This window comes from Mesorhizobium mediterraneum, from assembly GCF_002284565.1.
Taxonomy (GTDB): domain Bacteria; phylum Pseudomonadota; class Alphaproteobacteria; order Rhizobiales; family Rhizobiaceae; genus Mesorhizobium; species Mesorhizobium mediterraneum.
In genome coordinates, this window is record NZ_NPKI01000052.1 from 1 (window position 1) to 52,994 (window position 52,994).

The window sequence follows — 52,994 nt, forward strand, 5'->3', positions numbered from 1 at the left end:
CCTGCCACCTGCCACCTGCCACCTGCCACCTGCCACCTGCCACCTGCCACCTGCCACCTGCCACGGGAGTTCATCCGAGCCCAAACCCAGTAAGCCGGGTGGCAGGTGGCAGGGGAGCGCATTCGGAACGCTTGACCTTGCCCCTCTGCCGCTGGGCGTATTGAGCCGGCATCGACAGATGCCAGTCATTCCTGACTTAGGTTCTGATGGTCCGGATCGGCGGCTGAGGGACTGTCAGGAACTCTGTGCGCGAGGCCCATGATGATGGAAAGGAGAGAATCATCACATGGCTATCGAGAAGGAACTTCTGGACCAACTGCTTGCCGGCCGCGATCCGAATGAGGTGTTTGCCAAGGACGGATTGCTCGACGACCTGAAGAAGGCGCTTTCGGAACGGATTCTGAACGCTGAACTCGACGAGCACCTTGAGGACGAGAACACCGAGGGGAATGCCAATCGCCGTAACGGCCATTCGCGAAAGTCAGTGCTGACGGGCACATCGAAGATGACGCTGACGATCCCGCGCGACCGTGCCGGAACCTTCAATCCGAAGCTGATCGCCAAATACCAGCGCCGCTTTCCCGATTTCGACGACAAGATCATCTTCATGTATGCGCGCGGCATGACGGTGCGCGAGATCCGCGGGCATCTGGAGGAGCTCTACGGCATCGACGTGTCGCCGGACCTGATCTCGGCCGTCACCGACGCCGTCCTGGAGGAAGTGGCCGAGTGGCAGAACGGGCCGCTGGATGCGGTCTATCCGCTGGTCTTCTTCGATGCCATCCGGGTCAGATCAGGGACGAGGGCTTCGTGCGCAACAAGGCCGTCTACGTCGCGCTCGGCATCCTGCCGGACGGCACGAAGGAGATTCTCGGCATCTGGATCGAGCAGACCGAGGGCGCCAAGTTCTGGCTGCGTGTCATGAACGAGCTGAAGAGCCGTGGCGTCGCCGACGTCCTGATCGCCGTCGTCGACGGCCTGAAGGGCTTCCCCGAGGCGATCAACGCCGTCTTCCCCCAGACCGTGGTCCAAACCTGCATCGTGCATCTGATCCGCCATTCCCTGGAGTTCGTGTCGTGGAAGGATCGCAAGCCGGTCGTGCCGGCGCTGCGCGCGATCTACCGGGCAAAGGACGCCGAAGCCGGCATGAAGGCCCTGGAGGACTTCGAGGCCGGCTACTGGGGCCAGCGGTATCCGGCGATCACCCAGAACTGGCGGCGCAACTGGCAACACGTGGTGCCGTTCTTCGCCTTCCCCGAAAGCGTGCGCCGGATCATCTACACCACGAACGCGATCGAGGCGTTGAACTCCAAGCTGCGCCGCGCTGTCCGCACCCGGGGACACTTCCCGAGTGACGATGCGGCCATGAAGCTGCTATATCTGGTCCTGAACCACGCCGCCGAGGATTGGAAACGACCGCCGCGCGAGTGGTTCGAGGCCAAAACCCAGTTCGCCGTCGTCTTCGGCGAAAGGTTCGTCAGCCAATGACGAAACCGGCCTCGCGCACAGAATTCCTGACAGTCCCGCGGCTGAAGGTTTCATCGCCATTGCCATTGATGAGAGTAGCCCCGCAGGCGAGGTTTCGCGTATTGCGGTAAAATGCTGATCAAACCGCGCATGAGGCCGACCTCGCTCCGGCCCTCGAACACCACGATCAATGTGGCTAGCAAAGCGTGGGCATGTGGCAACGGCATCCGCACCACCTAAGCCGCTGGTCCAAAATCGGCGGTCCACTTCACGGCTTCCCCGCTTACGTGACGAATGCACGAATGCACGAATGCACGAATGCACGAACAAAGAAAGGCTACAAAGCCATATATCCTGCCAGCCAGCCAGCCAGCCAATCAATGCCAGCCAGCCAGCCAGCCAATGCCACCAGCCAGCCAGCCACCCAATCAATGCCTTCCCCAGCCCAGCCACCCAATCAATGCCTTCCAGCCAGCCAGCCAATCAATGCCACTAATCGGTCGGTATCAACGGGTCTCTGTCACTTTTTCATTGGGTCCGTGGGCGGCACTAATCTGGCTCTTCCAGAATTCGCAGCGGTAAATAGCTCTTGGAAAGAATATGAGATGTTGTTGACTTAGCAACCGCTACAGTTGCGCCCCTTGAACTATAGCGGAGGCCAACGGCTGCCTAAGGGACCCATCAACAAAAATACCCCTTGAGTGCACCGAACGGGCACAACTATGCAGAAGGAGATACAAACACCTCCTTGGACAAGCCTCTATATAAACGAGTCACTTTTATAACTCTATCAAAACCTTCACCATGGCAGACAACTATCCAACCTACGTGCGCCCCCAATTTGACAGCGTCTGCCTAACGGGCAAAACCGGAGACAATCTGCGCAAGGGCCTCAAGAAGGCAGCCAAAAAATACCGTGAATACCTCAAGCGGCTCCAGAAAGCTCAGCGCAATTGGGTGGCTCAGGCGCGGGCTTATGAACAAGCTGCGAGCCTTCCTCCAAGGGTTTTTGGGGCGTTTGAAACGGAGCCCTGCATGACCCGGTCTCCACTCGGTGGCGCTAATGAGGCCATTGAGGTTGATGCCCTCTCGATTGATGCATCTGACCCCCCCCTGGTGTATGTCTTTTTGCCTGCCCTCCTTGCAAACTCCTGTGTTGAAAGCAGGAGTTTCGAAGAGGTTCCAACTAAGTATTTTCCCGGGGTGGTGATGGCGATGGACCTCCGTCCATACGATGGCGTCCTCTCTGCTTCAGCTATATCGGGCAAGTACCACCGGCGATGGTGCACTAACGTCGAGCGCGAAGACATCCAGCATTTCCTTGCTATCGCTAGGACCGACCGCTTCAGTTACCAAGGCAATGAAGTATGGACCCGCGATACGACGAGAGGGGGGTTCGACATCATAGCCCATGGACAGATGATTTGGCCCCCTGCCATGCCCGCCACCGATTGGCCAACTGCATCTGGTTGGGATTAGCGGTGTCACTCTCGCCGCTGATACCCCAACGTTGGCCCTAGACCCTCATAGTCTCCATTCTGATTTTTATTTTGCATCTGTCGTGTTTGTTTGTTGTTTTGATTATGTTTTCTTTTCATATGTAATGCGCCAACGGCGCAATTTTGTTGTACCGTCTTTGCATTCAATCAAAGGGCCACGTTTCGCGTATTTTTTCCTCGCCCTAGTGAATTTTGTTTATGCACGAAAACACTGGACACGCCGTAGACCTATACTATCGGTGATTGATACGTAAAACTCGATTTTTTATAACTGTAAGCCAATAGATTTCACTTCATCACTTAAATCAAATACGCTTCCCGTTCGCCCTTCGCGCGCGAAGCCCTCGCGGCTCGCGCGAGCCCAGAAGTGGGGCGCCCCAAAACGGAGCGACATTCACAGGATGCATCTTGGTCGTTGCCCAACAGCAAAATAGGGCTTTCTCTTCCCGCTTCGCTAGCGAATACATCAGGATATATCCTGCCGCCGCTGCCTGTTGCCCGTGTCCATTTTTGTTCGGATTGCGCATTTCGCAAAGCCGGACAGGGGTTCCGCTAATTCCCGGACAGCGATTTCGCTGAAGGCGCAGGCCAGCCACGACTTGCCGGTTCCGGTCTGGCCGGTGACGATCAGGTTCTCATGCGCTTTCAGCCATTCGCCCTGGGCGAGCGCCATGGTGTTGCGCCGGTCGAGGCCACGCGGCGCGGCAAAATCGATGTCCTCGATGCAAGCTTCGGGAAAGCGCAGCTTGGCTGAGGCGAGCCGGTTCCTGACGCGCTTGTCGGCGCGCATGGCGACCTCACGGTCGAGCATCAGGCCGAGCCACTCGTCGCGGCTGAGCTCATTGGCGCTGCTCTGTTCGGCCAGTTCGCGCCAAGCGGCGGCCATGCCGGCGAGCCCGAGGACCTGCATCTGATCGAGCGTTGGATTTGTCAGCATTCTTTCTTCCTTTCCTTCACTGGTAATAGGTGGAGCCGCGGATGTTGGCGTGCGGCGGTGTCGGCTTTGCCGGCTCTGCGGAGCTGGCCCGGTCGAGGCCGGATTTGAGGATGGCGGTGATGGAGGCGTAGGTGATCGCGTTGATCAGCAGCGCCCGCTCGCAAGCCGCCTCGGTGCGCTCCCGCCCATAGCGCGGCGAAAGCGACAGGATGCCCATGGCCGCGCGGTAGCCCTGTTCCGGATGTGGCCTATCGCGCAGCATGCGCTCGACCAGGATGGCGGCGTTGGGGCCGATCCGGGCCGCCCGGCCGATCAGGTTGGCCGGTGTCGTATTGGCATAGCGCTGATGGGCCTTGGGCATGTGGGTGTTAACGGTGACATGGCCGGAGCGCTGCGAGCGGCGGACATGGCTGGCGACGCGCTGGTGATCGTGGAAGATCTCGACGTCCGGTGGGTGAGCCGCACCTGGACGGTGCGGCACCGAGTAGAAGGTCTTGTCGACCTCGACATGGTAGTCGGGATGCACCTTGGCCGTCTTCCATTCCGCGTATTCGAACGGCGTCGCCGGCAGCGGCTTCAAGGCAGCCCGCTCGATCTCCTCGAACAGTTCGCGGCGGCTTTGGCCGATATGGCGCATCGGCCGGTTGTTCAGCTCCTCGAGCAGTTCGGCGATCGCCGCGTTGAGCTCGACGATCGAGAAGAAGGATCGATTCCTCAGCCGCGCCAGAATCCAGCGCTCGACGATCAGCACCGCGCCCTCGACCTTGCCCTTCTTTCAAGTCCAGGACTGCAGTTCGTGCTGACACTCGAGCGCGTATAGAGTTCGAGATCACGCACCCGTTCCATCGTGGCGCGGCGAGCGCTTCGTGCTGTTGACCCGCAAGCAGAACTGGGGCGAGGACCGCGTCATGTTCTACGATGCGGCGGGACGACTTCGCTCACTGCTTGCGTCATGGACGGACGTCGCTGAACCCGATGTTTTCATTCAGGTCGCGGCCGGTCGGTCGTTCGTGCGGCCAGATGATCTGGCAACCCTGGCGGCGTTGATCGAGCAAATCGAGCGCAGCCATGGCGGCTGAACACGTGTCAGGCAATTTATGCCGCATGTGTCAACCTAATTATGCCGCCGCATGCCGGATTCACCGTCGTTCCAGTCATCGGCGCCCATCATTCGATGGTTCATCGCTAGGGTTTCATTTTCCTCCGCGGTTGCTGGAGCGCTTCAACCAAAGCGTGCGGTCACTTGCAAATGGCCATCGACGAAACTTACATCAAGGATTCGCGGTGAGTGGATGTATCTCTACCGAACCATCGAAAGTGTCGGCGACACGGTCGAATTCTGGTTCAGCGAGCATCACGACCTGCTGGCGACCACGCGCTTCTTCAGGAAAGCGCTGGAGCGCCATGACCGAGTCCCCATCGCATTGTCATCGACGGCAGCCTGACCAATAACGAAGCCATCCGGTTCTGCGATGTGGCAAATCGGTTAAAAGGATCAGGGTTCGGGCAGGACCAGCGGCGCATCAAGCGCCGTGTGCGGCCGATGCTGGCCAAACAGTTCGCCATACTAGCGGCATGACAGCGGCCGGCCCCGTCATGACGCAGAAAAACTTTCAACAGAACGTATCTTTTTAGGGACCTGGGACCCGGGGGCATTGATGATTGAATTCAACTTCGCTGACTTCTGTCAAGCGACGATCAATTCGCTCGACGATTGGCACAAAACATCTTCTCTGCCTTCAGAATTCGCGCGAGTCCGAATTTTTTCGCGTTCTCCTGAGTCAGGCTTGGCATCCTGTGGTTTCAATATTTCTCATGGTCGTACTCAGCGAGAACCGCCCGGGTCATGGCGCGATCGTTCGGCCACGCGGCCGCTGCGAAGGCGCCGGGGTTGATTAGGATCGAGGTCTTGAGGATCGGGCTCACGGCGGTGATGTCGCCTTGCGAGTTCATCGGCTTCGCGCTGTTCACGGGCCGCCTGTTGGGCCCGGGTTTCAACGATGCCCGGAGCGTAGCGACGGCGCTCACGCTCCGGCCACTCCAAATCGGGCTCTTCAAGCCCTTGGACGTGCCGCCTAGCGCGTTCATCTGCTTCGCGCTGTTCACGGGCTGCTCGTTGGGCCCGCGTTTCGACGATGCCGGAGGCGTAGTGGCGGCGCTTACGTCGCTCTGGGCGCCCGGGGTCGAGCTCTTCGGGCCCTTGGTCGTGCCGCCTTGCGCGTTCATCGGCTTCGCGCTGTTCACGGGCTGCTCGTTGGGCCCGTGTTTCGATGATGCCGGGGGCGTAGCGGGGGCGCTTACGCCGCTCTGGGCGCCCGGGGTCGAGCTCTTCAGGCCCTTGGTCGTGCCGCCTTGCGCGTTCTTGGGCTTCACGTTGTTCACGGGCCGCTCGCTGGGCACGGGTTTCAATGATGCCGGGCGGGTAGCGGCGGCGCTGCCGTGGGTGCTGGGGTGTATTGGAACCGGCGTCTTCAGTTTCCGTCTCCGGGCGCCGGCGCCGCCGGGCTTGGCGCTGTTGCTCGAAACCGCTCTCATCCTGTGTACCGTGCCCCGCAGCTTGTCCCTGCCCACCGGCGTCGCTTCGCCTCCCCGAGTCAAAATCGCCGCCCATACGAATTTCATCGACCGCATTGTCGCGGGTGGCCGGTCCAACGTTGCTACCGGACGCTTGTCCGGGGACGTCTCCGTGACTTTGTCCATGTGGACCGCCGGCAGGCCTTAGCCCCCTGCCGCGGTCGCCAAGGTTTGCGGGTCCGGGTGATCCACGGGGAGTGACGTGAACATCGGGCTCTGGGTGCGGGCGAATCGCAACGGTTTCTCCAGCCCTCTCCCTGCGTCGGAACTCCGCATAGGTAATCGGTCGTTCCATGATACCGCGCTCAGCACGCGAGGTCGCATCCAATTCGATACCGTGGTCATACGCGGCATCAACAAGCGCAGCACGCATATGGTTGTAATTGTGGTGGGGATGGCGGCGTGAGATTTTCAGCCAGTGGCCTTCCACCGCCCTGCGATTGACCACCACATGCAAATGTGGATGTTGCCGGTCGACATGAAAGGCAGTGATGTAGTCGAATGTACCGCCCTGGCGCCCAGAACCGAATATGTTCTCCACCCACGCCCGGCCGGCAGCGTGTGCGTTATTGGTATCGGTGCCACGCGGAAAGCTGACGATGATGTGCGTGGTCAGGTCCTGGTTGCTTTCTGCCTCTGGCTGGCCAGATTGATAGTTGCCGGTTTGTTCGGCCCAACTGCGTGCCATCTCGTGAAGGCTATCGTATGGCACCACGACGCCCTGATGACGTGAGGATCGCAAGAGGTCAATGGTGCCCTCGCGAGACAGATAATTTAGCTGATTCCGAATTTGGCTTGCGGTACGAGCGCCGCCTCGAGGCACAATTCTTATGATGGCTTGCGGGGGCATCTTGGCCACCTGACAGCGACGTTCCCAGATCCTCTCACCGTACGCTCTCCTGCAATAGTCTTCGGCCGTCTTGCCGCCGTCGGGAAATGTTCAGTATTGTGCGAAGCAGTGCATCGAGGTCGGCGAATTCTTTGCCAAACTGCTGCCTATGAGTCTCGAAGCGCTCGATATCCACCTTACCATCGCGACTTGCAATCCCGTTCATGTCGTTGAGCGCATCGGCAATTTGGCCAATGCTGCTGGTAATTTCTTGGAGGTTTTGGCGAGTGTCCGCGTCAATTTCCAAGAAGCCTGCTATCCGACGCGCTGCGATGCGGAGGGCCAAATTGCTTGTTAGCCCGAGCGCCTGCAATTGTTCCGAGAAACATTCAAATTCAGCCAACCGCAACCGGACGCTGACTATCTTATAGCCAAGCGGGTCAACTATCGCGGCGCTTCGTCTTCTACGAAGAGAAGCATCATTGAATAAGTTCGGAAAGTCCTCATCCGTCATTTCTCTGATCCACATTCGTAGAAAGAGTCTCTTTGCAAATTTACACTGACCGACATTATCATAGATGTATCCATGCTAAATGGAATCAGCAAAAGGTTACAGACGTAACCAGAAGTTGTGAGACGCTAATTATTACGCTATGAAATTACGTTGACAGAACCCTGTTTTCTATGGTTTTGGTGGGTGATTAATAAACAAAATCAATGCAGCTTACACGAAAGCATCCAGGCGGAGGCAAAACTACGCATGAAACTTATTACTTGCTGCTCATTCAAAGGTGGAGCGGGTAAAACCACGGCCTTAATGGGGTTGTGCTCCTCGCTTGCCTCCAAGAAGAAGAGGGTTGCATTGTTCGAAGCTGACGAAAACCACCCCCTTACGAAGTGGAAAGAAAACGCTCTTCGCAACGAGGCTTGGGATCATCAATGTGAGGTGTTCGTCGCCGATGAGTTACCTCTACTGGAGGACGCATATCAACAGGCTGAAGCTGCTGGCTTCCATTATGCGCTGGCCGACACCCATGGTGGCCTGAGTGAACTGAACAATGTTATTGTCGCCAGCTCCGACTTTCTGCTGGTGCCAACCATGCTGACACCCCTGGACATCGATGAAGCGCTTGCGACTTATCGATATATCATCGAGCTGCTACTAGCAGAGGCTCTGCAAACTCATACCGCCATTCTTCGCCAGCGAGTTCCTATTGGCAGACTAACGGTCTCTCAACAGGCCGCATACGACATGCTAGAGCTTCTGCCAGTACTTGATATGCCCATGTATGAGCGTGATGCCTTCGCGGCCATGAAGGAGCGGGGGATGTTGCACATGACGGTGGCGAATATGTCCCAGACGCCCGCAATGCGACTAATGTTGCGTAACAACCGGCACGCATTGGATGAGCTTGCCACGATCGGTGCTTTCGTAGAGAAGGCGTTGGGTGTTTGATATGGGTATCCGCAAACCGGCTGTTTCGATGCAGGAGGCGCGCCGACTTGCGGCGGGCCAATCGGGGAGGTCGTTTCAGGGGAGTATGCTGGCCTCTTTAAATCCTCCAGTAGCGATCGCACCAATCGAGCCGACCGGTCGCCAGACGGGCAATAGAATAGTACCCGCCCGAGCTTTGCCCGCGAGAAGGACCGTTCTCCTTTCGAATGAACGCCACGACGCGGATCCGAAGGTGCAGGTGTTTCTGTCAGCAGCACTTCCCGCCCGCGGCATCTCCGCGACTTTCGACGCGTTGAGTGCCGAGTCTCGCCCTGCCAAGGTCCTGCAGATGATATTGCAGCGTGCTTTGGACGACTACGAGTTGATGCTGTCCAACGGCTCGTTCGCCGAAATCGCGCCGGCCTACTCGGTTGAGGAGCCGCTAGCCATCGTTGCGACGTCGCGCATGATGCCGCGACGGCTGGTTGATATTGCCCTCGCGCATTTTGATCCGCTAGGTTTCAAAAGTGCCCGGGCCTTCGGCCGTATAATTGCTAGCTCTGCTCTTTGCATTTTCTTTGACAACGAAAAGAAAGCCACCCACCGACAGCGCTGATGAGGACGTGCGTGGCTGGCTCCCTGTAGGTGCAATGGCGGTGCCTGAATTGGCTCAGCGAAAAGCCATCATTTAGGACAAAAGAGCGGAGTGGCCGGCGACGGCCCGCATGACATTGACGCTGCTGATTGCTCGGGCTTGCCATCACCGGCACGATGGCCAATCAGAGCCTCGCCTTGCTCACCAGCTTCATCCGCAGCCTGCCGCCGTTGGATGAAAGAGGCCGTATTCAGAACGTCTTGAGGATATCTGTCATGGCCGAATGCGCCTGGAAAGGTGTAAGCGCCACGCCGCTCCCTCGTGCGGCGCATGAGGTGAATGTGCCAAGTGTCGCTTGGCAGTTAATTATGAGAATCCCGTGTCAATGATTTCCGTGACTTAGCCGTGCACTAAAATTGAGAATGAGCACTTAAATTGAGATTCCGTCGCGATTTTTTGCAGTTAAATCGTTAAATCGAGAACGAGCTGGCAGGATATTTTCTGTATTTCTGTGTGCTAGATCAAGGGATTTGCCTTAGAAAGAGGCCGATAACTTCCTTACGATTTCAATGCCATAGTGTGTCGGCGTCGGGGTGTGTGTGGTTCACGCTTTTGCGTCTTATTTGAGAACCGACGCGCTGAGATTCTTAAGTTAAGTGCCACCGCCCGCACAAACTGCCGCATTCTTACGTTTAAGTGCCAAGCGACAAATCTGGTTTTACCGAGGTGGGAACATGACCACTACAGTCACAGCCAAGGGACAGGCGACCATCCCAAAGCCGGTCCGCGATCTTCTCGGGATCGTTCCGGGCACTCAACAGGTCAAATTTCAATCCCACCCGCGACGAATGGCCGAAAGTCAATGGCGGGCCAGGTGTGAATGGCTTTCCTCCGATCAGTTATCCGTCCCATTCACGCTTACAAATCCGTCTCAAAACTCTCTCCGGCGCTGCAAATGGCCGCTGGCAGGCAAAAACGCGCTTCCCGTCGACCACAGGAACAGGAAAAACGGTTATGCAAGCGCTTTACGGATGAGCAGGCGACCGAAGTCCAGGAGATTGAACTGAGCACGGTCGGGAAGAAAATGAGCGCTAATCCGTCAAGGAACCGCCCCCCGGGCGAGGCGGAACGGCTTGCCCAGTGAGGCTGACGCTGCAAGAATCGAGGCATGTTGTGGCGCGAACGCAGTACCCATCGCGCGCCCTGACCCTAGCCCGGATTGTCCAAACAAATCGTAAATGCGGGAGCGCCTCCATGGAAACCAGGATTATCGACAGCTGGGAGGATTTCGCTCAATGGGCGATCGAGCGGGCCAATGCAATCCTGACGGATCAAGGTTCGGAACTCGCCACCGCTGTCCGCAACAGAAACGACGCCGAAATCGGTGAAACAGCACAGGCGCTCGGCCAAGCGATCGTCGATGCGCTGCTTGATGCGTTCGATGGTCTCGCAAGCGATGAATGAGCCACCGGTTTGGCCCGCGCGACTGGCTGCGCCAACGGAAACGGCGGCCAGTATGCCGGCGCACAGATCCGTCCGGCGTCATGATTCCGGCCCGCGCAGGCTCCGCAGAAGCGCTTCCGAGGCCTCGAACCGCTCTTCCCTCCGATCGCCATCGTCCGGCGGCCCGCTAAGCGTTTCCGCAGATGCCTTTTCGGCATCCAGTTTGGCCCGCAGGAGCGCCATGATCATCGGCCAGGTCGAAAACTTGCCCTGCCTGGCGCGCTCCGTCAGGCTTCGCAAATAGCCGCCGGGGCTGTTGATCTGATCAGCTCGCTGGTAGATCGCAGCAAGCGTGATCGCGGCCTGTTGCTCGCCCAAGGCCGCCAGCGCCTCTCTCCAGGCGCTGCCGCTGATCCCCAACATGGGCCGGACAAGCTCGGCCGCGGCCAGAAAGTCCCGCCAGTGGCGAATTTCGTGGCCTCGGGCGATCTCCTGCATGTTCGGGCAGGCATCCAGTACGATCCCCAACGGCAAATCACGTCTCGGCAGGTTGCGCAGGTTGTCGGTCTTCTCGGCGTTGACGCCCGCTTCTTCGTTATCTTCCAAGCCGTTTTCAGATTCAGAAATGGAGTCTGGGTTTGAATTCTGTATGTGGCGACCGGAACGGGACTCATTGGCGTCGGCATTCTGTGAATTTGCAAATGATTCCAGCGCGTCACGGATGTCGTGCCACAGCACTTCGAGCTCTCCGCAGATGCTTTCGACGAGCTGCCGCGGGGCAGAGCGTGGCAGCCGGCCGACAATGGCCTGATAGTTCTGGAGCGCCCGGCCCCAATTGCCCGGCACACCTTCCTCGATGCCGGTATCGATCAGCTTGACTATATCGCGCCGCAGGAGCGTCAGGCGTTCTTTGGCGACACGGAATGCCCTCTTCTCGGCCTGGACGGCTTCCGCCAGGTCATTGAACTCCGCGGCCCGTGCGACGATCGGCGACAGATCGAAGCCATAAGCCTGCTCGATCTCGCCTCGCCGCCCCTTGCGGGCGAACCGCTTACCGTTTGGGCTGTCGCGACGGATGATGAGCCCGCAATCGACGAGCACCGCCAAATGCCGGCGCAGCGTCGTCGGCGGCATGCCGTTGGCGCGCCATTAGTTGCTCGTTGGACGGCCAGACAATGACGTTGCCCTCCCCCGTGAGAACTGTCTCCTGGTGGAACGACAGCAACGCGTTCAGGATCGCGAGCGCGCTGTCCGTGGCTCCCAGAAGAGCCCTGGCTTCTCGGATATGCTGAAAAGCCTGCCACTTGTTTACGACGGCGTCCTTTGGTGCCGCCCTTGCCCTCACCTGGCTCGCAATTTGGCCAAGCGTCATCGTCCGCCGCCCAAAGGGCGTCGCTATGTGTTCCATCATGGTTCTGCCCTTCAGCTTGTAGGCAAAGCGAAAGTGATCACCAAAACGGCGCCTAATCTCCTCACGGAGACTCTTGACTGTGGTCTGCGGAAGTGAGATTCTCGTTGTTGCCAAACGAACGAGAGAGGCTTCCGGAACGCTGTTTCGGGGGCCTTTCTTTTTACCGCATGCTACCTCGACGTCTTGTTGCGCTATCCTTTGGCTTCGGCCGAGACCGTCACCCTCCCAGCGCTTCACCTACCCTTGTCAGCTGACAAGGTTTTGCCCGGCACTGAAATCATCCTTCGCCCTCCCGGACGAAAAACCTCTCCATCAGCATTGGCAGCTCCTCCTCGACGAAATTGCTAAAGGCCGATGCGTATTCGGTCACGATCGAGATCTTGATGTCGCCGCTGGAGAATGTCGCCTTTCCGACAACCCTTCCGGCCGGACCCTTGATCTCCTTCTCGTCGCGGGACTGCGGCTGAGGCTTCCTCACCGCAGCTAGAGCATGCTTGAACCGTTCATCTGACGACAGGAGCAAACCCTTGTCAGATGACAAGGTTCTCTGCACTCGGGCTAGAGCGGATGGGTCCTCGCTCACGGCGGACGCCAATGCGACCCACCGCGGACGGCCGACCCTCGGCGCGCGACCGATGGTCTCGATAACGTCCACCGGAAGCGCCCGGCAAACAGACCTGAGACGAGCCAATTCCGGATCATCGATTGACAAGGCTGCGCGAATATCTCGCGCCTTAATGCCCGCCGCATCCATCCGCCAGGCGAACAACGCGCGTTCAATCCAACTAAGGTCTTGTCTCGCGGCATTCTCGATGCCCTGCGCTACCACGAGCTCACTGTCCGACAACGACAGGACCGTAGCCCTTACTTTGATACCGAGTTCTAGCGCCGCTCGCCAGCGGCGATGCCCGTAGACGACCTGATAGCGGCCTTCCGAGATGGGATGCCGGCGCACCTGGATCGGGACCTTCTGACCCTCATCCAGGATCAGCTTCTTGAGTGCCTCAAACTCCGTGTCGCTGTCATCAGGTAGCCTATCCGGGAATGGCGATGGATCGATCAAATTTGGATCGAGTTCTGAACCCCCACCAGCGTCGACAAGTGCGCGCAGGCTGTCGCGCTCCTCTCGTAACTCTGCTAGCGATCGTTGTGTGGCGCCGATCACGCCCGCCCCAACACGGGCCAGTGGTTGCCCCGACGGGGAGGAATGATCCTTGGGCACGAACGAATCCGAAGCTTCCGCTTTCGGCTGCGAGAACGCTCCAAAATTCGCGAGAATTGACTTGCGACCAGAACGCTTAGCAATCATGTCCGCCCCCAGCTTTTCTTGATCAAGCCGAGAATTTGGTCATTGACTGCGTCAATTGACTCCCGCGCACGCTTGGCCGTCGCCGCCGAGATGTTGCCAAATTCGAGCTCATAGAGAGTGCGCTTGGCTAAGCCCGCCGTTTCGATCGCCGCACTTTCGACTGCCGTTGACGTGAGGACATCCTCGGTGAACAGGTGTCGGAGCATTGTGACGACATGTACTTGAGATTGGTCCATAGGGTCGTGCCTTGTCACGACGTACCGCAGAAAGTCCTGTTTCATCGTTGCGCCAGCATCCCGGATGACGGAAATCAGATCACCCATCATCAGAAGGAATTGGCTCATCGACATCACATCGAGCATGGCCGGATGGACGGTGACGAGAAGACCCGTCGCAGCGTAAATGGCGCCAAGTGTCAGGAAGCCGAGGGAAGGGGGCGTATCCAGGATGACGATATCATACCGGTCCTCAACCTCCGCCAAGGCGAGACGCAACCGTTCGAAAAAGATGCTGTCGCTGCCGGTTCGACGCTGTGATAGGAACCGCGGCGTCTCATGTTCATATTCCATGACTTCGATATTCCCCGGGATCAGATCGATGCCCGTGAAATACGTCGGTCGAATAATCTCAGCGATTGGGCGACGCTCATCGTCGTACCGCAGGGCCGCATAGATGGTCTCGTTCTGCTGCACATCCATTTCCGGCTGCGCGCCAAACATCGCGGATAGCGATGCCTGAGGATCGAGATCAATGGCGAGAACGCGATAGCCATGGAGCGCCAGATAGTGCGCGAGGTGCGCGCTCGTCGTCGTCTTCGCGCTGCCGCCCTTGAAATTCGCTACGGCCAGAATCTGCAGATGCTCGCCTCCTCGCCGATGCGGCAGAAATCTCAGCGCCTCAACCGGCCGTTGAGCCGCGAACAGTTCTCGAAGTTCGTTAATCTGCGCCAGCGTATAGACGCGATGATTGTTTTCAAGGCGGGCAGGAACCGGGCCTTTCCCTTCGTTGGACATCAACTTGAGAGTCGATTCCGGAATAGAGGTCAGCCGTGAAACCTCGTGAACCATAAAGTTCCTGAGGCTTTTCTGTGCATCCGGCGGGTACATCTGCTGGCGCCTCGCCTGCAGGTGTTCGGAGAGCATGCCAGCGTGCCGAACGATCTTGTCTGCCGGGTCCTGGCTCTGCATTTGGCATGTGGCTTGTACAGCCATTGACACTTCCAGTCCCTTTTGTCGGTCTACATGCGACTTATCGGCTTTTGCCCGACAAGCAGATAGGCCCGATCCTCTGCGGGCGTCCAGTGATTTAAGGTTAACGAATCGTTAACGCGTTTTGGCCGAATTGTCGCTTGCAGTTAATAATGAGAATGGCTTGTCAACGATTCCAGTGTGTTAGCTATACACCTAACTTGAAAATGTGCATTTAATTTGATAATCGAGCCCGGCCATTGGCATTTAAAGTGAGAATCAACGCCAACACCTTATCGGCCTGGTATTTCTCGAGGACGGCTTGTGGAATTCAATGGATGCACGGCCTTTCGGCCAATACGATTGCATCTAATTTGAGAATCCGAACTTCCATATTCTCAAATTAGATGCCAATCTTGGTCGAAACGACTGCATTCTGAGAGTTAACTGCCAAGCGACAACACCGACGCCTTCGTGCTGCTCGTCGGCCGGCCTGTTCTGGCCCTGAAAGGCTGGCTCGAACGCGCCGGGATCAGCGAGGGCGCCGTGTTCCGCGGCATCGATCGCTGGGGCAATCTCGAAAAACGCGCCCTGACGCCGCAGGCCGTCAACCTGATCCTGAAGCGCCGCATCGCCGAGGCCGGCCTCGATCCGGCAATATTCTCCGCCCACGGCCTGCGCTCCGGCTATCTCACCGAAACCGCCCGTCGCGGCATTCCGCTGCCGGAAGCCATGCAGCAGTCGCAGCATCGCTCGGTGCAACAGGCCTCGAACTACTACAACGATGCCGAACGCACGCTTGGGCGGGCGGCGCGGGTAATCATCTGAGTCGCAGATCGATCTGACACATCGCATGTTGCGGCGCGTCAGCTCCAAGACAATTGGAGGCAGCCGCGCTTGCCGCCGGCGCGCGCGGCGACCAGTCGGAAGGCGAACGGAGCCAAAAAGTTCTCCGACCATTCGCTGCGCGCCGGCCTTGCCTCGTGGGCCGAGGTCGACGAGCGCTATGTGCAAAAGCAGCTCGGCCATGCCTCGGCCGAGATGACGCGCAGATACCAGCGCCGACGTGACCGGTTCCGCGTCAATCTCACCAGGGCCTTGGGGTTGTAGACGACAAAAAACCCCGCCCCCTGTTACGCGCCAAACAGCCGCCGGTCCCAGTAGACGGGCTGGTGCAGACTTGTCTGGATCCTTGAAAACTCCGGATGCGCCGGATTGATCAGCACATTGCAATCGAGACGCGCCACGACACTCGGCACCAGCAGGATGACGCTGCGCCGTTCTAAACACCAGGTTTCGCCAAATCCCTTGCTCACCATCGCCGGCATCGTGTCCCAGCCGGGCAGTGACGGGTGGGAAAAGACCTCGTAACTCAGTCCGCGCGAGATTGTGATTTCGATGTAGTGCTGGTTGGGCGGCAGTCGGCCGCTGCCATGCACCAGCTTTTCCAACAGGGCCGTCGAATAGTGCTCGCTGGTGTAGATGACAGGACTTCCGGGCGTGTTCCACCGCCCTGGCGCGATTGTCGAGCCGGTCGCATCGAAGATCGGGTAGGTGCCGGCCGGATCGCCGATACGAAAGGACGATAGAGTGCGATCGAGAGTCTGCGCCGTCACGCAGCACTGCCGTACTTCAGACCTGCGAGAATATCGACCACCATTTCGGCACCGAACTCGCTCATGATAACGACGTCGATCGGTCGCTTGTCCTCAATCATCGGGTGCGGCCGAAACAGGAAATCGCGCGCTTCCTCTTCGTTCTGCCAGACATCGACAGCAAGGCCCCAGACGCGCGCGACGCGGGCCAATCGCGTGCCCTCGTCCGACGAGAGGCGATGTACCGCCTTGCGCCGCTCGTAGGTCGCCTTGGAGATCAGCCGGTATTTGAACTGAGCATCGCCAGGCGCCAGAAGATGCGCAACGCGCTCAAGTGCGCCAATGGGAAGTCCATCCTCGATCCGGGAGATCAGCCCGAAAGGCGACCGCGCCGCCACCTCTTTAACGGGCAGCCCCAACACGTCGGCGACATTTCCGAGCGCTAGCATATCACTCTCCATTCCACGTGAGGCAATAGTTAGCCTCACCTGATGCGCCATGCAAGCCCCGCATCAGAGCGAACCGATCCGCCAACGGGTTACCCTGTCATCTTTGCAGTCGCGCCGTTCGCTCGCAACGCCGCCATCAGCATCGGCCCGACCGAAAACTCCCCTGCCCTCGCCTTCTCGGTCAGCACGCGCAGATAGCCACCAGCTGACTCGATGTGCTGTGCCCGCTGCAGAATGCAGGCAATCACCACCGCGGCGATTTCCTGACCCATGACATGGCAGGCATCCTCATACGCAGACGGTGAAACGCCCAGGTATCCCCGCACCTGGGCGGCGGTTATCATGAGATCGCGCCAGTTGCCGATGCCGTCGACGGCGTAGTCCGCGATTTCGGGGCAGGCCTTCAGCACCAGCCCCAGCGGATAGGTTTTCGGGGACTCTGCGGTCCTCGTCCTTGGCTCGGCCGCCGACCCGCTTTTCTCCAAAGCAGGTTCAAATTCAAAAATAGAGTCGGTATTTGAATCAGATTGCTGCCGCTCGCTTTGGGACTCATTGCCGCTCAGATTCGTGGATTCCATATGGATTTCCAGCAGCTTATCCACGTCATCACGCAACGCGGCCAAATCGGTCACGATTGGCTCAAGCTCGGCAATGCGGGCTCGGCGCGGAATTGTCTCCACAACGGCGCGGAAGCGCCTCCACAGGCCTCCCCAGTCGCCCGGCACGTCTTCCTCAGCGGCCGCCTCGACCAGCTTCTGGATATCCCGGCGGTGTAGCGTAATGCGTTCCCTCATAAGCCTGAGCGCCCTGTTGTCGGCGCGAACACGCTCGGCCGCCGCCTCGCACTCTTGAGCACGGGCCAGCAGCGGCGCCAGCGAGAAGCCAAATGCTTCCTCGATCTCCCCACCCCTGCCCTTCCGTGCATAACGCTTGCCGTTCGGGCTGTCCCGACGGATGACCAGACCGCATTCCACCAGTTCCGCCAGGTTCCTCCGCAAGGTGGAATCGGGCATGCCGTGCGCCCTGAGCGACAGTTGTGCGTTCGAGGGAAACACGATGAGGCCGTTTTCCTCACTCAACTCACTGTCAGGATAGAATGACAGCAACGCATTCAGGACGGCCAGGGCGCGATCGCCGATGCCGATGATGCTCTTGCCCTCGCAGAGGTTGCGATAGATCTGCCACTTGTCGACGACCCTGCCCTTGGGGATCTCCCGTGACTCGTTTTGCGCTGCCAGCATGGCAAGCGACATCGGCCGCCGCCCAAAGGGCGTCGTTGCAATACCCGTCTCCATTTTCTTTCACCCTCGATTAGGCAAAAGAAATCTGCTCGCCAAAACGACGCCAATGACTCTTGACAGTGATTCGTGGAGATGCGATTCTCAGAGTGCTTAGTTCAGAGAGAGGCTTCCGGCTTGCCGTTCGGGGGCCTTTTTCTTTTGCGGTTTCAGACTCCTTGTTTCGTGGTGGACTTCCGAAAGGCCTCAAACAGGTCGTCCAGTTGTCCGGCGATAAACGCTGCGAAGCGCGATCCTTCAGCCTCTCCCACGGCAATCACGGCAGTTTTTCCATTGTCTTTGAGGCTGACGCTGACCGTTTTGTCCGGAGCAGCCCAGGATTTTGTAGCAATCTTGGGCTTTGATGGCTTGGCCGGACCCGCAGGTTCTTTGATCGCATTAGTACCCGCCGGCAGCGTCTCAAGCAGCATAATGAATCTGTCATCGGACGTTGCCTCGCGGAATTTGTTTTTGTGAGTAAGATCGAAGGCTTTCGCGAGTGAGCCTTCTACGGAATAGCGGTTTGAGAATTCCTGCCATCGTCCTCGACCTATACCGGGAGCTTTACCGATCGATTGCAGTATCTCCTTGTCGACCGAGGAGGCGATTTTGATCATCTCGGAGACGTGCGATTTTCCTGTCGACAACGAAGCGCAGATGGTGTCCCGTTTGTATCCTGCTTCCTGCTGCGCAAGCGCAAAAGCGCATTTTTCGATGTATGAAAGATCCTCTCGAGCGGTGTTTTCTTCCCCTTGGAAAATGACTGCTTGTTCATCATTCAACTCGCGGACGGCCGCTTTGAAGGCGATCCCAAGCTGCTTGGCGGCCGCTAGTCTCCTCCGACCATAGACGATTTGAAACTCGCCATCCTTGCCTTGTACTGGCCGAACCAATCCAGGCACAATTTGACCGCGCTCCCGCATGGATTCTGTGATTTCAGCAATGGCGGAAATCTCGTAGGCGTCATCATAACGATCGGTGATAGATGACGGCCTTATTTTGTCGGGATCGAGTTCAATGATTTGCTCGCCTGACTTCAGTAACTTGTCAGCGATATCGCTTCGTTCTTGCATTTGGCGAACACCAGCAGCCACCTTCATCAGGTGCGGCGATGACGTGCGACGGCTGAGATTCTCCTTCGAATTCTCCTCCCCGAGTTGCCCCAAAACAGCAGCAAACATGCCCTTAGAGTCTTTACGGCTCACTGTTCACGCCTCCATGCCATTGTGATGAGGCTTTCTATTTCCGCGTTCGCGGCATTGATGGATTCGATTGCACGATCATAAGTTTTAGGTGCGGAGAACCTCGATCGTTGCACCTCATAGAGGCTCTGCTTCCAAGTAAGAGCGTCCGCGACCGCAGTGGATTTGGAGACGGAATTGAGCAGTAGATCCTCGCCAAACACTTGACGCATTAGCGCCTGCATATTGGCTTGCGGATGGTCGTTGGCCTCAAATTTTGTGATGAGGAATTTTGCGAAATCCCAACGCGCGCCGGCACCGGCTTCATCCAGGATTTGCATATAAGACGCGGCCAGCTCCAAAAACTTGCCCGTGGAGTCGACATCGAGCATGTGCGCTGGAACGGGGATTAGGACCCCGGTAGCGGCAGTGAGCGAGGAAAGCGTCAGGAAATTTAGTGACGGCGCACAGTCGAGAAGAACAATATCGTAGCGATCGACGATCTGTTCGAGGGCCTGTGACACTCGAAGCAGAAAACTGGTTCCACCGTTCTTGCGCATTTCAAGGGTAACGGCGGTTTCGAATTCTGTCAGCTCAAGGCCGGCGCAGATGACGTCGAACCCGATGATATGAGTCTGATGTACAATCTTTTCCGTTGGCACCGGATCATCAAACCGAATCGCCGAGTAAAGGGTGTCACCTTCTCGGTAGTCAAATCCCGGTAACGCTCCTTGCAGACTTGTTAACGACGCTTGGGGATCCATGTCGACTGCGAGAACGCGATATCCTCGTAGTGCCAACCAATGACCCAAGTGAATAGTGGTCGCTGTCTTGGACGATCCGCCCTTGAAGTTCGTGATCGCGATGATCTGGCAATCCTCGCCTTTAACACGACGAGGATTGATCCATTTCTTCCGCGCCTTTTCCGCCAGGTGCATCCTAAGGTCCAGCACCTGCTCCACAGAATATAGGCGCTTCCCGGTGGCCGTTGTCTCTGGCTCGGGTCCCTGCCCTTTTAAGGAGACCTGCCGTATGTAAGCTTCGGTCACTCCCAGCAAGGCTGCCACTTCCGTCGAAGTGAATTTGCGCATCGTACGAACCGCGTCAGGAGGATACTGAGCCAGCGACAGATTGTTGAGTGCCTTCTCGAGTTTCGTCGAGAAGGTACTCATGAATTGAAGGCTGCTTAGATGCCGCGTCACCCAGATTCTCCTCTTGCACCCAGCGCCTATTGATAGCGACTATGGTTAACAAGCTGTTAACGCCACGCCAACTACGCCAACTTTTCGAATTACGCGGTTTTTCCGTTACTGGGCTTATGCCCGATTCGGAGAATTCGGGCAAATGGACATATGGCAGTTCCCAGCCGGGAACTTTCGCTATCGCTGTCTCCCCTATGACGTCAAAACTGCGCATCAGGTGGTAAAACTATAGCTGTGAAGGTGGTCACGCAGCATGGGCGCACGGGCGAGCCCGTTGCCCGGCTTGTTCTGGTGGATAGTCGACATCGGTGTGCCGGTTGGCTCTAGCTTCCGCGTGCGGCGGCGAGCGACCTACAAAGGCCCGGACAGCTTTCGGCGCCTGGAGAGATGCCCCCAAATTGGTGCGGCGGCGAAATTCCCATTTTGACGGCAGGCACGGTACTCGCGCAGTCCCTAGGGGTGTCACATCCTTCGCGTCGGAGACGATCGGATGTGTTTGTGATGCAGCCATGCCACGACGCTTCCGATGTCACTTCGGTAGTCGCACCTACCAGGTTGGCCAATTAGACGCCCCACGTCCCCCTTCCATGCAACAAGCATTCCGCGCCAAGCGGTTCTTGAGAATGGCAACTCAACGGCTAGGATTTGTCGCCAGGCATCCCATGCGATTTGACAGCAATCAGCACCGTTTGGCACGTAGGCGTCCAGTCCACGCGCACCCTCCTCCAGTGCGTAGTCGATGAGGCAAGCGGGAGGCAGCTGAAGTCGCCAGGCAGGCTACCTCTGGGTCTAGTCCAACTGTTGGTGAAGGATCCCGAGGACGCATCGAGAAGCGAACTTTTCGCACAACTCTTAGTCTAGCACGCACCACCCGTACTTTAAGTTCCCAGCTGGGAACAGCTTTTCAAGTTGGAGGGATGCACGGCACCAAGAAACCCTGGACACTCATCAACTTTACGGTTGCGCATGTGGCTCTCGGGCGCATTGGCGCATCCCGTGTCACCTGCGGGTGTAGGCGTACCGCACCACAAATCCAGACGTCTCAGTTAGAACTCCCGTCACGCGGTCGCTGATACTTGCGTGTCATCTCGGCGCTGGGGTGGCAGCTGCTTTTTGCACATAGCGCTCGTCGAGCTCGGCTGAGGGCGCGCGCAGCGAATGGCCAGAAAACTTCTGTTCCCGCTCGCCTTCGGTGAGGTCGCCGCGCACACCGGCGGCCAAGGCCGTGCGCTTGCCCAGCCGTGCGGCCCCCTGATCGTTGAGCCGTTCGGCGCCGACCGTTTCACCCTGACCAGTAACACGGCAACAAGGGGCCATGGGCAATGCGGGCAAACTTCAGCCAGGCCTGCAGTGCGACAACTGGGCAGGTGGCGTCGGACGAGCCGCGACCAATTTCGACCTCGCGCCAGCCGGTCTTGCCCCGCAACGGAACCAGCACGCCCATGTCTGGAAAAAATTCAATCCAGCCGCGACCGACGTCGGTTTGATCACGCGCAACACCAGGCCGAGATCCCGAGGGCTGGGCCGTGATGTAGAGGCCGACGATTTGTGGGTCTGGCGGCTGCGGATCAAACGACGTGACGCCGGCAGCAGGCGAAGAACTCCTTCCAGTCAGCGGCATAGGCGCGTCGGGTGTTTGCCGAACTAGCTGCCTCGACATAGTCGCGCGCACGTCTGCTCAATCCGCGTACGTGCTAGGCAGCACCTCGATTTGGTTCAAGCCGAGCTTGAAAGCTGCCGAGAACTACCATATCTTTTGCACACGAAATATGACTCTCAATACGGTAGGATGAATTCTGTGGCCCATGCACTCAAGATCCCCGAGCACAATGGACCTCTCATCTTGTCCTATATGGACCGGAACGGGAAGATTGCGATCGAGCAGGTCGCGGACGGTTTTGGCATGTCCAAGGGTCAGTTGGCCCAGACCGCCGGTCTTTCTCGCGAGACCCTTTATCGCTCAGAGCGCAGCGCTACGGTTAAGACACAGGGGCGTCTGCGGGAAATGCTTGAAATCATCAGCCGCGTGACGGATTGGGCGGGTGGCAAGGAGCAGGCGATGGCCTGGTATCGGGCTCAGCCGCTTCCGGCGTTCGGCGGACGTACCGCTGAGGCACTGGTGAAGGATGGCAAGGCAGCAGCGGTCCGTGATTATCTCGATCACATGGCCGTTGGTGGTTTTGCGTGAGGGTTGTCAAAACCTGCTATCGCGCACACGATCCACGTTGGGCATTCAAACCGACTTCCGGCGAAGGAGCGGCGATCCGAGGGGCCCGATTCAATCCCAAAGGCGTGCCAGCGCTCTATTTGGCGCTGACCATCATGACAGCGGTCAAGGAAGCCAACCAGGGCTTCGCACAGCGGATCGATCCGTGCGTGCTTTGCTCCTATGAGACCGATTGTGACGACATCGCCGACCTGACGACGCAAGAGGGGAGGGAGGCATTTTCCGTGACGCTCGAAGAGATGGCCTGTGCCTGGGCGACGGCTCTCAGCAACGGAGAACGTCCGGCGTCCTGGTCCATCTACGACCGGTTGCAGCCTCGAAATGTTGCCGGCATTGTGGTTCCGAGCTTCGCGCCGGGGGCCGAGATGGAGGATCGCAATCTGGTGCTTTGGGACTGGGGTCCGGATCTCCCGCACAAGGTAACCGTATTCGACCCCAGTGGTCGGCTGCCGAAGGATCGGCTGTCTTGGCGATAGACCGTCACGGAATCCGCTCCGCCAGGGGAGGGGGCCTACAGTCCACTGGCCCTGGTGAGATTGACGCGAAACCGGTCCCTGCGCCGCTGGTAGCGGCGGGTCATTTCGGCCGACGTATGGCCAAGCTGCTTTTGAACGTAACGCTCGTCGACCTCAGCCGATGAGGCAAGACCGGCGCGCAAGGAATGACCGGAAAATTTCTCTGCACGATCGCCTTCGGACAGGTCGCCACGAACCCCGGCTGCGAGGGCGGTGCGTTTGACCAGCCGCGCCACTTCCTGGTCGTTGAGCCGCTCGGCGCCGACCGCCTTGCCCTGGCCGGTGACGCGCCTGAAGAGTGGACCGTGCGCGATGCGGGCGAGCTTGAGCCAGGTCTGCAGCGCGGCAACCGGGCAGGTGGCATCGGACGAGCCACGACCGACTTCGACCTCGCGCCAGCCGGTCTTGCCGCGAAGGGAAACGAGCATGCCCTTGTCGAGGATCTCGATCCAGCCGCGGCCGTCCTCGGTCTGATCGCGGCCGACATCCAAAGCCACGATCTCGGAGCGCCGCAGGCCGCCAGCGAAACCCAAGAGCAGCATGGCGCGATCGCGCAGGCCGCGTAGCGTCCCGCGGTCAAGGGTCTCGAGCATGGCAATCAGGTCTTCAGGCAGAATGGCTTCTTTTTGCCGGGGAGGGGAAGAGTGGCTGTTGCGAATGCCGGCCAGCACAGTCGCGATATGCCGGTCCTTTCTGTCCAATGGTTGGCCACGCTGAGAAAAATTCCAGGTCAACGAAGACAGACGTCGCTCGATTGTCGAGACGGCGTTAGGCTTCTTGTCGCTCGTCACCTTCCCGGACGCGCAGGCCGTGATGTAAAGGCCGACGACCTGCGGATCCGGCGGCAACACATCCAGATGCTGGCGGCGCGCCCAGGCGCAAAAATGCTTCCAATCGGCGGCGTAGGCGCGCCGGGTGTTGAACGAGCTTGCTGCCTCCACGTAATCGCGCGCGCGCTCGGCCAGCCCTTCCAGATGCGCGGGCAGGGGAGGGGCGTTGTGCGGCTCGGAGGGCGCCTGCGCCATGTCCATGACGATATCGACAATGTCAGGCAAATCGTCGGCTGGAGGCGGGGGAGGGGAGGTGCTGGCGATCGCGGTCGTGCTGTGGGACGGCGCTGAGCTCTCCTCAGGACGATTTCCGGGGTTTTGCTCGACGATAGCGGCTGTCGTTCGCGTTTGGTCAACGGACGGCAAGTTATTGGTCTGGCGCGAATCATCTTCGGAGTTCATTGGCGGATTCTAGCCGAATCACCGGATTTTTCGTAACATTCGAGCGGACAAACTTTTACAGCGAGGCCGGCTGTGGTTCATGGGCCCGACAAGGAGACGGTTGATGATGCCGCCTGGAATGAGGCGGTTGCAAGGGAGGCCGTGATCCGCAGACTGGTTTCGCTCGACTGCCCCGGCCGGTCCGATTTCTTCCGGGCTTGCCGTGAACTCGGCCTCAAGCGAACCCGGCTTTACGAACTGATCAGGGCTTATCGGGAGCATCCGGTCACGAGTTCGCTGCTGCCGCGCCCGGGCGGCACGAGACAAGGCAGCCGCCGGTTGCCGGATGAGACCGAAGCGGTAATCGCCGAAGCGCTCCGGGACTTTTACAAGACGCGCCAGAAACCAAGCATCAATCGACTGCACAAGGAGATCCGCGGGCTCTGCCGCTCGCGTGGCGTGCGCGCACCGTCCTGGCATGCGCTGAAGGCGCGGATCGAGGCCATGGACCCCGCCGAACTGACCAAGGCACGGGAAGGCTCGAAGGCGGCGCGCGATCGCTTCCACCCAGTTCCGGGAGAATATACCGCCGAGTGCGCGTTCGACGTAGTCCAGATCGACCACACGCTGGTCGATGTCATTGTCGTCGATCGCCGGTACCGCCGGCCACTGCAGCGGCCGTGGCTGACGCTCGCCATTGACATCGCAAGCCGCATGATCGCGGGCTTCTACCTGACCCTTGAGGCACCGTCGACGGTTTCGGTCGCGCTCGCAATCCAGCATGTCGTGCAGCCGAAAGAGGTGTGGCTTGCCGGGCTGGGGATCGATGCGAAGTGGCCGGCCTGCGGGTTCCCTGATGCCATCCATCTCGATAACGCCAAGGAATTCCGGTCGCGCGCCCTGCAGCGGGGCGCTGAGGAATATGGCATCGAGCTCATCCATCGTCCGATCGCCACTCCCCACTATGGCGGCCATATCGAGCGGCTGATCGGCACCATGATGGGCGCCGTCCATCTTCTGCCGGGCACGACGTTCAGCGACATCGACGAGCGTGGCAGCTATGATTCCGCCGCCCATGCGACGATGACTCTGGATGAACTGGCGCGATGGCTGGCGCTCGAAATCACGCGCTACCACGCCGATCGCCATGGAACGCTGGGAATTCCGCCGCTTGCGGCATGGCATGAAGCTGTCGCCCGCCGCGTTCGGCCTGTGCGTCAGCCCCACGATCTTGCCGGCTTCATGATCGATTTCCTGCCCAGCGTCGACCGACTGGTGCGACGAGACGGCATTCACCTGTTCGGTCTTCGCTATTGGGATGATGTTCTGAGCATCTGGGCCGGGCGCCTCGATCGGCCGCTGCACGTTTCCTACGATCCACGCGATCTTTCGAGGGTTTTCGTGCGCGCTCCGGACGGTACGCGCTGGCCGATCCGCTTTGCCGATCTGCGGCGCGCGCCGATCACGCTTGGCGAACATCGCCGCGCCCGAACCGCCCTGCGGGAACGCGGTCTTTCGCGGGTCGACGAGCAACTGATCTTCGAAACCATTGAGGCCCAGCGCGCACTGGTCGAGGACGCGACCAGGCGCACCAAGGCAGCGCGTCAGCTGGCGGAAAGGCGCGACCGAGCGCTCGGCGCTGCCGCGTCAAACTCGCCGGTTGCGGCCGAGCCTGCGCAAATCGAGGATGAGCGGCCGATCGATTGGAGCAAGGTCCCCGTCTTTCCCGTCGAGGAATGGTCGTGAGAGGGGAGGGGACTTTCGAGCACCTCGACGACCGCTACCGCGGCTATGCCGCTTTGCCCGACGAAGAACGCATTGCCTGGATCAAGGCCGACCGCTGGATCGGCTTCGACCAGGCGCAAGCCGCACTTGTGCGCCTGAACGCGTTGCTCGCCTATCCCCCACGTGACCGCATGCCTTGCCTGCTGATCCTACGGCAACACCGGCATGGGCAAGACCAAGATCGTGCGCAAATTCGAGCGGGCGCATCCGCCCACATTGTGTCAGTCGACGGGCGTTACCAACAGGCCGGTCGTCGTGGCCCAAGTACCCTCGGAGCCGGTCGAGCGCGACCTCTATCGGGAACTGCTGGCCAGCCTGCAGGCTCCCGCGCTCGTGGGCGGCACGCTTGCCCGGGAGAAGGACATCTGCCGCTCGCTGCTGCGCACCGTCGGCGCCAGGATGATCGTGCTCGACGAGGTCAACGGGATGCTGGCGGGGACCTATCGGCAGCAACGGATATTCCTCAATGCGCTGCGGTTTCTCGCGAACGACCTGAGAGTGCCGCTGGTGTGCGCCGGCACCGATCTGGCGCGCCAGGCATTGCTCACCGACGCGCAGCTCGCCGAGCGCTTCGAGGCGTTTCATCTAAAACCCTGGAAGAACGATCACGCCTTTGCGCGGCTCTTGAAAAGCCTCGCTGGCATCCTGCCGCTGCGCGCTCCGTCCGATCTCGAAACGGACCCGGTTCGCGAAAGGATCCACACGCTCGCCAGCGGCGTCACGTTCCGGATTTTCCAGCTGATCGAGACGGCAGCCGAGGCGGCGATCCGGTCGGGGAAGGAACGGCTCGACCTGCTGAGTTTTGGAGACGATCTCGTGCTGCCGCTTGTGTCGATGACGCAATCGGCACGCCGGCGGATGCCGCAGGCGGCGGCCGGGTGATGGAGCCGGATCGTCTGCCCGTGGCGCCGCGGCCCTATCGCGACGAATTGCTGTCATCCTGGATGGCGCGGGTGGCATGCCGCTACGGCCTTACAGCGGAAGAGCTGGCGGGGCATTTCGCCGTTGATGGCAATTGCTTATCTTCGCCCTTGGCGATCGACGACAGGGCGCCGGCGCTCGATCAGACGAGGGTGTTGGCGCAGGCCTGTGGTGTCGACCCCGAGCGACTGCAGCGCCTGGCCTTGAGCAAGCGCTATCCGCACCGCTCTCGATCATGGTACGTGAGCGCAGGACCTGAGTGGGCGCCGTTGGCAAGGCCTCCATCCACCCCGGTCTGTGTCGCCTGCTTCGCTGCCGATCAAGCAGCCGGCCGCGATGCCTATTTGCGAGCCGGCTGGATGCTTGGCGAGCGCTGCATCTGTCCGATGCACGGCCGGCTGCTTCATGATCGCTGTGTCTCGTGTCATCGACAACTTTCCGTGGCTTTCCACCTGCACGAGGGAAGCGCTCGGCCGGCCTGCAGTCATTGCGCGCGGCTTCTCACCGATAGGGGAGGGGAGGGCGATCAGCCACAGGATACCGCCCTCGTGGCGACGGCGCTGGCCACCCAGCAGCGGATTACGGCAAGCCTCAACGGTGAAAATCCCGAGGGCGACAGGCTCGAGAAGGCGCTCTCGGTGCTCTGGGCGCCGCTCGACCACCCAGCCGCGGCACGACCCGTGCTGGCGCTCTGGTTCAATGAAGCTGGCTGGCGCTGTCCCTACGACGTCCGGCACGCCGTCGGCGCCGCAACTCCGCTTGGCCAGTTGCCGGTGCGCTGGCGCTTTATCACGCTGCTGGCTTTCGACGATGTTTTCGGCACCAGGCTGCTCGGTGGCGAGGGATTGCCGCCTCTCGCCGCGCATCTGATGCGGCGGGCCGCGCCACGGCAGATCCGCTTCTCAAGCCGACGGCCGAGCGGCCAGGCGCTGAAGCGCTCATCGGCCGAATACGAGCGCCTGGCGCGTCAAATCCTGGCTGATCCGGGCTGGATCGCCGCGGCAAAGCTACCTCCGCGGAAACGGGAGCGTGTTCGCGCTCGCCTGATCGATGCTGCGCTTGCCCGGAACCCGCCGGCGTCACCCGGGGCAACATTGTCGCCCAAACCGCCGAGCGACGAGCAGGCGATTCAGAAATGCTGAGACTGCGTGCTGCGGTGCGCAGTCTCACGAATTCCGATTCATCCGGCCGCACCAGGATACGCGAGATTTCGTCCGGAAGCCCGATTGGCGTGAATTTCGGCGTTCTGCGTGACGAGAGAGGCCATCCACTGGCCGCTGTCCGGGGATTAAGCGCAAACCCGGTCCGCTCAATGAACGCGAATTCTCGTCGATCTGACGCCTAAACGAGGCCGTCCGCCGGTGAAAAACGAGCGACAGGGGCCATTTCCTCTATAAAGACCAAAACGAACGATAATGCAACATTATCGTTCGTTTTAATGTTCCGACAGGCTGTGCGTTTTGGCGCGAAAGTGATGGCACAAAGCGCACAGCCGCTTTACCCTCCAAAATCATGATTCGCCTCGATCCCGCGACCGCCAGTCCCGCCGCGCCGCCCGCCGTCCCGGCCTGGGCGCTCGCCGCCGGCGGCGCACGGAGCGACGCCGACGCCGCCTTCCAGGCCGGCGCCGCCTTGGGCACGCTCGACACCCTTAGCCGGGCGCAGCCTGCCTGGGCTGGGGCCTGGCGGCAGCGGCTGGCGCTCAACAGCGCCGCAGCCAGCATGCGGCTCGCCGGCCGCGCCGAGGACGAGGCCGGCTTGCGCGATGCCTGGCAGCTTTGCCCGGCCGGCGCCGATCCCGGTCCTGCCGGCGCCATCTTTGGCGCCTGGCGGCAGTTGGCGCTGCAGCCGCCCGTTGCCAACGCCGAGCGGCTCGAAAACATCGTCGACCAGCTGGGGCTCCATTGGGACGGCGAGGCGCTGGCCGCGCTTTGTGAACACATTGACGACCTGGCGCGCTCGGGGCGGCCGGCGCCGTTCGCCGCGGCGGCGATCGCCGCCCACGTCGTTGCCATGCGGCCCGATGCCGAGCTTCTTGCCTGGTGGCTGGCCGACCTGGTGCTGGCGCACAGCCTGCGCTGGCCGCGGCCGCTGCCGCTACTGATGGCGCAGGCCTTTGGACCGGCTTTTCGCGGCGAGGCCGGCGGCAAGCGCATCCGACCCGGGGACAAGAATTTTGAGCGGCCGGTTTGCGTCGCGCTCGTTGCGGCCGCGGCCGACACCTGCCGGTTGGCCGCCGATGTGTCGCGTCGTGCGGAGCGGCTCATCGCCATCGCACCGAAGCTCAGGGCAAAGGGGGCGGGCCATGTGATTTTTTTGCTCCTCAATGAAGACGCCGTGTCTGGCAGGCTGACGACCAAAACCCTGTCTCGTTTTGCCGCGCGGCGCTTGTTCGAGCGGCTGCAACAATTCGATGCCGTGCGCGAGCTTTCCGGCCGCACCACGTTTCGGCTGTTTGGGTTGTAGCGATGAGCGAAGCCTCTGTCCGCCGCAAGCCGAACGAACAGCCGGCGCTGCTCGACGCCGAACTCGAGCACCTGCCGCCAGAACTGCGCTGGCGCGAATGGATGGGCCGCGTCGAAGCGGTGATTTTTTCCGCCAGCGAACCGGTGACACGTAGTGTCCTCGCGCGGGTGGTGGGGAAGAACTGCAATCTCGAGCTGATCATCGACGACATCCGCGCCGAGCTCGCCGGCCGCCCCTACGAGCTGGTCGCGGTCGCCGGTGGCTGGCAGCACCGGACCAAAAAATTTTTTGGGGACGCTATCCGCGCCGCCTTCGGCACGGCAGCGGACGAGGGGGAACTGTCGCAGGCGGAGGCGCTGGTTTTGATGTGCATTGCCTATTTCCAGCCGATCACGCGTGGCGAGCTGTCTTCCTTCTTCGGCAAGGAGGTGTCGCGCGATCTGATCGGCGTGCTGCGCGCGCAGGAGCTCATTGCCTCGGGGCCGCGCAGCCCGCAGCCTGGCGCGCCCTACACCTATGTGACGACCAAGAATTTCTTGTCGCAGTTCGGGCTCGACACGCTGCGGCAACTGCCGGATTTCGAGGCGCTCGAGGATGCCGGACTGCTGTCGAAGGAGAAGCTGCTGGCGGGCGACATCCTGCTTGGGTTTTCTTCCAACCAACGAAACGCCCACCCAGAGATCGATGATTGACTGTGCGGGGGCGCGTAGCAACCGCTGGCAGTTGCGTGTCGGAAATGTGTGTGGCATTCACCGCTGCATTCTCGCAATCCCCCCGTACCGCGCGTGTTGCCGGCCACCCGGCTCCTCGCAGTGAAACGCCCCGACTTCTTCGTCTGCGTGAACGGTGGCAACACGGCAGGTCTCGCTACTCCCTCTCGTGTGCGCCCACCGCCGTCGGGTTCAAGAACTACTGGGAGCGGGTGATCGACCCAGTCCAACAGGCACCTTGGTACAAGACCCCGCGCCCCACGACATGGGAAATGGAGATGTAGGATGTGTGTGTTGCTATGCTCGATGCTATCTACTACCAGCCAAAGCCCAATTGAGGACCCAACATAGGGCTGGATTACCCTCTTGCTCGCCGAGCGTTCTTTATTGACGAAACGAGACTTACCTGTGGTGTGGCGTCTTCCGCGATCTCAACTCGGAGGGCCCGACGGTCGCTGAGCCAGCTCGTGATTAAGGGGTGGCCCCGTCCAAAGGCACCCCGGATCAAATTGGTGCGCGACTGGGGCGGACACGGACGCTGGCGCTACTCCGCGTCAAGGCGACTGACCGCATCGTCGGCGTCGCCACACTAAAAACCCCCCACTCAGGATACCGGGTAAATACGTTCGCCGCAGCCGCGGCTGGGGAGGCGGCTCTTCGACCAGCAGCGCCGCAAAGCCGGGTGCTGCGGCCATGCTTTCGGGCAGTGCCAGAGATCCATTCCGCAGCCGCTTGCGCCAATCATAGATCTGCCAGCGCGTCGCCCCGTACTTGCGCGCCACCTCCGCCAACTGGACACCTGGCTGCAGGCTCTCAGCTACAATCCGCGACTTCTCCGCGTCTGTGCGCCGCCGCCGACCCGTCCGACCTTCGATCACTTCCAGCCGACCCGCATATCCAGTGCTTGAGACGTCCAACTGGACGCCCATTTTGCCGTCTCGTTCCATGCACACACCTCCGTCCAAATCGGAGGGACTCTTCGCATGACAAGGCCGAGCTGCGCAGGGTTGGACGCAGGACCAGCTAAGGGCTTTACCGTAAAGCCGGCAATGTCATAAGTCGAACCTAGACGGCGACATTCGCGAATCAGCGCCCCGAGATCCTCTATATCGACGCGGATTGCCCTCAAACCCTTCCGTCGCGAGATAATTGCACTGCGTTGACTCAGCCGATACGACAATTGGATTAAGTCAGAGACGCTGGGCCGCTTGGACGTAAAGCAGCCCAGTACCCATCGCGTGGCCTTCAAACAGGATAAGCGCTCTTCTTGCTATCGGCTCATAGAACCCCATGCTGCGTTCTGAGCGTAAATGGGCATCAGTTTTGGCCGCAACTAACCTCAGAGGTCGTGGCGAATGTACCATCGTCAGCGGTTTCCAACCGCAAACGTTCTGTAAATTAGTTTGAAGGTTTTGTACCAAGATTAGCAGAAGAGAGTGGCCCGTGGAGCGGACCTCTGCATCAAACCCTAGTCTATCGGATGACACCCAGCGCTGTGTGCGCGAGACACCGTGGCTTTCGCAACCAAACTGGATTGTCGAAAGCCTGACAGACTTTGGCCGTAAGGGACTTGCACAAAACAAAAAAATGCAAGCAGGCCCTTGAATTTATGTCCTTTTTTTTCTTGGCATTGCCCTTGCTGTTTAGACGACGACGTTTACGAGGAGGGCCGTTCGAATGTCGGTACCGATGATTTGCTTGAAAGCTCCAATGACACGAGGGGCTTCGAACAGTTGCAGGCGACCGCCAAATCCGGTGCAGGCGGGTAGTTGTTGTCCGGCTGATCGGCTACACCGGACGACGTGCTGTTTGCCTACGTCCCAACGTGCGATGTCCTCAATCAGCATCCTTTTGCAGCTTTGGACCCGGCGGGTAGAGCGCCCTCGTTCTGGCCGATCCCACCACCATGACCGGCGATTTGGCGCGATTGGCTTGCAGTCAACGAGACAGGACCTGCGCCATCGGCTCCATCTGAGGGCAACGCAACTCCCATGATGAGCTTAGGTGTCCACTCCGAGGTCGCCCGGCTGCGAGAGGTAATGGTGCACCGGCCAGGCCTTAGCCTAAACCGCCTCACCCCGCGGAACTGCAAGGGCCTTCTTTTCGACGACGTGCTTTGGGTGGAGCGCGCCGGCCAGGAGCACGACATGTTTGTGGATGCCCTGCGCGATCGTGGCGTGATGGTTCACTCTTTCGACGAATTACTTTCTGCAACGTTGGCCTTGCCCGAAGCGCGTCGTTGGCTCCTCGAGCGTCGCGTTCAACCTTCAGCTGTCGGGCAAGACGTGGTCGATGAACTGCGAAACTGGCTCGGCGAAATTCCGCCTGGTCAACTCGCGACCTATCTGGTCAGTGGGATTTTGGCTTCGGAACTGCCGTTCGAACCGCGCAGCCTAACGGGGCAAACGTTGGAACCGGAGGATTTCGTCCTCCCGCCATTGCCGAACCAGGTTTTCACACGTGACAGCTCCTGTTGGATTTATGGTGGTGTCTCAGTCAACACTATGTATTGGCCTGCAAGACAGCCGGAAGCAACGAATGTCGAGGCGGTCTACCGGTTCCATCCGCGGTTTCGAGACGCCAGCTTCACTTACTTGATGCCCGATGGAGCAGACTTCGCTTCCAGTCTTGAGGGTGGTGATGTGATGCCGGTCGGCGGCGGTGTTGTGCTGATTGGAATGGGGGAACGAACCAAACCCCAAGCAGTCGAGGCTCTAACGCGACGCTTGTTCACGATGAAGGGTGTGACCCACGTCATCGCCGCGCTGATGCCGCGGACTCGTAGCGCGATGCATCTTGACACGATCTTCACCTTCTGCGATCGCGACCTCGTGACGATCTACCCGAAGGTTATTAAGCTGCTCAAGACGTTTTCGTTACGACCGAACCATGCTGCGGGTGTGCTCGATGTCACCAAGGAGACAAGACCTTTCTTATCTGTAGTGGCCGAGGCGCTGGGATTGAAGACTCTCCGCACTGTCGAGACCGGCGGTGACAGCTTCGCGGCCGAGCGGGAGCAATGGAATGCCGCCAATAATGTGATCGCCATCGCGCCGGGCGTCGTGATTGCCTACGAACGCAACATACACACGAATACGCTATTGAGCCGGGCAGGCGTGGAAGTGATCACCGTCGACGGTGCTGAACTCAGTCGTGGTCGCGGCGGCGGGCGCTGCATGACTTGCCCACTTGTGCGCGATCCAATCTGACCAAACGTACTTTGACATCGACCCGCCAGGCATAGCAAGACCATCGCAATTTCGGCATTTCCGCCTCAACGTGATCGCTGACCCAAATGACCCGCGCGGTTGCTCGGCTTACTTCAGCGCACTCCCTAACCCGATGGGAGTCCTTCCCGTGGCAGCACGTACAGAGTGCTCGGTTCAGGCCCCTTCCGCAGTGGTAATGGTCCGTCCGCATGGTTTTACGGTCAATACCGAGACTGCGACCGACAATCACTTTCAAACATTGACTGCTGATGCTGGTGATCTGGCGCCTCTCGCCTATGCAGAGATCACCCGCGCCGCTTCGATGCTCCGAGATCAGGGCGTAACGGTGCATTTGTTCGAAGGCGAGGACAGGGACGCTCCGGATTCAGTGTTTCCGAACAACTGGTTTTCAACCCACGCTGGCGGTTACGTGGCGATCTACCCGATGAAAGCCTTGAGCCGCCGGCGTGAGCGACGGAGCGATATTATCGAAATGCTGAAGCGACGATATAGAGTCCAGGAAGTCATCGACTATTCTGGCCTTGAGCTGGACGGGGTCTTCTTGGAAGGTACCGGTTCGATGGTGCTCGATCATATTGATCGGGTCGCCTATGCAGTAAGATCCGAGCGCACCGATCGAATCGCACTTGAACGGTTCTGTACGCAGTTCAGTTTTGAGCCGATGGTGTTCTCGGCAAAGGACCCCAGCGGGTTCGACATCTATCATACGAACGTTCTGATGTGCGTCGCGACCGATTTTGCCATGATCGGGCTCGACATGATTACTGACTCAGTAAGGCGGCGCGAAATCGTCCACCGGCTCGGACGCAGCGGTCGCCGGATAATCGGGCTCACAGACGCACAGATTGGAAAGTTTGCAGGCAATGCGATCGAGCTCCTGGGCCGGAACGGTCACACCTTGGCTCTGTCGACGACCGCACTCTTGGCATTGACGACGGAACAGATCGACATCATCGGCGAGAGCGCGCGGCTGCTGCCGCTAGCAATTCCTACGGTCGAGCTAGCAGGCGGTTCCGTGCGATGCACCATCGCCGGCGTGCACCTCACGCCTCGGGGCGACACTCAGTAGAGCAGGGTGTTATGTTACCTCCACCGCCAGAGGTGAACCCCTAGGGGGGCCACGATGCCCCTCTCGGGTAGCCACCGCATCTTCCGTCGTGGGCATCGACGATGTCGGCAGTCTCGCTTGCGTCCAGTGCCCGTCGACATAGGCGAGTTCACCACGAACGCCATCCTCTCCTTCCGCCTTTACGGCCTGGTTCGCCATCGGGAAATCGCTGCTGCAATAGGCAGCTTCCGCCTTCTCGATTCGGGATCGTTCTTCGGCGCGCTTGGCCGGGATGTTGTAGTTGAAGGCGGTGCCGCGCCTGGCATGGCTGGTCGGGAAGCCGTCGCGCAGCTCGACCGATCTGAACTTCCTGGCGAGCAAGGCCGGTCGGGCCCAGATGTAGCCAGCATCCTTGCTCAGCATGTGCCAGATGATCGTAGCAATTTTGCGCGGAGTGGCGAAGGGCGTGATACAGGATCGTTCTTCCACTGGTGATACGCGCCATCGGGCGCACTGAGATATTCGGGCAAGGCATGATTGCCCACGATCCTTGACAAGATTGTACGGCGCTACGATATTGATTACGGGGAACCATAAGAAAAGAAGGCGATCCGCCGTGGGTTATATATGATCGATAAGCTGATGATGTATTTTTCACCGCAGTTCTTTCCAGAAGAGCGGTGCGAGTTCTTTATAAGATTAATTGTCACGACCCCTTTGGCAGTTTTACTTTTCGCCTTTTTTACACAAAACGCAAATCAATTCAACAAGCCGGAAACGACCCTCTCCCGCAGTATTTCTATTGTGCTTCCGCCGCGCTGATGCAAGGTCATCTTCAATAGTTGGCTCCATGCTAAAGAGGCAGACGAGCCACTTTGCGTTACATGGACGGCGAGTCGGATTATCGACACTCGTTACTAAATGCCCTCCCCCCTTTTCCCCACTCTCGCAGAGTTGGAAGCGCAAACTCAGCGCGCAATGCGGCAATCGACGAGATGCGCGGTCACCGTCAACTTATCGATCGACATCACGATGTCCCTCGATTTCAGTCTCTCGCAAGCGGGCGACGATCACGCTCACATCCGAGCCGCCACTCTGACCGATTAGAGAACACGATCGTAGGACCGCATCGCTCGCCCGAAAGCGGGTCGAGTATTCGGCGAAGAAGCTCCGGATCAACCAGCGCAGTACCATCGATCTCCGCTGGACCGACCAGCCCGCGCACCAGCAAGGCCGCGACGGGAAAGGGCAGGCTGTATTGCGCCTCGGAAGTTTCACACATTCGAGACGGATGACACCTACCCGGCGTTGATCAACCGCATCGGCGCGCCGATCAACACTGCGCTGATGCTTGATCACTGGGAGGATCTGGTCCATCTGGCAGCTTCGATCACGACGCGCTCCGTCGTAACCTCGATCATCCTCAAGAAGCTCTCGGCGTCTCCAAAGGATAGTCAGCTGGCCAAGGCGCTGCGGGAACTTGGCCGGATCGAGCGATTGCTCTTTATGATCGAATGGTATTCGAGCCCGGCATTGCGTCGGCGATGCCAGGCGGGCCTCAACAAGGGCGAGGCAGCCACACAAATTCAAACGCGCAGTCTTCTTCCATGAGCGTGGCGAAATCCGCGACGGGTCCTTCGAAAGTCAAGCATTCCGCGCCTCCGGCCTCAATCTCGTCCTCAGCGCGATCGTGCATTGGAATACGGTCTATACCGAGCGGGCCGTTACCCACTTGCGCAAAATGCACCGCGAGATTCCGGATCATCTGCTCAAGCACGTCTCGCCGCTGAGTTGGGAACACATCAATCTGACCGGCATCTACACCTGGGATGCCGAACATCAGATGCCTAAAGGGCTCCCGGTCGCTCAGACTTCCGGCTCGGCTATGCCGCATGAAGTTCATGCCCCGTTCGACCTTAGCGTGTCGCTGGGAACAGTTATCGCGGTAGGGATGCCCATTACTGGGCACCCCCCGCACGGAAGGACGAGCGGAATTCCCGCATCCGGCTCCTACCTTGGGTGTTTGACGGCGAAGCGTATACGCGGCCAAGGATGAAGGATCCGGGGGGGCGGGAGCCAGTCATTGGCAAGCCGTATCATTCTCTCCCAGATCAATCGATGTCTCTGGCTCCGCCGCCGAAGCGTCTGAGCCCTGAGCCTGATGATGCGGTCGCGAAAGGCGCCGAGCGACCGAAAATTGGTCGGTACAGCGTGATAGGCATAGTAGCCAGCAAGCACCTGCTTCAGCCATCGTCCCTGCTCTGGGATGGGCCAATGCATGCGCCGTCGCAACTCGTTCTCGACCTCCGTCAGCTTCGCCATTCTGCGGTCCCTCCGGCTTTTCCGGAGGATCTGGAACCGGCCATGCCGGGTCTTGCCGCAGATGAGCGTAAACCGAGGAAGTTGAACGTCTCCGGTTTGCCGAGCCCTTTCCTGCGGCGGGCCTGAGCCGCATAGCGGCCAAACTCGATCAGTCGGGTCTTTTCCAGATGGAGTTGCAACGCAAACTCCTGCAGCCGTTGCCGCATCATGTCCCAGAAACGCCGGGCATCGGCTTCGTGTTCGAAGCCAACCACGATTATCGTCCGCGTAGCGGACGATAATCACGTCGCCGGTGGCCTCACGTCGTCGCCAACGATCGGCCCAAGGATCAAAGACGTAGTGCAGGTAGATATTGGAAAGTAGCGGCGAAATCACCGATCCTTGTCCCGTTCCCCTTTCACTTACAGTAACGATTTTCCAGAACACCCGCCCTGAGCCATTTGCGGATCAGGTGGATGATGCGCCTGTCACCGACGCGGTGCTCCACGAAACGGACCAGCCAATCCTGGCTGACGCCGTCGAAAAAGCCCGCAACGTCGGCGTCCAGAATGTAGCTCAACTTCCGCGTTTCGATTCCGACAAACAGAGCGTCCAGCGCATCATGCTGGCCGCGCTCTGGTCGGAACCCATAGCTGAACCCGAGGAAGTCTTCCTCGTAGATTTGGTTCAGCACCGTCGCCGTCGCCCTCTGGACAATCTTGTCTTCAAGGGCGGCAATTGCGATCGGTCGCTGCCGTCCGTCTGGCTTCGGTATATATACGTCCGCCGAGACGGAAGGGCACGATACACTCCCCCTTGAACCCGACTATGCAGGTCCACGATCCTTTGATCGAGGTCTGCTTCGTAGGTTCGCCACGTTTGTCCGTCCACGCCGGGGGCTGCGCTACGCTTGAGTGCGTAGAACGCCGTCCTCAGCATCTCTGGATTGATGTGATGGAAGAGAGCGGTGAACTTCTCCTTCTTCCTTTGCCTTGCAGCATTCCGTATGCGGTCCAGCGCATGGGACACACTTTCCCGGTCCTGTGCCCGGCACGTGCTTTGCTGGTCCGCATTCCCCTTGGTTCCTGCCCTTGGCTCCCCTTGCTCCCGATACTCCGGTGTTGTTCGCAAGGTTCGTTGCTACTATGGCAGGATCCGACTCCTCGAGGTCGTTCTTCACCGGATTTGGCTCCTCGCCTTCCCGATGCGGACCAGCAGTGGCATCCCACTCTGGCCAATCCCGAGGTCTCCCGGTTCCCGCGCAAGGAGCGTCCATGCATGCCAGGGTCTCAGACCACGCCGGGTTGAATCGACACTCGCGCTGTCGCATCGATTCATATTGCCTTCCGCACACAAGACGAACGTCGGCACCCGAGAAGCGTCAATTTCGCGGTTCAATGGCTGGCCTACACGCTCCCCTGTCAACGCTTCACGCCCAGCCTCATGGCTGACCGCGCATGACTCGGGGTCAATGTGGATCGCTACTCCTTCATTGCAATGGACTTTCACCATCTACTCCCTTGCCGGTTTCTACCGGCGCACCTTGTTCCGACCCTACATGTCGCGTCCCAGTCACCCACATGCACGCAGCGCTCGGGCGCGCCACCGAGCGCGATGGACTGGCGCAGGCTCTCCAGCCAGCGGTAGCTCTCCTTCGTCTCCATCGGCACGCGCATGGGATTGATGTCCCGCTTGAGCGCGAGCGTTCCCTTTGAACTTCGTTCGTGTCCAGAACTTCGCCGCCGTCAGATCGAGGGGTGTGCCGGTGAGGGGTGACGGCCAGCTCGAATGCATCAGCACTTCGCACAAGGTCAGCACGTTGGGCTGCCCGGCCTCGTAGCGCCCGGCATTGATGGTTTTGGTGAAGCCGATTTTGCCCGGCTGCGCGCGACTGTAGAATTCGGTCGTGTCCTGCAGGATAAAGGATCGGACCTTCCGCTCGCCGCAACGCGCGCCGCGGTCGCGGCGAAATGGCCGGCGAGAACGCTATGTTCGGTCACACGCGGATTGTCAAAGAAGCGGTAGGCCGCCTTCGTCGCCGCCCAGTCGCCGCAGGCCGCCGGGATTGGCTTGCCCGGCGCTGTTGACATTTGATCCAGCCGACGGGCCGGACGCCTGTCGGGAGGGGCCGCCGCAGAAAGCTCTTCCTCCTGCCAAGCGGCTTCGCTGCTGCTGGTCTGGTCTCGCATCCGTGACGCCTCCGTGATCCGGCGTCACGGACGGAATCACGGCAGATTCAACGGAACAATAGGCCCGCCGACAATGTGGGTAATCGAAAGCTTACGTCGTATGCTGGCAAGTCGGCCCTGCGACCCTGGTGCGGATTCCGACGATTTACCGGACGGCATTCCGATCAAACCGGACGCGATTCCGAGAATTAACCGGACGCGATTGGAGTGCACCCCCAGACTGAGACAAGGAAAATCGCGGTCACCTCCCGTGTACGCTTATGCGGCCTTTTCCATCTCTCGTCTGCGTGAATGCTTCTGTTCGTATTCCTCCGGAGTTAGATAGTCGAGCGCCGAATGCAGCCGTTGCTGGTTGTAGATGGTATCGATGAAGGCTCCGATCCGTTTGCGCGCATCGGCCGCATCCTTGTAGGTGAGGCCTTGCACTTCTTCCTGCTTGAGCGTTTTCATGAAGCTTTCCGCCTTCGCGTTGTCATAATTCCCGACACGGCTCATGCTCGCCTGGATACCGTGAAGCTGCAGAAGTTCGGAGTAGGCTCCGCAGGTGTATTGGGCGGTCGGAATGATGGACGAGGCTCCCTGGTTCGGGCTGGCGGTTAGCGATGGCCATCTCGAGAGCCTCGATCGCAAGACTTGCTCTGAGATGCGTATCCAACGCCCATCCCACCACCTTGCGGCTAAACGCATCCAGGACAACTGCAAGGAAAGCAAACTCCTCAGCCAGATGCAGGAACGTGATATCGGCCACCCACAACTGGTCGAGCCCATTGAGGAGCATGCCCTTGGCAAGGTTCGGCACGACGTGCCAACCATGCCTCGAGTTCGTCGTCACAGGAACAAAGGGTCTTGCACGCAGGCACAACAGATTGTCTTCGCGCATGATCCGTAGAATGCACTTATGGTTGACTTGCCATCCCTCGCGCCGCAGCAGGGCTGCTATCCGGCGGTAGCCGTAGTGCGCGTTGCCGAGAGCCATCTTCTGAATAAGATCGCGCAACCCTGTCTCGGCCCGCCGAGGCGCCGAATCCAGCCAATGACGGTAGTAACTCGCGCGGCTAACGCCAGCGAGCCAGCACATTCTGTCGATGTTGAATTCGCCTTGCGACAGGCCGGTCATCATCTTTTCGATGACTTTGAAGATCCCGTTTCGCCAGGAGCGCTGCTCCGACGATGATCTCCCTCGAAATGCCGCAAGGCTTCGCGAAAAAAATCGAGATCGAGTTGCTGCTGCCCTACTTTCTGCTCCAATTCCCTGATCCGGCGCTTGGCCTTGGTCAGCGCCTTTTCCTGAGGTGCCGGCGTGTCGACTGTCCTCTGCAACTGCCCGGCCCCGTCAACTCCTGTTATCGATCTGGCCGGCCGGCCGCGCCGACGTCGCCACTCGTAAAGTCGTTGGCGACTGATGCCAACCTCGTCTGCCAACTTGCTGACGTTTTCGCCCGCCTCCATGCGCTGGAGAAGCTCCAGCTTTTGGTCCTCATCAATAACTCTTTGCCGTCCGGCCATGCCCCAGTTTCCTCTCTTGCAGGGAAACTGTCCGCGATTTTCCTTGTCTCAGTCTGGGGTGCACTCCATAGGTGTCCGGTTTCGTCTCGGAATCACTGTCCGGAATCATTGGAATACGCAATCCTGGCACGCTGGTGATTAAGAGCCACTCTCCGAGGAGGCCGGAGTAGCTCTCAAGTTAGGACGGTGCTTGCCCAATCAGCAGCGGCTCGTTGGCGTCGGGCAGGAGGCAGCTTGTTTCGGCGACGCTTTCTCGTAGCGCGCGATCAGTTCGCGCTTCAAAACTTTGCCGCTAGGATTGATTGGCAGGGTTTCAAGGAATTCGTAGCGCTTGGGCCGCTTATATGAGGCGAGATCTCTGCTAGCTCGAACGTGTGCGTCGATTGTTTCCGGACGGAGGTCGGGGTCCGAACGCACCACGAAAGCAACGACGATCTGACCCCATCTCGCATCCGATAAGCCAACCACCGAAACTTCCTTTACTCCAGGACAGCGATAGAGGATTTCCTCTACCTCGCGCGGATAGATGTTCTCGCCGCCCGAGACGATCATGTCGTCGGCGCGTCCATGGAAATAGTAAAACCCGTCTTCGTCCTGGCTGAAGAGGTCGCCGGTATAGATCCAACCGGCCTTGAGCTTCTTTTGGGTTTCGGAGGGCTTATTCCAGTAGCCGGACATCCCTTGGGGCCCACGCACGATTAGCTGGCCGATCTCGCCCTGACTTACGCGCTCATCAGGAGATACCTCACGGTCCAAATTGTCGATTATTATTCGGCATTCCGAAATCAGCGTGGGTTTTCCGCAGGAACCAAGCTTGCGCAGAGCGTCTTCAGGATGCAGCACCAGCGTCAGCGAGGCTTCGGTCATCCCATAACCGTTGAATATACTCGAACAGAATTCTGCCGTGACCCGCTCCATCGTAGCCGATGAAATTGCCGCCCCGCCGGTCGTGACAAGTCTCAGCGAGGACACGTCGAACCTGGCGAAATCCGGATGGAAGAGCATCTCCTGTATCTGGGTCGGCACTGCGAATAAGGTGGTAATCCTCTCTGCAGCGATGGTGAGAAGAGTGCGTTCAGCATCATAGCGCCCTATCACCACATTGGTACCGCCTACCAGCAGATGCGGAATGAAGTAAGCTTGCATTCCGCCGACATGGTAGAGCGGCGCAATGTGCAGCGCACGGTCATCATGGCGCAACGAGTATTCCATGACGCAGTTCATCGCGATGGCAATGTCGTTCGCATGGGTGTGGATCACACCTTTTGGCCGTCCGGTGGTACCTGAGGTATAGACAAGCGACGAAATCGCATCTCTGGCTGGAACCGGCCGTGGCTCGCCCTGATCAGGCGACTGCTCGACCAGCGTGTCGAAATGGTGATGTCCCGGTGGGATGTTGCTGCAGTCGTAGGCGCAGCCGATGAAATCGTGCACCGAATGAACTTCTTCTGCGATTCTAAGGGTGCTGTCGGTAAGCGCCCGCCCGTACACCAGCACGCGCGCACCAGAGTCCCTAAGGATATAGGCGGCTTCCCCTGGCGAGAGGCGGAAGTTCATGGGTACGGCAACTGCGCCAAGAAACTGACAGGCGAAGAAAGTGGTTACCGAGTTTTCCGACGTAGACACATAGAATGCGACACGGTCACCGGGCCGAACACCAAGATCGGACAGAGCCTGGGCGAAGCGCCGAACTCGACTTAACCACTCTCGATAAGTCCAGCGCCGATCCTCGTAGACCAAAGCTGTATGATCGGGGTATCTGTCGGCAGAAGCTTCTAGGATGCGAGCAATGTGCATATCGCCTCGACCCGATTAGAGATTGAGCCGGATCGATGGCAGCTCTCGCGCTGCGATGAGGTACTTGCACATCTCAGAGGTGCCACCGACGATCGGCAGCGTACGAGCGTCACGGTATAATTGTTCGGCTTTGCCGTATTGGCGTGTCACGCCATCACCGCCGAGAATTTGAACCGTACGGTCCGCGCAGAAAACAGCTGTTTCGGTGGCAACCAGTTTGGCTTGACTAGCCTCACGCATAAGATCTTTGCCATCGATCCCGGAATCGTACATTTTGGCCGCTCGATGCGTTAGCAGTTCGGCCGCGTCGATTTTCCAGCTCATCTGCGCAATCATGTCCCAGATCAACTGCTTCTGACCAAGCTTTTGGCCGAAACTGACCCGTGCCTGTGCGTGCTGAGACGCGATTTCGAAGGCGGCGCGCGCCACGCCCAAACCGGAACCGCCAAGGATCACCCGTTCGAAATTGAAAGCGCAAAGCATTATATTGAAACCGCAATTCACCTCGCCCAACAAGTTCTCCTCGGGCACGCGCACCTCATCCATCGCGACTTCGCCGACGATTGATCCGCGTCGCCCCATGAAGTCGTACAGCCTTGGGAAGCTCATACCCTTGACGCCTGCGGGAATCAGAACCGCCGTTAAACCTTTTTGGGGGGGTACGTAGGGATCGGTAACACCCCAGACGATATAGACGTCTGCCTTTGAGGCGTTGGAAACGTAACGCTTAAGGCCGGATACTACCCATTCGCTGGTTCCTTCATCGAAGCGGATCCTAGTCTCCATGCCCGCGCTATCCGAGCCAACTGTGGGCTCGGTCATGCAAATTGATCCTAAGGATTGACCCTCAAGAATTGGCATCAGGTAGCGCTCGCGCAAAGCCTCTTGGGCAAATCGGTGGATGGGGTACGCACAGGACAATGCGGTGGCAACGGTGGTCTCGAAGGCGTAGTTCAGGAAGGCCGCTTCCTCAGAAACGATTACCGCATGAGTAAGGCCCGGCTTCGGCAACGCACCGCGATAGAGATCCGGAAACATCAGCTTCAAGTAACCGGTCTCGCCTAAGGCGCCGATGATCGCAAGTTGAGCGCCGAAATCCTGATCACGCTCAATTGCATCAACTTTCGGTGCAAGCTCACGTGACATGAAGGCGCGCACTTCTGCGCGAAATGAGCGATCCTCCTCCGCTAAAAAAAAATCACGCATCGGTCACAGTCTCACAAAAACCCACCAGCAACGGCGGCGCAGCGGTGGCTTGCAGTCTTCCGAAATGATCAGAAGGATGATGTGCTAACAAAGGTGATGTTCCATAGTTCATAGAGTTGCTCGCCGATAACTTACTCTCACAAGCACGACCGAGGGGATCGATACGGCTTGCCCGCATCGTAGATCGCCGTCATGGCTGTTATTCGGCTTCGTCAGTTCCTTGCACAAATCCGTCATGCGATAAGGCCTGTCACGACGAAGCTTGGATGGAGGACGCCGCCCGCAATGCCGATCGCGGATGCGGCAGCAGCGATCTTGGTTTGGGTTTGCCGCAATTTTGCTGCTGCGCCTGCTAGGACAAGGTCGCGTCCAACTTCGTGGCATGGTCCAACTTTTGGCCGCCGAGTCCTTGGCTTCGTCGTTTTTTGGACTGATCATTCTTGACTTCCAATGTCCGCTCCAAGCTCTGCAGCCTTGCGAGTTCGGCGTAAGGGATGTGGCAGCGGATTGTGTGGCCTGACTGGGCCTCGGTGAGTTCGGGCTCCTGCGTCTTGCAGATGGCGCCGATCTTGCGCGGGCAGCGCGTGTGGAAGGCGCAGCCAGTCGGTGGATTGGCGGCGCTGGGGATCTCGCCGTCGAGGCGGATGCGCGAGCTCTCCGTCCGGTCGAGCTTCGGCACGGCCGACAGAAGCGCTTCCGTGTAGGGATGATGCGGGCCGGAGAACACCGCTTCCGACGGCCCGAACTCCATGATGCGGCCAAGATAGAGCACGGCGATCTTGTCGGAGAGGTAACGCACCACGCCGAGATCATGCGAGATGAAGATGTAGCTGACGTCCTGCTTCGACTGCAGGTCGGCCAAGAGGTTGAGGATCGCCGCCTGCACCGAGACATCGAGCGCCGAGGTCGGCTCGTCGCAGACCACGATGCGCGGATCGCCGGCAAAGGCGCGCGCGATCGCCACGCGCTGCTTCAGTCCGCCCGACAGCTGGCGCGGCTTGACGGCGAGATGGTGATCGGTGAGCCGCACCGAGTGCACGAGCTCTTCGAGGCGTGTGTCCAGCGTCTTGCCGGTCAGCCCGCCCAGCCGCTTCAATGCGCGGCTGAGAATGTGCCGGATCGAATGCGAGCGGTTGAGCGCCGAATCCGGGTTCTGGAAGACGATCTGCACCGCCTTGACCTGGTCCTCCGAGCGGCTTGCAAGCCGCGGCGCCAATTGCTTGCCCTCGAGCTCGATGCTGCCGCCTTCGTCCGGCGGGACGAGGCCGAGCAGCAGCCTTGCGAAAGTCGTTTTGCCGCTGCCGGATTCGCCGACCAGGCCGAGCGTCTCACCGGGCCTCAGGCTGACCGAGACATCCTTGACGGCTCGGAGCGGATGGCCGTGGCTGCCATAGGTCTTGTTTAGCCCCTTGACCTGCAGCACCGGCGGCGCCTGCGTCGGCGCGACAGCGGGAACATCGGCGGGCGTGGCGCGTGGCAGCGACTGCGCCTTGTCATGGTAGTGGCAGCGCGACAGGCGGCCGTCGCCGAGTTCGTAGAGCGGCGGCGGCTCGCTGCGGCAGCGCTCGGTGGCCAGTGCGCAGCGGTCGGCGAAAGCGCATCCGACGATATTGGCGCCGATGCCGGGCAGGAAGCCCGGGATGGTGTCGAGCCGGCCCTGGTCCTTGCGCTGGCCGCCGCGCGGCAGGCAGCGCAGCAGTGCCACGGTGTAGGGATGGCGCGGGTCGTTGAAGACATCCCTGGTCGAGCCTTCCTCGACTAGCATGCCGGCATAGAGCACGCCGACGCGGTCGCACATGTGGGAGACGACGGCAAGGTTATGGCTGATGAACAGGATCGAGGCCGACAACTCGCGCCGCAACTGCCCGATCAGGTCGAGCACCTCGGCTTCGACCGTGGCGTCGAGGCCGGTCGTCGGCTCGTCGAGGATCAGCATCGAGGGGTCGTTGGCCAGAGCCATGGCGATCGCCACGCGCTGCTGCATGCCGCCGGAGAGCTGGTGCGGATAGCGCTGCATGACGCTCACCGGGTCGGAGATGCGCACCCGGTTGAGCATAGCGATCGCCTTGTCCTCCGCCGCCTGTCCGGTGACGCCGGCAAGCTCGAAAATCTCGGTCAACTGCCGGGCGATGCGCAGCGACGGGTTCAGCGCCTTGCCGGGGTCCTGGTAGACCATCGACACGCTGTCGGCGCGGGCGCGCCTGAGCGCCTCGCCGTCAAGCTTCATAACATCCTTGCCGTCGAGCGCGATCGATCCGCCGGTGATCGAGCCGTTGCGCGGCATATAGCGCACCACCGACAGCGCAACGGTCGACTTGCCGCAGCCGGATTCGCCGACCAGCCCGTAGGCCTCGCCGGCCTTGATGGTCAGGTTGACGTTGCGCAGCACCGCGCGGTTGCGGCGGCCAACGCGATACGCGACCGAAAGGTCCTTCAGTTCGAGCGCGTTGGCGGCTTGCCTAGGTTCAGTCATTGAACGCTCCATGCACGCCGTCGGCCACCAGGTTGACGCCGATGACCAGCGAGGCGATGGCCAGGGCATCGAACAGCACCGTCCACCAGAAGCCGCCGCCGATCATGCCGTAATTGGAGGAGATCGAAAGGCCCCAGTCGGGCGAGGGCGGCTGGATGCCGAAGCCTATGAAGGAGAGCGTGGCGACGGCGAAGATGGCATAGCCCAGCCGCACCGTCGTCTCGACCAGGATCGGCGGGATGACGTTGGGCAGGATCTCGATGAACATCGTGTGCACCGCCCCCTCGTGGCGCAGCTTTGCCGCCGCGACATAGTCGAGCTCGCGTTCGGCCAGCACCGCGGAGCGGACCGTGCGGGCGATGATCGGCGCGAAGCTCAGGCCGATGACGACGATGACGGTCACCTTCGAGGTGCCGAGCGCGACGATGGCGAGCAGCGCGATGATCACCACCGGGATCGCCATGAAGGCTTCCAGCACGCGGCTGATGACATCGTCGACGATGTTGCGGAAATAACCGATGACGAGGCCGAGCGCGGTGCCGGCGATGGTCGCCAGGATGGTTGCCAGCGGCGCTACGGTCAGGATGTCGCGCGAGCCGACAATGACGCGCGAGAACACGTCGCGGCCGAGCTGGTCGGTGCCGAACCAGTGATCGGCCGCTGGCGGCGCAAGCGCGTTGATGATGTCGCTTGCCAGCGGATCGTAGGGGACAAAGCACTGGCCGAACAGCGCACAGATGGCCCAGAACAGCAGGATGAAAAGTCCGGTCAGGAAGGTGCCGGACCTCGCCAGCGAATGCAGCACCTCGCCCCAGGGGCTGCGCTGCGCGGTGTCGGGTGCGGAGGATGCCGGCATGCCGACGGGCGTGTCTGCTGCGCTCATTGCTCTGCTCCCAGCCGGATACGCGGATTGAGCACGGAATAGAGGAAGTCGGCCATCAATGTGGCCACCGCATAGACGATGCCGATGGTGAGGATGCCGGCCTCGAGCATCGGGAAATCCTTGCCGCGCGCGGCAGTGAAGATCAGCGAGCCGATGCCCTGGTAGCGGAACAGCGTCTCGATCACGACCAGGCCGCCGATGAGGTAGCCGGTCTGTGTGGCAATCACGGTGACGGTCGGCAGCAGTGCGTTGCGCAGCACATGCCGCCAGATCACCGTGCGCCACGGCAGACCTTTAAGCACCGCAGTGCGCGTATAGTCGGAATCGAGCGCCTCGATCATGCCGGACCGCGCCATGCGGGCGATATAGCCGAACAGCACCAAAAACAGCGGCAGCGACGGCAGGATGAGATAATAGAGCTGCGTGAAGAAGCCGGCGCCCTTCGGCCAGGCGGCGGCGATCGGCAGCCAGCGCAGCCAGACGCCGAAGATCAGGATCAGGATGATGCCGGTGACGAATTCCGGCAACACCGTCACCGACAGCCCGCCGAGGCTGATGATGCGGTCGAGCGGCCGGTTGAGGTTGAGCGCGGCGACGACGCCGCCGAGGATGCCGATCGGCACCACCAGCACGAAGGCGACCGCCGCCAGCTTCATCGAATTGCCGAGCGCATCGATGACGAAAGGCGCGACCGGCGAGCGGAAGATGTAGGACGTGCCCATGTCGCCCTGGACGAAATTGGAGATCCAGCCCCAGTACTGTGCCAGCAGCGGGCGATCGACGCCGAGCGTGTGATTGAGCGCGTCGACCGCACGCTGGTCGGCGAACGGCCCCAATATGGCGCGCCCGACATTGCCCGGCAGCACCTGGCCGCCAAGGAACACCATGATACTAAGCAGGAATAGCGTGATCAGCGACAGGGACACACGCCGGGCAAAGAAGCAGAGAATGGCTATGGCTCCTTATGAAGCCAGCCCCCACGTGGGGGCTGGCCGTTAGAGTAGGGCTTTGGCTTTTCGCTTAGGCCTTCGATGCCTTCTCGAGGAACAACTGCCCCATGGCGGACGGCTGCACCCCAGTCACGCCCTTCGCCGTCCCTGTCAGGTAATCGGCGAAATAAGTAAACAGGACAGGCGTTTCCTCGAGCAACAGCTCCTGGATCTTGCCGGCCGTGGCCTTCTGCGCCTCAAGATCAAGCGCCGCGATGTAGCTGTCAACCAGCATGTCGTATTTCTCGTTCTTGAAGTGCGCGGAGTTCCAGGTGCCGTCGCTCTTCAGGGGTGCTGCAAGAAACACATTCGGCACCCCTCGATGACCGTAGCCGGTGATGCCCATGACCGAATCCAGCCAGGGCGATTTGCCGAACACTGCGTCTCCGTAATAGGCGCCTTCATCGAGGATGTTGAGATCGAGTTCGATGCCGATTTCCTTGACCCAGTTCTGGATGAGCTGGGCGTATGCGGGGATTTCCTGAAAGCTCATGGCGGTCAGCGTCACCTTGAAGCCCTTGCCGGCGCCGGCAGCTTCCATCAGCTGCTTGGCCTGGGCGATGTCCCGCCTACGCTGCGGCACGCTCGTATCGCTTGACGGATAGACAGGCGCGAACGGGCTATCATTGCCCATCGAGGCGCGACCCTTCAACAGGCCTGCCACCACCTTGTCGCGATCGATTGAGAGCGCAAGGGCGCGACGCACGCGCGGGTCCTTGAACGGGTCGGAATCGCAGCGCATGTGCACTTGCCGATTCGTCGTCGCCTTCAGACTGATGATTCCTACGTTCGGATCGTTGAGCAGGCCAATGCTGGTCAGACCCGACAGCTGATTGATGATGTCTACCTGGCCGCCCTGCAGTCCCAGGATCTGCGGCTGGATGTCTGCGAAGAAAGTGAACTCGGTGCGATCAGGCAACGCCTTCTCGCCCCAGTAGTCCTCGTTGCGCACAAAGGAAGCGCCGACCTTGGGCGTGTAGTTTTCCCGCTTGAACGGCCCGGTACCGTCGAAGCTTTTTTCATAGTCGCCCTTGTAGCTGGCTGGTAGAATGATGGCGTTGTAATTGTCCGATGAGACCATATAGGGGAAGTTGCCGTTCGGCGCGTCGAGGTGGAACTCGACTGTGTAATCGTCGATTTTTTTGGTCGCGCCCTTCTGCAGAACGCCCTTGAAGACTGACAGCGCATTGGACGAGCCGGCCGGATCGGCGAGCCGGTCGAAGGTAGCCACCACGTCGTCGGCCCTCATCTCGCCGCCGCTGTGGAATTTAACTCCTTTGCGCAGCTTGAAGGTCCATACGGTGCCTTTGTCATTCGGCTTCCAACTTTCGGCCAGGACGGGCCGCAGCACGAGGTCGGGGCCATCGATACAGAGGAACTCCCCCACCTGCTGAACCATCAAGTAGCCGCCGCCGTCTGCATTGGTGACCGGGTCGATGGCCCCTGCAGGCGCGTAGCAGGCAACGCGGATGGTGGCGCCTGGCGCGCCCTGCGCCCGGGCAAGCGATGGCGCGGCGCCGAAACCCGCGGCCATGCCGATGCGGCCGAGCAGCGGCAGTGACAGGCCGAGCAGGCTGCCGTGGCGCACGAAATCGCGGCGGCTGACGCGGCCGTCGACAAGACCATCTATGAGGTGGCTTTCGAGCGGCGCACGATCGCGCCGGATAAGATCGAGAATGCGGTAGTTCGTTTTCACGTGTGATGACCTCCCTTGCTATGATGCCTAGCCAGCATGTTTGGCGCGGCGAACGACTTGACGCCAGCGAACACCTCGATCTGATCTCGCGTTGCTGAAATACTCTCCCGCTCGACCTTCGCGTTCGCCGGCTTCGCACGCCCCAGCCAACCTCCGGCGTCTGCCCTGCCTCCGCAGCCTCCACGGCCAAACTATGGCAAAACAGAGGACGGTCTTCACACGATAAGAACGCGGCCAATGACCAAGAAAAATGCAGTCACTCACGGGCAGTTTCGCGATTGACAGAATGACAGGACGTGAGCATTCTGTCAAAAATCTAACTTCCGAAGGGAGCGAACAATGATTGATCTGAGGCGGGTCAGGGAACTCTTCGATGCTCGGTTGCCTGGTTACAGCTTGCCGCAAGAATTCTATACCGATCCCGAGATCTTCGAATTCGATTTGGAAGCCGTCCACGCGCGCTCTTGGATTTTTGTCGGGTTAGAGGCGGAGATCCCCTCGGCCGGTAGTTACCTGGCAACGACGATCGGCCGCAGTCCGATCATTGTAGTGCGTGATCGTGACGGGACGCTGCGAGGCTTTTACAACACCTGTCGCCATCGTGGCGCCCAAATTTGTGAGACTGGCCATGGCTGCAAGCCCGTGCTCGTCTGTCCATATCATCAGTGGAGCTACCGACTCGACGGCTCACTGCAAGGGACGCCCAGAATGCACGAGAGCTTCGATCCTGCGGGCATTCATCTTTTGCCCATTCATGTCGAGACTGTCGCCGGGACTGTGTATGTCTGTCTTGCGGACGAGCCGCCGCCCTTTGAGAAGTTCAGGAATGAGGTCGAGCCACTGCTGGCTCCCAGTCGCCTCATAGATGCCAAGCTTGTTTATGAAAAAACGGTCGTGGAGCGTGCGAACTGGAAACTCGCTATGGAAAACGCGAGCGAATGCTATCATTGCGCCGTGGGCCATCCGAGCCTTACCGCTTCGGCCTACCCGCTCGCAACGCGCCGAGATCTTGACCGCTGGAATATGGCTTGCGATGAATTCACCAGCCGCATGACAGCTGCTGGCGTGCCGAGTGGTCAAGTTGACGGCGACTGGTTCACAGCTTTCCGTTTTCCACTCAAGGAAGGCTGCGTTTCCCTAACGATGGATGGTAAGCCCTCCGTCAGGAAGCTGTTCACCGAGAATATTGGGTGGATGCGGTGGTCGCTACATTCAAGTGCTTATGCTCATGCCCTATGCGACTACACGGCCACGTTCAGTGCAATTCCGATAGGGGTGCAAGAGACAGCGATTACGTGGAAAATCTACGTGCATAAGGACGCGCAAGAGGGCGTTGATTACACTCTAGACAGCCTGACTTCACTTTGGGATAAGACAAACTTCGAAGATCGGGACCTCGCCGAGATGAATCAGCGCGGCGTAAATGGGAAAGGATACCTTCCGGGTCCGTACTCGCAAGAGGCCGAGTCGTACGCCTTAAATTTTGTCGATTGGTATTGTGCCCAGGTGGGAGCGCATCTCGACTCGCAGACTAAGAAAGCGGGCAGCACGTCGCGCAGCGTTATGGCATAACCTCCATAAGCGTGAGGAGAAGCGTGACTGCGATACAGTACGAATTGACGCTTCGCGTGGAATCAGTAACCCGCGAAGCGGAGGGTGTTGTAAGCCTCACCCTCGTCAATGCGGACGGATCCGCGTTGCCGTCCTGGGAGCCCGGCTCCCACATCGGCATTATAGTCCCAAGTGGCCGCTGTGCGCACTACTCGCTCTGCGGCCCTCTGGCCGCGGCTTATTGGCAAATTGCCGTCCTGTTGCAGAAAGACGGTCGTGGAGCGTCGCGTCACATCCACGAGAGCCTAAAACCTGGTGAGATCCTTGCCGCCAGTGGACCTCGCAACAATTTTGCTTTGCTACCGGCAAGGCGCTATCTTTTCATCGCCGGTGGGATCGGCATTACGCCCATGCTGCCGATGATCGAATCCGTCGAACAAGCCGGTGTGCCTTGGCAGTTAATCTATGGCGGTCGCGACTTAGCCAGTATGGCGTTTGTCGGGAAACTCAGAGATCACAACTCCCGTGTAGTCATTCTTCCCCAAGACAGGTTTGGACTCATTCCCGTGGCGGAGCTTGCCGATTCTCTGCCCGAGGGATGCCTTATTTATTGCTGCGGTCCCGAGCCGTTGCTGATGGTAGTTCAGGAGGTGCTCTCCTCAAGAGGATTGCCCGAGGCCCGTGTCGAGCGATTCCAAGTCGCGCCAGGCTTGACCGACAAGAGCCGAAATCAATCATTCATGGTGCATCTCGCCCGGAGCGGTCGGTCGATCGAGATTGGCGCCCAAGAAAGCATCGTCGAGGGGCTGGCCAAGCACGGAGTCGTTATTACTACGTCTTGCGAGGAAGGTTTCTGCGGCACCTGCAAAACCCGGGTTCTGGCGGGGCAGGTCGAGCATCGCGATTGTTTCCTTACGGAAGGCGAGAAGGCGCGGCAGGATTCGATCCTCCCGTGCGTGTCGCGGGCTATGCGGCAGAGTCTTACCTTGGACCTATGATTGCCGGCAAAGCCTATGTCGCCCACCGCAGGGTGGTTTCTATCGCCCATGCATCGCAGTGGCTGCTGCCGCGGTGCTCTCCAATAGTTCGCGATAAAGGATCGCCGGCTCCGCAATCGTGACCGTCTTTCAACCAACTGTATTACAATGAGATTACCTTTGCACTATGGGACGATACAGTCTCAACTTCCCACACTCCCGTCAATTGAGACCGCACCCAGAGGGCACCCAGAGGCCGGCTGCTCCGGCTGCCATTCTGATTGAAAACGACCCGGGGCAAAGTTTTGACGGCCTTTTCTTGATTGTCACTGCATCTTCAGCGGTGCTTCGGTGCTTCTGAAGTTCCGCTTGATGACCCATGAGGAGCGGCCGCGTTATATAGTCGACCGTGAACAATGAGATTGGTCAGGCTTCGATCTCGTTTGGCTGACTTTGGAGGGCTGCGATGAGAAGCCACAAAAGCTGCCTGAACCAGTTGAGCAGGAGGGAGAAGTTGTAGCCGGCGGCGGCCAGGACGGCGTTGAGGGCGTCGCCCTGCTGGCCGGCGAGGTAGTTGCGTCCCATCCGATGCTCGGCCTTGATATGGCCGATGACGGGCTCGATGGCGGAGCGGCGGCGCATCTGGCGCTTGATGGCCGGGGTGACGCGGCGTTTCTGGCCGCTGGTGAAGACCCTGAGCTTATGGCTCTGCGATCGTTGTGACGGCGATAGCCGGCATCGGCGAGGACGCGGCCGATCTCGTTGCCGATGGCCTTTTCCATGTCGGGGAGGACGCTTGCCAGCGTGTGGCCGTCATAGATCCCATGAGGAGTGGATAGCGGCCTAGGTGTTTGATCCCGGACTTTAATGGCGCATCATTGCCGTCCGAATCAAAGGATGCGCTATGGGACAGGTTCTACACC

General features: G+C 59.7%; 43 protein-coding genes and 13 pseudogenes. 26 read left to right on the top strand and 30 right to left on the bottom strand.

Features of this window, described 5'->3' with window-relative positions:
• The first annotated feature begins 286 nt into the window (after positions 1 to 286).
• Positions 287 to 1,488 (top strand): annotated as a pseudogene (locus tag CIT25_RS35365) (IS256 family transposase).
• A 783-nt stretch (positions 1,489 to 2,271) separates the two neighbouring features.
• Positions 2,272 to 2,946 (top strand): RolB family protein, encoded by a 675-nt coding sequence (locus CIT25_RS35370; RefSeq protein ID WP_095489699.1) that lies wholly within the window; start codon positions 2,272 to 2,274, stop codon positions 2,944 to 2,946.
• Positions 2,947 to 3,432: 486 nt separating this feature from the next.
• Here the strand turns inward: CIT25_RS35370 and CIT25_RS35375 are convergent, their stop codons facing one another.
• Together CIT25_RS35375 and CIT25_RS35380 are read right to left on the bottom strand one after the other, a co-directional pair.
• Positions 3,433 to 3,903, bottom strand: a complete 471-nt coding sequence (locus tag CIT25_RS35375; protein WP_280953412.1) for an ATP-binding protein — start codon at positions 3,901 to 3,903, stop codon at positions 3,433 to 3,435.
• Positions 3,904 to 3,919: 16 nt separating this feature from the next.
• The gene (locus tag CIT25_RS35380) at positions 3,920 to 4,654 is read right to left on the bottom strand and encodes a Mu transposase domain-containing protein (protein ID WP_425351783.1); all 735 of its coding nucleotides are present in this window, start codon (positions 4,652 to 4,654) and stop codon (positions 3,920 to 3,922) included.
• Positions 4,655 to 4,769: 115 nt separating this feature from the next.
• On the opposite strand from CIT25_RS35380, the gene CIT25_RS35385 reads away from it, so the two are divergent.
• The 3 genes and pseudogenes from CIT25_RS35385 (at position 4,770) to CIT25_RS37990 (ending at position 6,625) form a co-directional block, all read left to right on the top strand.
• Complete coding sequence (locus CIT25_RS35385; protein ID WP_164898868.1) at positions 4,770 to 4,982, top strand: DUF5372 family protein; 213 nt, start codon at positions 4,770 to 4,772, stop codon at positions 4,980 to 4,982.
• Between the two features lie 77 nt (positions 4,983 to 5,059).
• A pseudogene (locus CIT25_RS37985) lies at positions 5,060 to 5,452 on the top strand (DDE-type integrase/transposase/recombinase); the annotation flags it as partial.
• A 342-nt stretch (positions 5,453 to 5,794) separates the two neighbouring features.
• The gene (locus CIT25_RS37990) at positions 5,795 to 6,625 is read left to right on the top strand and encodes a hypothetical protein (RefSeq protein WP_245330155.1); all 831 of its coding nucleotides are present in this window, start codon (positions 5,795 to 5,797) and stop codon (positions 6,623 to 6,625) included.
• 210 nt (positions 6,626 to 6,835) lie between these two features.
• Here CIT25_RS37990 and CIT25_RS37995 read toward each other — a convergent pair.
• Positions 6,836 to 7,327 (bottom strand): annotated as a pseudogene (locus tag CIT25_RS37995) (relaxase/mobilization nuclease domain-containing protein); the annotation flags it as partial.
• Between the two features lie 34 nt (positions 7,328 to 7,361).
• Positions 7,362 to 7,820: a T-DNA border endonuclease subunit VirD1 gene (gene virD1 / locus CIT25_RS35400; RefSeq protein ID WP_095489734.1), complete on the bottom strand. Its 459-nt coding sequence runs from the start codon at positions 7,818 to 7,820 to the stop codon at positions 7,362 to 7,364.
• Between the two features lie 246 nt (positions 7,821 to 8,066).
• On the opposite strand from virD1, the gene CIT25_RS35405 reads away from it, so the two are divergent.
• The 4 genes and pseudogenes from CIT25_RS35405 (at position 8,067) to CIT25_RS35425 (ending at position 10,800) form a co-directional block, all read left to right on the top strand.
• Positions 8,067 to 8,762, top strand: coding sequence for a conjugal transfer ATPase VirC1 (locus tag CIT25_RS35405; RefSeq protein ID WP_095489702.1), 696 nt, complete (start codon positions 8,067 to 8,069; stop codon positions 8,760 to 8,762).
• A gap of 1 nt (position 8,763) precedes the next feature.
• Complete coding sequence (locus tag CIT25_RS35410; protein ID WP_095489703.1) at positions 8,764 to 9,357, top strand: conjugal transfer protein VirC2; 594 nt, start codon at positions 8,764 to 8,766, stop codon at positions 9,355 to 9,357.
• Positions 9,358 to 10,070: 713 nt separating this feature from the next.
• Positions 10,071 to 10,154, top strand: a pseudogene (locus CIT25_RS35420) (AbrB/MazE/SpoVT family DNA-binding domain-containing protein); the annotation flags it as partial.
• 436 nt (positions 10,155 to 10,590) lie between these two features.
• A complete protein-coding gene (locus CIT25_RS35425) occupies positions 10,591 to 10,800 on the top strand; it encodes a hypothetical protein (protein ID WP_095489705.1) in 210 nt (69 codons plus the stop codon).
• 78 nt (positions 10,801 to 10,878) lie between these two features.
• On the opposite strand, the pseudogene repC (CIT25_RS35430) reads toward CIT25_RS35425, so the two are convergent.
• The 3 genes and pseudogenes from repC (CIT25_RS35430) to repA (CIT25_RS35440) all read right to left on the bottom strand — a co-directional run bounded on the left by repC (CIT25_RS35430) (position 10,879) and on the right by repA (CIT25_RS35440) (position 14,710).
• Positions 10,879 to 12,190 (bottom strand): annotated as a pseudogene (gene repC / locus CIT25_RS35430) (plasmid replication protein RepC).
• A gap of 277 nt (positions 12,191 to 12,467) precedes the next feature.
• Positions 12,468 to 13,499: a plasmid partitioning protein RepB gene (repB, locus tag CIT25_RS35435; RefSeq protein WP_095489706.1), complete on the bottom strand. Its 1,032-nt coding sequence runs from the start codon at positions 13,497 to 13,499 to the stop codon at positions 12,468 to 12,470.
• Complete coding sequence (gene repA / locus CIT25_RS35440) at positions 13,496 to 14,710, bottom strand: plasmid partitioning protein RepA (protein WP_095489707.1); 1,215 nt, start codon at positions 14,708 to 14,710, stop codon at positions 13,496 to 13,498. Before repA (CIT25_RS35440) ends, repB (CIT25_RS35435) begins: the two co-directional genes overlap by 4 nt.
• A 447-nt stretch (positions 14,711 to 15,157) precedes the next feature.
• On the opposite strand from repA (CIT25_RS35440), the pseudogene CIT25_RS35445 reads away from it, so the two are divergent.
• Together CIT25_RS35445 and CIT25_RS35450 are read left to right on the top strand one after the other, a co-directional pair.
• Positions 15,158 to 15,514: pseudogene (locus CIT25_RS35445) on the top strand (tyrosine-type recombinase/integrase); the annotation flags it as partial.
• Positions 15,515 to 15,576: 62 nt separating this feature from the next.
• Positions 15,577 to 15,796 (top strand): annotated as a pseudogene (locus tag CIT25_RS35450) (tyrosine-type recombinase/integrase); the annotation flags it as partial.
• Positions 15,797 to 15,819: 23 nt separating this feature from the next.
• Here the strand turns inward: CIT25_RS35450 and CIT25_RS35455 are convergent.
• The 6 genes and pseudogenes from CIT25_RS35455 to CIT25_RS35480 all read right to left on the bottom strand — a co-directional run bounded on the left by CIT25_RS35455 (position 15,820) and on the right by CIT25_RS35480 (position 22,072).
• Positions 15,820 to 16,302 (bottom strand): RES family NAD+ phosphorylase, encoded by a 483-nt coding sequence (locus CIT25_RS35455; RefSeq protein ID WP_095489709.1) that lies wholly within the window; start codon positions 16,300 to 16,302, stop codon positions 15,820 to 15,822.
• A complete protein-coding gene (locus tag CIT25_RS35460) occupies positions 16,299 to 16,730 on the bottom strand; it encodes an antitoxin Xre-like helix-turn-helix domain-containing protein (protein ID WP_095489710.1) in 432 nt (143 codons plus the stop codon). The genes CIT25_RS35455 and CIT25_RS35460 overlap by 4 nt, the downstream gene beginning before the upstream one ends.
• 89 nt (positions 16,731 to 16,819) lie before the next feature.
• The gene (gene repC, locus CIT25_RS35465; RefSeq protein ID WP_095489711.1) at positions 16,820 to 18,025 is read right to left on the bottom strand and encodes a plasmid replication protein RepC; all 1,206 of its coding nucleotides are present in this window, start codon (positions 18,023 to 18,025) and stop codon (positions 16,820 to 16,822) included.
• 152 nt (positions 18,026 to 18,177) lie between these two features.
• Positions 18,178 to 19,212, bottom strand: coding sequence for a plasmid partitioning protein RepB (gene repB / locus CIT25_RS35470; RefSeq protein ID WP_095489712.1), 1,035 nt, complete (start codon positions 19,210 to 19,212; stop codon positions 18,178 to 18,180).
• Positions 19,209 to 20,390: a plasmid partitioning protein RepA gene (repA, locus tag CIT25_RS35475; protein WP_095489713.1), complete on the bottom strand. Its 1,182-nt coding sequence runs from the start codon at positions 20,388 to 20,390 to the stop codon at positions 19,209 to 19,211. The genes repB (CIT25_RS35470) and repA (CIT25_RS35475) overlap by 4 nt, the downstream gene beginning before the upstream one ends.
• A 1,042-nt stretch (positions 20,391 to 21,432) precedes the next feature.
• Positions 21,433 to 22,072 (bottom strand): annotated as a pseudogene (locus CIT25_RS35480) (site-specific integrase).
• A gap of 116 nt (positions 22,073 to 22,188) precedes the next feature.
• Between CIT25_RS35480 and CIT25_RS35485 the strand changes: the two are divergent.
• Positions 22,189 to 22,578 (top strand): MbcA/ParS/Xre antitoxin family protein, encoded by a 390-nt coding sequence (locus CIT25_RS35485; RefSeq protein ID WP_095489735.1) that lies wholly within the window; start codon positions 22,189 to 22,191, stop codon positions 22,576 to 22,578.
• Positions 22,575 to 23,093: an RES family NAD+ phosphorylase gene (locus tag CIT25_RS35490; RefSeq protein WP_095489714.1), complete on the top strand. Its 519-nt coding sequence runs from the start codon at positions 22,575 to 22,577 to the stop codon at positions 23,091 to 23,093. Before CIT25_RS35485 ends, CIT25_RS35490 begins: the two co-directional genes overlap by 4 nt.
• 35 nt (positions 23,094 to 23,128) lie before the next feature.
• On the opposite strand, the gene CIT25_RS35495 is transcribed toward CIT25_RS35490, so the two are convergent.
• Positions 23,129 to 24,163: a site-specific integrase gene (locus CIT25_RS35495; protein WP_425351786.1), complete on the bottom strand. Its 1,035-nt coding sequence runs from the start codon at positions 24,161 to 24,163 to the stop codon at positions 23,129 to 23,131.
• Between the two features lie 342 nt (positions 24,164 to 24,505).
• On the opposite strand from CIT25_RS35495, the gene CIT25_RS35500 reads away from it, so the two are divergent.
• The 7 genes and pseudogenes from CIT25_RS35500 to scpB all read left to right on the top strand — a co-directional run bounded on the left by CIT25_RS35500 (position 24,506) and on the right by scpB (position 30,207).
• The gene (locus tag CIT25_RS35500; RefSeq protein ID WP_245330149.1) at positions 24,506 to 26,089 is read left to right on the top strand and encodes a Mu transposase C-terminal domain-containing protein; all 1,584 of its coding nucleotides are present in this window, start codon (positions 24,506 to 24,508) and stop codon (positions 26,087 to 26,089) included.
• Positions 26,080 to 26,220, top strand: a pseudogene (locus CIT25_RS38240) (TniB family NTP-binding protein); the annotation flags it as partial. The gene CIT25_RS35500 and the pseudogene CIT25_RS38240, both read left to right, overlap by 10 nt.
• A 73-nt stretch (positions 26,221 to 26,293) precedes the next feature.
• Positions 26,294 to 27,010 (top strand): TniB family NTP-binding protein, encoded by a 717-nt coding sequence (locus CIT25_RS35505; protein WP_280953413.1) that lies wholly within the window; start codon positions 26,294 to 26,296, stop codon positions 27,008 to 27,010.
• Between the two features lie 77 nt (positions 27,011 to 27,087).
• Positions 27,088 to 27,393 (top strand): annotated as a pseudogene (locus CIT25_RS38685) (TniQ family protein); the annotation flags it as partial.
• A 204-nt stretch (positions 27,394 to 27,597) separates the two neighbouring features.
• On the top strand, positions 27,598 to 28,191 hold the full coding sequence (locus CIT25_RS38000; protein WP_245330150.1) for a hypothetical protein: 594 nt from the start codon (positions 27,598 to 27,600) through the stop codon (positions 28,189 to 28,191).
• 370 nt (positions 28,192 to 28,561) lie between these two features.
• Positions 28,562 to 29,515 carry a DUF1403 family protein gene (locus CIT25_RS35515; protein WP_095489717.1) on the top strand — a complete coding sequence of 318 codons (954 nt, stop codon included), beginning with the start codon at positions 28,562 to 28,564 and terminating at the stop codon, positions 29,513 to 29,515.
• A gap of 2 nt (positions 29,516 to 29,517) precedes the next feature.
• Complete coding sequence (gene scpB, locus CIT25_RS35520; protein WP_095489718.1) at positions 29,518 to 30,207, top strand: SMC-Scp complex subunit ScpB; 690 nt, start codon at positions 29,518 to 29,520, stop codon at positions 30,205 to 30,207.
• Between the two features lie 572 nt (positions 30,208 to 30,779).
• On the opposite strand, the gene CIT25_RS35525 is transcribed toward scpB, so the two are convergent.
• Positions 30,780 to 31,172 (bottom strand): transposase, encoded by a 393-nt coding sequence (locus CIT25_RS35525; RefSeq protein ID WP_095489719.1) that lies wholly within the window; start codon positions 31,170 to 31,172, stop codon positions 30,780 to 30,782.
• Between the two features lie 1,044 nt (positions 31,173 to 32,216).
• Here CIT25_RS35525 and CIT25_RS35530 point away from each other — a divergent pair.
• Both CIT25_RS35530 and ctlX read left to right on the top strand, forming a co-directional pair.
• Positions 32,217 to 33,434 carry an arginine deiminase gene (locus CIT25_RS35530; protein WP_095489720.1) on the top strand — a complete coding sequence of 406 codons (1,218 nt, stop codon included), beginning with the start codon at positions 32,217 to 32,219 and terminating at the stop codon, positions 33,432 to 33,434.
• A gap of 196 nt (positions 33,435 to 33,630) precedes the next feature.
• Positions 33,631 to 34,524 carry a citrulline utilization hydrolase CtlX gene (ctlX, locus tag CIT25_RS35535; RefSeq protein WP_167391132.1) on the top strand — a complete coding sequence of 298 codons (894 nt, stop codon included), beginning with the start codon at positions 33,631 to 33,633 and terminating at the stop codon, positions 34,522 to 34,524.
• Positions 34,525 to 34,533: 9 nt separating this feature from the next.
• On the opposite strand, the gene CIT25_RS35540 is transcribed toward ctlX, so the two are convergent.
• On the bottom strand, positions 34,534 to 34,926 hold the full coding sequence (locus CIT25_RS35540; protein WP_095489722.1) for a hypothetical protein: 393 nt from the start codon (positions 34,924 to 34,926) through the stop codon (positions 34,534 to 34,536).
• A gap of 204 nt (positions 34,927 to 35,130) precedes the next feature.
• Here CIT25_RS35540 and CIT25_RS35545 point away from each other — a divergent pair, with 204 nt between their 5' ends.
• Positions 35,131 to 35,325, top strand: a complete 195-nt coding sequence (locus CIT25_RS35545; RefSeq protein ID WP_095489723.1) for a hypothetical protein — start codon at positions 35,131 to 35,133, stop codon at positions 35,323 to 35,325.
• A 444-nt stretch (positions 35,326 to 35,769) separates the two neighbouring features.
• Positions 35,770 to 36,452: pseudogene (locus CIT25_RS35555) on the top strand (Tn3 family transposase); the annotation flags it as partial.
• A 360-nt stretch (positions 36,453 to 36,812) separates the two neighbouring features.
• On the opposite strand, the gene CIT25_RS38690 reads toward CIT25_RS35555, so the two are convergent.
• The 13 genes and pseudogenes from CIT25_RS38690 to CIT25_RS35610 all read right to left on the bottom strand — a co-directional run bounded on the left by CIT25_RS38690 (position 36,813) and on the right by CIT25_RS35610 (position 49,543).
• On the bottom strand, positions 36,813 to 37,079 hold the full coding sequence (locus CIT25_RS38690; protein WP_349632771.1) for a hypothetical protein: 267 nt from the start codon (positions 37,077 to 37,079) through the stop codon (positions 36,813 to 36,815).
• A gap of 64 nt (positions 37,080 to 37,143) precedes the next feature.
• A pseudogene (locus CIT25_RS38695) lies at positions 37,144 to 37,251 on the bottom strand (hypothetical protein); the annotation flags it as partial.
• On the bottom strand, positions 37,223 to 37,579 hold the full coding sequence (locus tag CIT25_RS38700; protein ID WP_425351787.1) for a reverse transcriptase domain-containing protein: 357 nt from the start codon (positions 37,577 to 37,579) through the stop codon (positions 37,223 to 37,225). The pseudogene CIT25_RS38695 and the gene CIT25_RS38700, both read right to left, overlap by 29 nt.
• Before the next feature lie 1,036 nt (positions 37,580 to 38,615).
• Entirely contained in the window at positions 38,616 to 38,993 is a 378-nt protein-coding gene (locus tag CIT25_RS38705; RefSeq protein WP_245330151.1) for an IS4/Tn5 family transposase DNA-binding protein, read from the bottom strand.
• Positions 38,994 to 39,251: 258 nt separating this feature from the next.
• Positions 39,252 to 39,488: an integrase core domain-containing protein gene (locus CIT25_RS36730; protein WP_158302746.1), complete on the bottom strand. Its 237-nt coding sequence runs from the start codon at positions 39,486 to 39,488 to the stop codon at positions 39,252 to 39,254.
• Positions 39,466 to 40,110, bottom strand: a complete 645-nt coding sequence (locus CIT25_RS35575) for an IS3 family transposase (protein WP_158302747.1) — start codon at positions 40,108 to 40,110, stop codon at positions 39,466 to 39,468. The genes CIT25_RS36730 and CIT25_RS35575 overlap by 23 nt, the downstream gene beginning before the upstream one ends.
• Complete coding sequence (locus tag CIT25_RS35580; protein ID WP_095489726.1) at positions 40,110 to 40,499, bottom strand: helix-turn-helix domain-containing protein; 390 nt, start codon at positions 40,497 to 40,499, stop codon at positions 40,110 to 40,112. The genes CIT25_RS35575 and CIT25_RS35580 overlap by 1 nt, the downstream gene beginning before the upstream one ends.
• 198 nt (positions 40,500 to 40,697) lie before the next feature.
• Positions 40,698 to 42,296: a class I adenylate-forming enzyme family protein gene (locus CIT25_RS35585; protein WP_095489727.1), complete on the bottom strand. Its 1,599-nt coding sequence runs from the start codon at positions 42,294 to 42,296 to the stop codon at positions 40,698 to 40,700.
• A gap of 15 nt (positions 42,297 to 42,311) precedes the next feature.
• A complete protein-coding gene (locus CIT25_RS35590) occupies positions 42,312 to 43,502 on the bottom strand; it encodes an acyl-CoA dehydrogenase family protein (RefSeq protein ID WP_095489728.1) in 1,191 nt (396 codons plus the stop codon).
• A 352-nt stretch (positions 43,503 to 43,854) separates the two neighbouring features.
• Positions 43,855 to 45,975, bottom strand: a complete 2,121-nt coding sequence (locus tag CIT25_RS35595) for an ABC transporter ATP-binding protein (RefSeq protein WP_095489729.1) — start codon at positions 45,973 to 45,975, stop codon at positions 43,855 to 43,857.
• Complete coding sequence (locus tag CIT25_RS35600; RefSeq protein ID WP_167391130.1) at positions 45,968 to 46,858, bottom strand: ABC transporter permease; 891 nt, start codon at positions 46,856 to 46,858, stop codon at positions 45,968 to 45,970. The genes CIT25_RS35595 and CIT25_RS35600 overlap by 8 nt, the downstream gene beginning before the upstream one ends.
• Entirely contained in the window at positions 46,855 to 47,808 is a 954-nt protein-coding gene (locus CIT25_RS35605; protein ID WP_095489730.1) for an ABC transporter permease, read from the bottom strand. The genes CIT25_RS35600 and CIT25_RS35605 overlap by 4 nt, the downstream gene beginning before the upstream one ends.
• A 70-nt stretch (positions 47,809 to 47,878) precedes the next feature.
• Complete coding sequence (locus tag CIT25_RS35610) at positions 47,879 to 49,543, bottom strand: ABC transporter substrate-binding protein (RefSeq protein ID WP_095489731.1); 1,665 nt, start codon at positions 49,541 to 49,543, stop codon at positions 47,879 to 47,881.
• Positions 49,544 to 49,882: 339 nt separating this feature from the next.
• On the opposite strand from CIT25_RS35610, the gene CIT25_RS35615 reads away from it, so the two are divergent.
• Together CIT25_RS35615 and CIT25_RS35620 are read left to right on the top strand one after the other, a co-directional pair.
• Positions 49,883 to 51,115 carry an aromatic ring-hydroxylating oxygenase subunit alpha gene (locus CIT25_RS35615; RefSeq protein WP_095489732.1) on the top strand — a complete coding sequence of 411 codons (1,233 nt, stop codon included), beginning with the start codon at positions 49,883 to 49,885 and terminating at the stop codon, positions 51,113 to 51,115.
• A 23-nt stretch (positions 51,116 to 51,138) separates the two neighbouring features.
• Positions 51,139 to 52,092, top strand: a complete 954-nt coding sequence (locus CIT25_RS35620; protein WP_095489733.1) for a PDR/VanB family oxidoreductase — start codon at positions 51,139 to 51,141, stop codon at positions 52,090 to 52,092.
• Between the two features lie 405 nt (positions 52,093 to 52,497).
• Here CIT25_RS35620 and CIT25_RS35625 read toward each other — a convergent pair.
• Positions 52,498 to 52,901 (bottom strand): annotated as a pseudogene (locus tag CIT25_RS35625) (transposase); the annotation flags it as partial.
• Between the last annotated feature and the right edge of the window lie 93 nt (positions 52,902 to 52,994).

Excerpts from the sequence above, each read along its gene's own strand:
- CIT25_RS35495 (WP_425351786.1), bottom strand. The coding sequence starts at position 24,163 with ATGGACATGGCGCAGGCGCCCTCCGAGCCGCACAACGCCCCTCCCCTG.
- CIT25_RS35460 (WP_095489710.1), bottom strand. The coding sequence starts at position 16,730 with ATGCTAGCGCTCGGAAATGTCGCCGACGTGTTGGGGCTGCCCGTTAAA.
- CIT25_RS35585 (WP_095489727.1), bottom strand. The coding sequence starts at position 42,296 with ATGCACATTGCTCGCATCCTAGAAGCTTCTGCCGACAGATACCCCGAT.
- CIT25_RS35515 (WP_095489717.1), top strand. The coding sequence starts at position 28,562 with ATGATTCGCCTCGATCCCGCGACCGCCAGTCCCGCCGCGCCGCCCGCC.
- ctlX (WP_167391132.1), top strand. The coding sequence starts at position 33,631 with ATGGTCCGTCCGCATGGTTTTACGGTCAATACCGAGACTGCGACCGAC.
- CIT25_RS38705 (WP_245330151.1), bottom strand. The coding sequence starts at position 38,993 with ATGCGAGACCAGACCAGCAGCAGCGAAGCCGCTTGGCAGGAGGAAGAG.
- repC (WP_095489711.1), bottom strand. The coding sequence starts at position 18,025 with ATGGAGACGGGTATTGCAACGACGCCCTTTGGGCGGCGGCCGATGTCG.
- CIT25_RS35590 (WP_095489728.1), bottom strand. The coding sequence starts at position 43,502 with ATGCGTGATTTTTTTTTAGCGGAGGAGGATCGCTCATTTCGCGCAGAA.
- CIT25_RS35595 (WP_095489729.1), bottom strand. The coding sequence starts at position 45,975 with ATGACTGAACCTAGGCAAGCCGCCAACGCGCTCGAACTGAAGGACCTT.
- CIT25_RS35545 (WP_095489723.1), top strand. The coding sequence starts at position 35,131 with ATGATCGATAAGCTGATGATGTATTTTTCACCGCAGTTCTTTCCAGAA.
- CIT25_RS35375 (WP_280953412.1), bottom strand. The coding sequence starts at position 3,903 with ATGCTGACAAATCCAACGCTCGATCAGATGCAGGTCCTCGGGCTCGCC.
- repB (WP_095489706.1), bottom strand. The coding sequence starts at position 13,499 with ATGATTGCTAAGCGTTCTGGTCGCAAGTCAATTCTCGCGAATTTTGGA.
- CIT25_RS35575 (WP_158302747.1), bottom strand. The coding sequence starts at position 40,110 with ATGACCGGCCTGTCGCAAGGCGAATTCAACATCGACAGAATGTGCTGG.
- scpB (WP_095489718.1), top strand. The coding sequence starts at position 29,518 with ATGAGCGAAGCCTCTGTCCGCCGCAAGCCGAACGAACAGCCGGCGCTG.
- CIT25_RS35530 (WP_095489720.1), top strand. The coding sequence starts at position 32,217 with ATGATGAGCTTAGGTGTCCACTCCGAGGTCGCCCGGCTGCGAGAGGTA.
- CIT25_RS35580 (WP_095489726.1), bottom strand. The coding sequence starts at position 40,499 with ATGGCCGGACGGCAAAGAGTTATTGATGAGGACCAAAAGCTGGAGCTT.
- repA (WP_095489707.1), bottom strand. The coding sequence starts at position 14,710 with ATGGCTGTACAAGCCACATGCCAAATGCAGAGCCAGGACCCGGCAGAC.
- CIT25_RS35425 (WP_095489705.1), top strand. The coding sequence starts at position 10,591 with ATGGAAACCAGGATTATCGACAGCTGGGAGGATTTCGCTCAATGGGCG.
- CIT25_RS35615 (WP_095489732.1), top strand. The coding sequence starts at position 49,883 with ATGATTGATCTGAGGCGGGTCAGGGAACTCTTCGATGCTCGGTTGCCT.
- CIT25_RS35370 (WP_095489699.1), top strand. The coding sequence starts at position 2,272 with ATGGCAGACAACTATCCAACCTACGTGCGCCCCCAATTTGACAGCGTC.
- CIT25_RS35410 (WP_095489703.1), top strand. The coding sequence starts at position 8,764 with ATGGGTATCCGCAAACCGGCTGTTTCGATGCAGGAGGCGCGCCGACTT.
- CIT25_RS35600 (WP_167391130.1), bottom strand. The coding sequence starts at position 46,858 with ATGAGCGCAGCAGACACGCCCGTCGGCATGCCGGCATCCTCCGCACCC.
- CIT25_RS36730 (WP_158302746.1), bottom strand. The coding sequence starts at position 39,488 with ATGAGCCGTGTCGGGAATTATGACAACGCGAAGGCGGAAAGCTTCATG.
- virD1 (WP_095489734.1), bottom strand. The coding sequence starts at position 7,820 with ATGACGGATGAGGACTTTCCGAACTTATTCAATGATGCTTCTCTTCGT.
- CIT25_RS35525 (WP_095489719.1), bottom strand. The coding sequence starts at position 31,172 with ATGGAACGAGACGGCAAAATGGGCGTCCAGTTGGACGTCTCAAGCACT.
- CIT25_RS35405 (WP_095489702.1), top strand. The coding sequence starts at position 8,067 with ATGAAACTTATTACTTGCTGCTCATTCAAAGGTGGAGCGGGTAAAACC.
- CIT25_RS35505 (WP_280953413.1), top strand. The coding sequence starts at position 26,294 with ATGGGCAAGACCAAGATCGTGCGCAAATTCGAGCGGGCGCATCCGCCC.
- CIT25_RS35540 (WP_095489722.1), bottom strand. The coding sequence starts at position 34,926 with ATGCTGAGCAAGGATGCTGGCTACATCTGGGCCCGACCGGCCTTGCTC.